Source organism: Exobacillus caeni (genome assembly GCF_005747095.1).
Classification (GTDB): domain Bacteria; phylum Bacillota; class Bacilli; order Bacillales; family Guptibacillaceae; genus Exobacillus; species Exobacillus caeni.
Genome location: NZ_SWLG01000010.1, coordinates 1 through 57,671 on the forward strand (window position 1 = coordinate 1; position 57,671 = coordinate 57,671).

The following is a 57,671-nucleotide window of genomic DNA, read 5'->3' on the forward strand; positions in this document are numbered from 1 at the left end:
GTTTTTTCTCTTAAAATAGAGATTCATTTATCTTTTGAATAGAAAAGGGGGCTGCCCAAACACCGCTTTATCGATGTTTTGGGTCAGCCCCTTTTATATGAAGGTGTAATCTGCATTTTCCTTTTAAATCATCATGTAACTGTCGGGAAGGAACACAGGCAGTTAACTGGGACAAGGAACCTGTCCCTCCGTACCAAGTTCCATCATCCGGCCTGCTTTACACTAAGCAGGGTGACCGTACCCAGGATGAGCACCATTCCAAGAATTTGAATGAGGCCCAAATGATCTCCGAGAAGCAGAACGCCAAATACTGAAGCTGTAACCGGCTCTACCATAGCGACCATCGAAGCAGTTGACGGGGAAGTCTTTCTAATGCCAATCACATAAAATATAAATGAAATTCCAGCACCCAGGATTCCTAATAAAAGAAACCATCCTATGTCACTTGACGTCACTACACTGGCTGCTTCATTCTTGTCCGTAATAAGAAAAAGGATGAGACAAAGTGAAAAAAACGCGATAGTTAAGGTAGTCTGCGGCTTTCCGATAGAAGAGGCTTTTTTAAACCCGAATATAAACAAAGCATAGGAAAGTCCAGAAGCAAGCCCCATTGTTATCCCTAGAAAACTCACTGAAAGCGATTCGATGTTATAGGCGCCGGTAAGCAGGATAATCCCTATAATTATACCGGCAATGCACGCCCATTTAAACCAGGTCGGACGTTCTATTCGAAATAAAAAGGAAATTAAGAGAACGAACAGAGGGGCGGTGTACATTAAAGTAGCGGCAACAGCAATGCTTGAGGCCTGGATACTTAGAAAATAAAAAGTGAAATTTCCTGCAACACCTAAACCCGCCAAAAGGGACCAAATATAAAAACGAGTAGAGTAACTCAAATTTTGTCTGAAATGAAAGAGATACCACGGCAAAAAACATATAAATCCAACAGCCCCCCGGTAAAGTGAAATCACAATAGGATCCCAGCCCTTGCTCATTAAAATATCAGCAATTCCCCCACTGATGCCCCAGCATATAGCGGCTAGTATAACTAAGCCTATACCTAAAAATTTCATCGTTTACCTCCTAAAGATAAGTAATGGTACGACCTGATATTAGAAACATAACATGGTCTTAATAACGTTAATTTAAGGGCCAATATCCTCTTTACGTTCCTGATCAAACCTATTTTAAAAAAAGATATAAATGGTAATTCCTTTAAATTCTCTTACTAAAACATAAGTTATGAATGGAAACTTTAGGGCAAGGGGGGAAAGATGTAAAATTTCGTGCTATTTAAATTGGCACGTCAATTTTTGTTGGAGTAGAGCAGTTTTTAAATATTTTTAAAGGAAATGACATAGAAGTTGACAATGGAAATGGCAGCACAAAATTATTTGGAAACACCTGTTTTCAAGTGAAATAGCGTTGTCAAAATGGATGTCATATATCTTGTCAAAAGTATTGTCATTTTTTTATTTATGGGATTTTCTGGTACAATTGAGTGAAGGCTTATTGAACTAACGGGAAATTTTGTTGAAGATGGGTTCACATAACAAAGGAGAGTTTTTCTTATGCCAAGGAGACTAAAGGCAGAACAAATAACAGGGTTCAATGTTTTATTGGCAGTAATTGTTGGTGTTATTTCTTTTGGATTACAGCTTTCAACAGTTATGTTTTTCTTGATTTATTTAAGCTTACTTCTTATCAGCTATTTAGTATTTTATAAACCAACAATAAAAGTAGTATTAGCTTACATAGTGGTTATAGTTGGTACGGGGATTATCTGGATTTTAGATTAGGTACTTAACTTTTTAGATGGTTGGCGGTAGAGTGCTTATCACTTGATTTTTCAGACGGAATTTTCAAATGAAATTGGTAAATTGAAGATCAAGGGGAGTTTCGGAATTCATTCCTTATTGTGCTATCGGAGCAGTTTAGTGAAAGAAGAGCTTATTTATATATAATAAAGATAAATGTAATTTTCAAATAGAATTGAGGAGAAATGGATGTCTCAAGATGGAATTGTTTTAGTTGCAAGTGTATCAATCTTTGAAAATGATAAAGTCTTAATTATAAAAGAGAATAAACCAATGCTGTCGATAAGTGGAACTTTCCGAGTGGTCATATAGAGTATGGTGAGGACATTCTTTATTCAGCTCGGAGGGAGGTTAAAGAAGAAACGGGGTTAGATGTAAAACTGATTGGCACGACTGGAGTATATAATTTTATCAGTAATACGAACAATCAAGTAATTTTATTTCATTTTATTGGTGAGATTACTGGAGGTACATTAAATCTCGAAGAAGATGAAATTACTGACAGCAAGTGGATAAAAGTTAATGAACTTTTAGCATTTGAAATCGAGGATTTACGAGAATCGCATGTAATAAAGCAGATAATTGATAACTTATTAGAAGAAAACATTTATTCAATTAGTGTATTTAATGAGAGACTTTTTAAAAGTTCTTACTGAGCTAAACGAGCAAATAGAAGTTAATTTCTTATTGCATTAACGGGTGCAATAGTTGAAGATCCAGGGAGTTGTCACGGCAGTTCCTTTCTTGTTGAGCTTAGGAGCAGGTTAAGTAAACAAGAAACTATTAAAATGAGGAGGGTATTGATGAAAATAATTAAGTTGCTTTTTGGATTTTTCAGCATAATTGGACTTATGACAGGGTGTGTTTCAGATGAAGTTGACTCTCCAATATACAGCGGGAAAAATCTAAACATTGGAGTAATAGGTAAAGTTCCTGAAGTAAGGGAACAAAATGTTTCATTCACAAATATTGAATTTGAGGACTTAAAAACTGATTTAGATAAAACATCTTCTGATTTAGATGCGATTTTTATAATGAAAGACCATTTATCACAAGCAGCTGAAAGCCAGTATGCCAATATTTATAAGAGCTTGTCGATACCTACTTTCTTTTTTGAAACTAATAAAGGATATTTACCATTTGTAAATAAGGATATGACCTATGAAAATTCACCTAAAATAAGAGAATTAACATACGCCACTGGATATTTGCAGAAAGAAGAGAACGCTAAATACTGGGCTTATGGACTTTATAACGATGTAGTGAATGAAACAAACGTAGAGGATGTTTATACGAGAGTTTTTACAACGATTGACTCACTATAGAAGATCAGGAGTTGTTACGGCAGTTCCTTCCTTATTGAGCTATAGAGGTAGGAGTGTTGAAGATGGAATATATCTATTTAGGGGGATTGTTTTATGTTTGTAGTAAATGTAGAAGGTGCTATTCACCGTAATGGTAAATGGCTTTTAATCCTGAGAAGTGAAAAGGAGGAACACGCTGGAGGCTCTTTTTCACTAGTTGGTGGAAAATGTGAAATTGAGGACCTTAAAACGACTATATGAAAAAAATCAAAGTGAAGTAAGAGAATTAAAGTAAAGTATTTTTCCAGGAATAAAACTAAATTTGTGAACAAATACACTTTAACTATAAGTGTGCAAGAGTTGAAGAAGGCACTTTTTATGACTGATTTAGTAGAAATATCGAGACTTAGGTTATGCAGTATCGAAAGAACAAATAAACTTACGACTTAACATTTTACTCGAAGATAAAAATAACGTCATTTTCGTCCACGAAACAAAGGATGAAGCAGGTCATATTGCTGGTTGGGTACACGTATTTGGTAAGCGATTAATTGAACTTGAATATGCTGAAATCAGTGGATTAGTTGTTGATAGTGAATTCAGAAGACAGGTATCGGTCAAAAGCTGATGAGAAAATCAAAAGAGTGGGCAAAGAAAGAGGGTTACCAAGAAATTAGGTTGCGTTCAGGTGATCAACGGAAAGAAGCTCATAATTTCTACGAAAGTATAGGTTGTAAAAATATAAACTGGCAACAATTGTTTAAACTTGAATTATAAGTCTCTTCAATCAAAGAATGCAATAGTTGAAGATCAGGCGTTGTCCCAGTAGTTCATTTCTTATTGAGCTATAGGAGCAGATTTAGTTGAAGAGAGTTGTTTAACAGGTATTCAACAATCAGGCCATATTGAGAGTGTTTTGTTAGTGACAAGAAAAGAATGAGTGACACAAGGAATAAATTTTTTTTACACTTTGCTACGGGGGTACTTATGAAAGCTCACTATTATTTAGGTTGGTTTAACAGTTTCTTTCCAGAGAATCTGGTCAGGCTGTTACAGGAGGATATAACTGATAGAAAATCACTTGCTATGATTAGCTCGAATCCATCGAATTATGAAGATGATGGTGCTACAGAACGCTCGTGGCTTGACCAGGCTGGCATTAAGTTTGATGAATATCATTTAATTAATTATCACGTACAGAAGGAAGATGCCCAAACGAAAATTAAAAATGCTTCAGTTATTTTCTTGCTGGGTGGTAATACCCTTAAACAAAATGTTTTTTTGATGGAATATGAATTATCGAATTTAATTAAAAAAAGCAGTGCCGTTGTGATGGGAGCAAGCGCTGGTGCAATCAACATGTCTGCTAAATGTTTATGCTCGAAAAACTTTGGATATAAAGTTGAAATGAGCTCTGTTTACGACGGAATCGGTCTTGACAATTTTTCCGTCCTGTCCCATTTTGATCTCGAAAATAACATTGCACTTTTTCAAAGCGAACTATCTGTCCTATCAGAGGAAATAAATATTTATGCGTCGAACAAAGACTGTGCTTTACGTGTAAAGGGAGAAAAAATTGATGTTTTAGGCAGTGTTTTTTTATTTTCGCACTCAAAAATTCAGAAATTGGATGAGACGCTCTAATTATAGTGAATGGTTAAAATATGTGCAGAACGGCTACTGCAATCGGGTGCGAATGTTAAATGTGCTTCTCTTTTTTCTTCTTCAACTATCGGAGGCAATAGTTGAGGATCAGAAGCTTTTGCGGCAGCTCCTACCTTATTGAAGTACAGGGCATTAATATTGAAGAAAAATATTAAAAGATACCATTACAAAAAGGAATGGTTGTTTTTATTTAATGGGAGGATTTTATGGGGAAATATGTTGCAATTTTAAAAGACAAAAAACAAGGGGAACTAACAGAGGAATTATTAAACAATCACGTGAAACATTTGCAAAATTTAACCGCAAATAAAAAACTCTTTATTTGTGGACCTTTTAAGGATAATGATAAGGCAATGCAAATATTCATTTGTGAGACAAATGAGGAAGCAATAAATCTTGTTGAAAGCGACCCATTTATCAAAGAGGGTTATTATGCTACATATGAAGTAAATGAGTTAATCGAAGCAAATGAGAATAATAATTGGTTAATAGAAATACCTCAAACAAAAGAAAATTTAACTGATTAAAAACATACTTGAACTTACGAGTGCTTTACTTTAACAACAGAGTCTGAAAAAAACACTATGTCAATTTGCCGTTAAAAATCAAAACAGGCGTACCAAACTGAAGGTCGGTCGGTACGCCATTTTCATTGTGATTTTAACTTTTGCACCTCAAAAAGGAACTCTTTCTCATTTCAGAAGATATTTTTGTGGCATTAGATACCTGCTGTTTTGTTAAAACAGAAAACGAATTCTTCTGGGCCTTTACCGGTTTAATTATAAAAATTTCGCACCCCTAAAGGAATTTAGTTACAGGCGGCGAATATATTGTAAACGCTTACAAATTCTGCTACATAGAACAATGAAAAGGGAGGCCGAACGGTTGAAATCTGAACAGCTGAACACTCAGGAGTTTGATGCTGTCGTGGTTGGTGCTGGTTTTTCAGGGTTGTACATGCTTCACCGGTTAAGGGAGGCTGGCTATTCCGTACGTGTTTTTGAAGCTGCAGATGATGTTGGAGGAACATGGTATTGGAACAGGTATCCTGGTGCGCGTTGTGACATTGAAAGTATCTACTATAACTATACGTTTTCAGAGGAACTTCGGAACGAATGGAACTGGTCTTCAAGATATGCCGAACAGCCAGAGATCCTGAGGTATATCAATTTTGTGGCAGATAGGCTTGATTTGCGCCGGGATATTCAGTTCGAAACGAGGATCACGGCTGCCCATTATGACGAGGAAGCTCATAGCTGGAAGATCCAGGCGGGAGACCGTGTTATTACAGCCAGATATTTTATTCCTGCATTAGGCTGTCTTTCTGCTTCTAATATCCCTGATTTTAAAGGTCTCGAAACCTTCGCGGGAGAGATGTACCATACAGGGAAATGGCCACATGAAAAAGTGGATTTTTCAGGGAAACGAGTTGGTGTCATCGGAACTGGCTCAAGCGGTATCCAGGCCATTCCGGTCATCGCAAAGGAATCCGGCCATCTGACTGTTTTCCAGCGGACACCACAGTACAGTGCGCCTGCTCAAAATCATCCATATAAAGAGGAAGTTTTAGAGCAGACAAGAGAAAATTACAAGGAAATCAGGCAGCAGATGTATGCCTCGATGCATGGAGTGCCACAGGGGCCACGCCCGATCTCAGCACTTCAGGTGCCCCGTGAAGACCGTAACCGGGTATATGAGGAATCGTGGAAACAGGGCGGGCTGTTTAAACTTCTGTACGCGTACAACGACCTTAACTTTACGCCAGAAGCAAACAAAACGGTTGCAGATTTTATCCGCTCGAAGATCAAAGCTACTGTTAAAAATCCAGAGGTAGCGGAGAAACTGATGCCGAATTACTTCTTTGGAACAAAACGGCCGATCATCGACACGGATTATTTTGAAACCTATAACCGCGAGAATGTGACGCTTGTAGATGTGAAGGATTCACCGATTGTGGAGATAACGCCATCTGGTCTGCGGACGGCTGATGCGGAATATGAACTCGACATGCTTGTGTTTGCGACCGGGTTTGATGCTATGACCGGTCCGCTGTTCAAGATCGATATTCGGGGAAGGGATGGTGTCGGACTGAAGGATAAGTGGGCTGGAGGCGCGGACCTGAAGACCTACCTGGGGCTTTCAACGAACGGTTTCCCGAACATGTTCATGATTACCGGGCCACAGAGCCCATCGGTTCTCAGCAACATGATGGTTTCGATCGAGCAGCATGTTGACTGGGTCACGGATTGCATCGAGTACCTTGAGAAAAATAACCTGCAAGACTTTGAGGCGACAATAGAAGCCGAAGAAGCATGGAGTGAGCAATGCAGGGCGATCGCCGCGATGTCACTCCTGCCGCACACAGACTCCTGGTATATGGGTGCCAATATTGACGGAAAACCAAGAGGATTCATGATGTATGCCGGTGGTGTCGGTACTTACCGCCAGATATGTGACCTTGTGGCAGCGAGCCAATATGAAGGATTTTCAAAGTTACCTTCAGCAGACAGTTTCGATGCATCACAGACAGGGGCGGACTTAGAGCCATCTGTCCGCAAACAGGTCGAAAAACTAAAACAGGAGGTATGGGTAATGTTAAATCTTGATCCGCAGGCAAAATTTGTGCTTGACCAACTGGAGGCAGCCGGAGCACCGCCGATGGAGACGCAAACCCCTGAAGAAGCGAGGGCATCAGCCGACTTCAGCCCACTGGCAGGTGTTCCAGAAGAAGTGGCAAAAGTTGAAAACAGAACGATTCCTGGACCGGATGGAGAAATTCCAGTGAGGGTCTATACACCTGAAGGGGAAGGCCCGTTCCCTGTACTGGTTTTCTACCACGGAGGCGGCTGGGTGATCGGTGACCTCGATACGGTTGATGTCCCTTGCCGAATGCTTGCAAACAGGGCAAAATGTGTCGTCGTGTCGGTGGATTACCGACTGGCTCCTGAGCATAAGTTCCCTGCGGCAGCAGATGATGCCTATGCTGCAGTCCAATGGGTCGCAGAGAGCGCAGCAGAGATCAACGGAGATCCAGCAAGAATCGCTGTAGGGGGCGACAGTGCCGGCGGGAACCTTGCAGCAGTGGTCGCGTTGATGGCAAAGGATAATGGAGGACCGAATCTCGCTTATCAAATGTTGATCTATCCGGTAACCCGCCATGGCTTTGACACTGTTTCGTATGTAGAGAATGCGGACGGCTATCTTCTGACGAAAAACAGTATGATCTGGTTCTGGGACCATTACCTCCGCGATGAGTCTGACGGCATGAATCCTTATGCTTCACCTATCCTGGCAAAAGATCTTACAGGGCTACCACCGGCTCTCGTCATCACCGCCGGGTTTGACCCGCTACGTGATGAAGGAGAAGCATACGCTGAAAAGCTCAAGAATGCAGGCGTCCCAGTCGAGGCAACGAGATATGACGGCATGATCCATGGCTTCTTCTGGATGCCGGGAATCCTGGAGCAGGGAAGGAATGCGATTGACCAGGCTGCAAAAGGGTTGAAGGATGCTTTTGATATGGTTGGTGCGGTTTAAAAGGTAAAATTAAAATGCCTGTCATCTCTCGTTCGGCAGATGGCAGGCATTTCTATATGGAGAGTAAACGATTTATTTCTCAAGGACCTGCAGTGGCAAGAATAATTCTACCTCGGTACCCTCGTTTTCTACACTCGTTATGTTGATTTCCCCGTTTTGCTGTTTCATGATATTTTTGGCGATGGAAAGTCCGAGCCCCGTTCCTCCGGTTTCTCTGCTCCTCGCTTTATCTATTCGATAGAATCGTTCAAAGATATTTTTGACTTCATGTTCTGGAATTCCGATCCCGTAATCTTTCACTTTGATGATAGCGTGATTCCTGTTTTTTTCTATATACAGATCAATTTTATCGTTGCTATATTTTATTGCGTTATCAAGGACAATAATGATAACCTGTTTTAGCTTCAGTTCATCACCTAATATATTTATCTCAGCATGATTGGAATGAAGCGCAATATCTCTCTTATAGACTTTTTTTAGCTGCTGTTGAATACTTTTACAGAATTGGACAAGATCGATGGTAGAGAAATCCAGGTTCGAATTGTTTTGGGTTTTCGCTAACTCTAAAAACGTGTCTGTCATCTTTTGCATGCGAGCTGCTTCTGAGTTGATCACTTGTATCGCCTCTTCAGAAAGTTCCCGGTCATCGGTTCCTCTTCTTCTGAGAAGATTTGCATAGCTTTTAATGACGGTTAGCGGTGTTTTTAATTCATGGGAAGCATCAGAGATAAATTGCTCCTGTTTGTTGATATTAGCCTGGAGTCTGTCGATCATGCTATTGAACGTAGAAGCCATCTGTTCCAGTTCATCCCTTGATTTGTTCTGAATGTTTATTTTTTGGGGAATGCCGCTTTGTTCAATATCTTCCATCGTTTTTATCATACTGGAAATGGGCCTCATGATCATGTTGGATAACATTTTGCCCCCGAGAAGTGACAGGATTACTGCCAATAACATGGAAGCGGCAAGAATCGATAGCAATATATCCTTTCTGATTTCAAGACCATGCAATGTCTGGCCGATCTCAAGCGTGCCCCCGGTCAAGCTCTGCCTGTCTGTGATCGGTAACCGAATGTATAATACCTGTTCCTCTCCGCTTGATGTCCTGATCATATCCCGTTTTACTTCTTTTGTGTTCGGGAGGGCAGGTTTGATTTTTTTTAGTAGGTAGGGTTCATTAGTAACTTCTTCCGCAACCTGGCCGTTCGGAAGTATAACCCTGATATACGAGCCGGCTATTAAATAACTTTTTAACTGATCGTTCCTTACAGATGGGTTATTAAGTTGAACTTCTTTTAAAATGGTGTTGCCTTTTCGAGACAGTTCTTCTTCTTCCAGACCTACAGTTATTTTTATAAATGAAAAATACACGACCGTGTTGATGATCAGTAATACTAAAATGAGCCAGGCAGTGGTGATCAGATTGATTTTAGTGGTGATTTTCATAAAAGTTAATTCTCCTTTATCGTATAACCCACGCCTCGTACCGTTGTGATCAATTCGGCTGAAGATCCTTCTTCCAGCTTTTTTCTCAAATAGCTAATATAAACGTCGATAATATTCGTCTCACCTTCAAAATCATATCCCCACACGTTGAGTAAAATGTTTTCTCGAGGAACGACTTTATTTTTATTGCTTAATAAATAGGTGAGAAGTTCATACTCTTTTAGGGTTAACTCGATTGGATGACCTGCCCTTGTCACTTCCCGGGAGTTTAGATTAACCTTTACATCCTTAACAGAAAGGATCGGGTCTGTATCTGGTATGAATTTAAAGGAGTAGTCACGAAGGCACGCACGTATCCTCGCGAGCAGCTCCTCGATCTCAAACGGCTTTGTGATATAATCATTCGCTCCCTGGTCTAACCCTGTAACTTTGTCCATCGTTTGGTTACGGGCAGTAAGAAGAATAACGGGGACTTGATTGCCAGCTTTTCTTATCCTTCTTAATATCTCGATCCCGTTTAGCCCGGGGAGCATTACATCCTGCAATATCAGGTCGGCTTCCTGTTCCAGCGCTGCGTTTAACCCTGATCTGCCTTCATGTTCCACATGTACATCATATCCCTCATACTCCAATTCGATTTTTAAAACTCTTGCGATATTCGTCTCATCTTCAATCACTACTATTTTTTTCATTGTTCATCATTCCATCCTTTTGCCCTCTGAAGGCATCTTTTGATCATAAAAAAGGGAGGTAACACGTCTGCTTCGAAACGGTCGCATGTTATCGGGCCGTGATTCGAACGAGCTCGAAGAAAAGAAAGTTCAGAAAAATCCATACTCCTCCATATACATATCCGCCAAGAACATTGCTGGGGAGTGCAGCAGCAGTTGAAATGTTGGCAACTGCAAGGCCACTTAACAATAAGAGTCCGGAAATCGGGAACAGTATTTGAACAACATTTCTTACGCTATGCCGGGCAAATAAATAAACACTTGTTCCAATTACGATCATGGTAATGGTTGCCAGCTTATTCGGAAAATCTTCCAACAGAAAGGAAGTACCGACTCCAAAAGAATGCAAGAGCGACATGATTTTCTTAATTGCTCGAAAATAGAGTGGTGCACCAAGTAAAGGGATAGCCAGTAACAGAAAGTCAACAAGTCGATCGGAAGACTTTTTTATTAGAAAAACGAAGCACGCTGTGATCAAGATCGCAGACGGCACGGTAGTTTGAAGTGTCAATAGAGCATGGATCCATTTTTCTCCACTGAAAGATTGGAGGATATAAACGGTCACTTCATTAAAACGGTTAAACTCGTTGAATAGATAGTCTTGAACCATCCCTAACATCAGGATAGTAAACCCCAATAATGACAGGCTTAAAAAAGCAAGAAACACATCAGTCCTGGTTGCCGTTCGCAAACGTAACAACAAATAATCCATTAGCATGACTAACATGTCTTTGATTTGTTTCTTATATAGCCTGAATAAGATATAAGCAATGATAATTAATAACACGATCAGTATCAATACAATTAAATACCGTTGTGCAGCTTGATGGAAGACTTCCCATTTTGGTCCCAATACTTTTCCAAGTGTGATAAAAGAAAAAGTCCATATCGCTGCACCGGTATAAGCAGGGATAGCGAATCTCCAGAATGAGATCCGTGAAATCCCCGATATATAGCCTGTAAAATGGCGGATGCCCGGTATAAAGTAAGCAAAAATCAATAGCTTGCTGCCCGACCGAGCAAACCACCTGGAAACCTTTTGATAGCGAGAGGGTCCAAGATGAATGTACTTCCCGTATTTCTCCACAAGTTTATAACCACCGCTTTTGCCGATCCAATAAGTGAGAGTAATGCTAAGAACACTTGCTGAAAAAGCAGTGATGAGTGCGAGAGGATAGATCATTTTTCCTGCAAAAATATAATATCCAGAATAGCTCATAAAAAATTCAGCTGATATAGGCAATGCCAATAGCTCCAGGAATATGGAAAGAAATAAGATAAGATAGCTATGTTGTTCAAAGATTGAGAATAACTGTTCCAAGAAAATGCCTCCAGATTGCAGGAACCGATTGTCCCAAATGTTCCTTTTTCATTAATTTACCACTATTTTAAAAAGTTAGTGGTTATTTAATGAAATTCTAATGTTTTGGCTTGAAGCGGAAATCAACCCACTATAGCAACAAAGTTTCCGTAAACCTTTTTTAGAAAAGAGGCCTTCCAAAAATAAAAGGGTACTTCCTGATCTTTTTCGTTAAGAAGACCAGGAAGTACCGGACATTAAAGGGCTTTTATTAGGAGACGGGTAGAGAAGTTCAACTTCCTCTCGATGCATGTGATTTGGATGTTTTTACGCCAAATCTTTTAAATTTCTTTTTTGAAACGAACCATTCATAAATAATTGGTATCACAATAAAGCTGTTTAACGTTGACGTGACCATTCCGCCGATCACAACGATTCCCAGGGTTTTAGAAATGACAGTGTCGGCATTGGTTGAGAATGCAAGTGGCAACAGGGTTAAAACAGTAGTTGCTGCTGTAACGAAGATGGGCCTTACCCTCGACAGGCTTCCGCTTAAGATCGCTTCTTTCCTTTCCATCCCGGAGTTGATATTGCGTTCTATTTTATCGATCAATACGATTCCGTTCGTTACCACAATGCCTGTTAACATCAATACACCGATCAATGCTGCTAAGTTCCACTGCGAGTGGAATAAGAACATGGACAGAACGACACCGGTTAGTGCCAGTGGTATACTGATAATAACAGAGAAGGGTGCTTTCCAACCTTTAAATACAGCGCTTGTAATAATCAAGATCAATAAGATTGAAAACGATAATGCTACCGCCATGTTGATGATCATTTGTTTCACTTGCTCTGTTATGCCGCCCAATGAATAGGTAACTCCATCTGGCAGTTTCACATTTTCCATGCTTTGTTTTACTTCTTTTGATACTTTTCCAATATCGTTTCCTGTAATTTGAACTTTTACTGTTGCGAAAGGTTCTCCATCTCTCATGCTGATATTCTTTTGGCCAGTTACTTTTTCGATTGTTGCAAACTCATCTAATTTGTAAACTTCTCCGTTCTTTCCTTTGAAGCTTTCATTTCTTAATGATTGGTAAAGTTCTTCCACAGTTGAAGTGTTCGAGTCGTTTTTCGTTGTATGGATACCGTCGATATGTGTATCGACATTTAAAATCTGCTGGTCGATGTTCAACTCAAAATCCTGCGGGACAGTTAAATATCTGTATAATACTTTATTCACTTCGCTAGTATCGATATTCAGGGACCTGATTTTGTCTTTGTCTAACTTTACAGATAACTGCTGGATTGGATTCTGCACATCTGCAGTTCCTATAACACTTAAGTCTTCAATTTTGATCAATTCTTTCTTTACTTGTTTTGCAGATCCAGCTAACGTTTCTTGATCAGCACCACTTAAACTGATGTTGATCAGTGAATCGTCTCCTGTCGTATTTTGATTGGACACAGTATACACTACATCATTGGATAACTGTTTGACCTCTTTATTCGTTCTATTGATAAATTCATCGACGTTATGTTTGTCTTTTAGTTCAACAGAGATGTTAGCGATATTCGGCTGCATGATAAATCCGCCGCCCTGGTCGAAGACATCGTCTCCTTCTGGAGTGAAGCTTGCGCCGAACGCTGTTGAAAAATGCTTAACATTGTCCTTTGTCGCTAATAGATCTTCCACTTTTGCAACTTCGGTATCCACCTTATCGATCGGTGAGTTTTTTGGAAGTTCAAGTTGAATAGAGACCTGCCCTGTCTTAGCTGTCGGCAATAAGTTCACCGGAAGGGTCAATCCAAATAAAACGGCTGAAACCAATAATAACGTCGTAATGCCTAATACTGTTTTTTTCTTGTTAAATATCTTTTCCAAAATAGGCCGCATGCGAGGTTCCAAATCGATCGACTTATCTTCTTTATAGTTCCAACCCATGTAAGTTAGTGTAGGAATAACCAATAAAGCAACAAAAAAAGAAACGATCAAGGAGATCACAACCGATAAGGCAAATCCTGAAAACGATGCGGTAACATAACCACCGACAAGGGCGATCGGTAAATACACAGCGATTGTCGTAGCGGTCGAAGCGAAGATTGCCGGCATCATCTCGCTGGCCCCAGCTGATAAAATTTCTAAACTCATTTTTCCGTCCGCATCTTTAACCTTTCGATACATGTTATCCAACACCACAATCGAATCATCAACGATTCTACCCATGGCTACAACTAATCCAGATACGGTTAAAATATTTAACGTGATTCCTAACATCTTTAAGAAAGAAACTGTAACTAACAGAGAGATAGGTAAAGACAGGGCGATTACTAATGTGGAACGCACCCTCCTGAAAAATAAAAACACACATAACATGGAGAAAATACTACCTAAAATTCCTTCTCTTAATAATCCGTTTAACGATTCACTCAAGTCTTTGGATTTATCCAATAATAAATTGAGATGGACATCGCCGTTTTTGATCAAGTCCAAATTATTGATCTTATCATTTACGGCTTTCGAGACGGTTGTGATATTCGAGGAAGGTGTTTTTAATACATTGAGTACTACACTGGTTTTTCCGTTTGTTCTGGAAACAGTACCTGTGTCCGTTACGGATGGTGTTAATTCACCGATTTTGGATAACGGTATTTCTGTTCCGAGCCTGTTCGTTATTTTCGTGTTCTGGATGTCATCCTTCGTGGGATTCCAGCTTGTGACGTTCAATGGGATCGCCATTGTGTCTACTAATACGTTTCCGCTTGCAGAGATCGGCAGGTTGGTGCCCAGAGATTGGTAAACATCGTTTAAAGTTAAGTTATATTTTGCTAGATCTTTTGTTCTGATTAACAGAACATACCCTTTTTTTCCTCCGCCGACTGTCCTGACTTCTTTTACACCCGGTATCGTTTGAATCTGTTGTGCAATCTCGGTCTGTACAGTTGTTTGCAGGTCCAAATCTGATATTTCCTTTGAATCACTTGTAATGCTATAGGTCAAAATAGGAAAAGAACTGGTTGTCATCCTTGAAACTAACGGGCCATCAATATCGTTGGGCAAGGCTGCGTTCCCTAACAGTCTATTGATCTCGGTTTCTGCTTTTTTCATATCAAAATCCATCGGGAAGTACAAACTCATCGTTAATCCGCCATCGAAGGAATTTGTTTCAACGTGTGTCAACCCATCGGCCATGCGAACCGTTTGTTCCATCGGCAAAGCAATTTTCTGTCTTGCTTGTTCAGCAGAATAGGAAGGAGCCCTCACTGTCACCATCAAGGTTGTATTATTGATACTCGGCAAATAATCTTTTTGCATCTGGAACGCTGAGGCGATACCCCACACACTGATCATTAACACGGTTAAAATAATTAAAGTGGACCGCTGCATCGTGCTCTCGATGATTTTCCTCATACTAACACCCCCATTACGATTAGAAACATTCGAGCAATCTAACTATATAAAACAAACCTGTAAAATCTCTTAAGGGAACATTAAAATTCGTTAAGAATCTGACAGATGGGAGTACAGTACAAAAATAGTGGAATTCAAGGCAGCAATGTAGATCCGCTAATGAATAACAAAGTTTAAATTTTCAATTCCGGGGAAAAGTATTATCTGGAACAATTAGGACAATGTAAAAAAGATTTCAAAAATAAAAGCGGAAGGGAGGAAGTGAAATGGCCCTTAACATCGGCGATAAAGCTCCCGATTTCGAACTGTCTTCTACAAGGAAAGAGAAGATTTCGTTATCGGATTATGAAGGGAAGAAGAATGTACTCATCGCTTTTTATCCGCTCAATTTCACCCCTGGCTGAATAACGGAACTCACCTCTTGGAAAGGGGACTACGAGAAAGTTAAGAACACCGATACCGAAATTCTGGCGATCGGCGTTGATCACATTTTTTCGCATAACGTATTCGAAGCAAGCCTCGGAACACTTCCATATCCTTTGTTATCAGACTGGCACAAGGAAACGGTGAAGAAATACAATGTTTTTAATGAAAAAGATGAAGTTGCGATTCGCTCTGCTTTTTTAGTAAATAAAAAAGGAGAAATCGTTTATAAGAACGTTGGTTTTAATCCGAGTGATAAACAGGTGTACGAGGACTTGATGAGTGAATGTGAGAAGCTGACTACCGGCTAAAGGAAAACAAGAGGGTGTCCCTGGGGCATCCCTCTTTCTTAATGTAGACAAATTGGGCCGGGAAGTGCCGAATGAATTTAGTAGGTTAAAAGGAAAACGTTTTACTAAAGTTGAATTACATAGAAATAAAATTGGAGGTAGTCTCAGTGAACGATTATATGACAACAAGAGAATTCTTGACCTCAAATCATTTTAGATCCTTTGATGATAACATCCAGCAGCTTGCCTGTTTTTTGCTGACCAGACTTTCCGTGAACGGAATGGAGTACAAGATACATAAAGCAAAAGCGAAGAACCGGTTTTCTCTCTGGGCAGATCATGCATTAGATCGAAGCCGCAACAGAGATTTCCTTACGATCTTTGTAAAAAAAGATGAACTCTTGCTATGGCCTAAACTATATGGCCTGAGCCGGAAAGCTTCAGAGGCGGAAGACTTGAAGAAAAGGTATGATACATACTCTAAACTGGATGAGGAGTTTTTTGACCTTGCTTCCAAAGCTTATAAGAGCATTTGTACAGCAGATACTTCTATTAAAGATTTAGTTATTGAGAAAAGAGAGAAAGTCCAAATTTAAAATATCAGAATAAGTATAAACTTAGTGGTCCTCAACATTTCCTTCTGTTTTGATTCCTGGTGAAGAGCTAATGTCGGTGATGAAGCGATGGAGCAAGAACAATATGTTTATAAAAATAGGGAGGATAAAATGACTAAGAATCGAGGATTTGACCCTTCATTTTTGGAAAATGATTATTCAATACCCTTTCCCGTTTTAAACGATCGTACCGGAGAAACAGCTTTAAACGGTGGTGAGATCTTTCCTTATACCCATTTTTCTATCGTGATGAATGAACAACGAAAATTAGCTCTTTATTGTGCACACAACATTGACCTAAACAACCACAATAATGTGAAAAGATGTAAGGACTGCTGGCATTTTGACCAACGTATTGGAGTCAGCAACCAGGTTGGAAACGATTTGTATAGAGGGGAACATGATCTCTAGGATAGAGGCCATTTAGTAACCAGGCATGATGTATGCTGGGGAGATGATATAGAAGCAAGGGATGCAGAATATGATTCGTTTTCCTGGGCGAATATCGCTCCCCAGCATCATAAGTTCCATATGACGGACTGGGGCAAGTTAGAAAGGTGGATTATTAGCGAAACTGGAACAAAAAATAAAAAGTTGTCTGTTTTCACTGGCCCTATTTATACAGACGCAGACCGCGAATACTGTGGGTACAACAAATCTTTAGGGTGTAACTTTAAGATTCCAGCGGGCTTTTGGAAAGTCGTTTTTTACATCGGGAAAGATAATAAATTGCGCTCTGCAGCCTTTGTTATTTTACAAGATGATTATTGGAAACAGAGAAACCAATTCAGTATATTTCATACGGATGAATACCGCCTAATGGAAAACTTTGAAGAACTTGAAAAATTTCAAGTGCCTTTAACGGAAATAACAAAGATTACAGGTATCATCTTTGACAATAAACTTTACCAGACAAATCCACTTTATTATTATGCGAATACAGCTACAATAACAGAGAACATCGCAACACCTGAATCTTATAAAATTAACAAGCCATCCGATATAATAATAGAAAGAGAGTAATTCAGAAACAGAGGGGCAATAAACATGTCCCTCTGTTTCACTTTTCTAAATTCCATGTCGAATAAATTAAGCAATCATCCCTTCTGGAAAATGTTACAATAAATGTAAACCGGTAGTTTAACAAATTACCAGTCTTCTGAATCTGGAGGGGGAAAAATGGATAGCGAAAAATACATGACATTTTTCAAGCTTTTCGTTCCGATCGCGTTAATCGTTAGTTTAATAATCAATTTCAACTTATCGTCCAGGCTTGGCGAACTTGAGAGCACGATCAGTTCTCTCTCAAGCAATCAACATAACATTATAAATAACGTAAACGATCAAACCAATCAGGTGCAGGCCATATTGAATGATTTTAAAGAGGAACAGAGTCTGATCAGTTTTGTACATACGGATTTTAGACCAAAGGAGTCGGCTAAGGACCAAATGGAAGCTGCTTTTAAGTGGCGAGTGAAGGAGCTCGACAGCAATTCCGAAGTCATTTTCCATTATGCCATCGGAGACAATAAGGAATGGACATCTCTCTCGCCAGATGAAATAGAGAAAGGGCTGTATCAGGTGAACTTCCCGCTTGAGATTTCGTTAGAGCCCCAGTGGGAAGTAGGTTTATCGATTACGGGATCTAATACTAAAGAAGAGAGCAAACAAGAGATAGATGAAAGAATGGATAAAGAAAACCGGCAAAAAAGCCTCAACTACTATGTAACCGTAACCACTGATGACACGGTAAAGAGCGGGGAGGTCCATACTGAACATCTGGGATACTATGGAACGAACTATTATGGCATCATACAGACAGACATCAACATACATGACAAAACTTTTAGCGCCTCTTTGGTTAATCATGGTCCTGATCCAACATCTCATGTTATCGAAGAAGCTTATCTATTAATTTATGACAATGAAAAGCTCAAAGAAGAAAAGAAGATGAAGGCTGAAACGGAAAACCTTCCACCCGATGATAGCATACGATCTTTCCACCTCGATGAAGAGAAGAAATCCGAGGATATGCGTTTGGCTGTAAAAGTAGTTTATAGTGATGGAGCGGTTTTTGAGAAGGAAGTTTATTAACGTTAAGTGCCAGTCAATTGTCGATTTTGACAAGAAACTGGCACTTCTTTATGCCTAAAATAACTATTCTTCGGGTAAAGAATCTAAAGTGGAAGAGAACAGGAGGTATTTTACATGAAGGATCATGTTATAGGAGTATATGACAACGAACAACAAGCAGCTGAAGCTGTTGAAGATTTAAATAAAAAAGGATATAGCACGGAAGAAATCTCAGTTATCGCTAAAGATCCAAGAGAACTATCAGATATCGCGGAGGAAGTTACGTCTTCGAAAAAGGCAGGAGCCGTTACCGGAGCTGCTGCTGGCGGTGCGATCGGCATGGGAGGGCTGATAGCAGGCTTATCAGCTATGGTGATACCCGGATTTGGCGCCGTGTTAGCTGCAGGGCCTATTATTACAACGCTCGGAGGAGCGGCCCTCGGTGCAAAATCTGGTGCCGCCGGATTAGTGCATACGCTAAGCGAAATGGGAATCCACGATGAGGAAGCAGTTCGCTACTCTGATGATGTTGAAGAGGGTAAGATCCTGGTATTTCTTCATCCAGAAGAGTAAAGCCGAACTAAGGGAAGATCTAAATAACCAAAAAATCATAAATGGAAATAATAGGTGAGTGCCTGTCCCTTGTTGAACCGACAATGGGACAGGCACTCCTTTTTAGGTTCTAAAAATAAGTGATGTATATCACAACATCATTTTTTCGTCCCCATTAACATGGGAATAAGAAGAGATGTGAATGAGTGGGGAAGATGTACAGCGTTTGCTATAGGTAAAATATAAAGCTTGTCCAGAACTCTTTGATTTGTATCTCGGCCATCCACAATATAACTGATGCGCATTTCTTGTTTCCGAATTTATTGGAAAGGAGTAACTTTAATGAATAAAGATCTCGTACTTTCTGAAAAGGAAGTAGTAAAAGCGGAACTCTCCAATCAGCGTAATATCTCGAGATTCCTCATTGATATAAAAAGACTTACTAAAGGTCTTGTTTTAGTATCAAATATTTTGCCTGTTTTTACTGGACTCTGGTTAGCCCTGTATTTAACAAATATTTCTTTCACCGCTTACTGGGATGTGTTCCTGGTTACGCTTATTGGCAGTACACTGGTCATAGCTGGTGCGCTTATCATCAATAACTGGTTCGACGCTGATATTGACGCCAAAATGTCCAGGACGAAAAAACGGCCGACGGTGACGGGGAGGTTCTCATTGAACACCGTATTGATGACGGGGATCGGTCTCAGCCTTCTTGGCTTCTTCTTTCTACTTTTCACAACGTTCGAAGCAGTAATATTTGCTTTCATAGGATGGTTTACGTATGTTGTTCTGTATACGATGTGGTCAAAGCGAAGGTATACACTGAACACTGTGATCGGAAGTGTATCTGGTGCGGTCACACCGTTAATCGGATGGTCAGCCATCGAACCTGATTTACACACGGTTCCGGTCATGCTATCTGTCATCCTGTTCATCTGGCAAATGCCGCACACGTACGCGATCGAAATAAAGTACTTAAAAGAATACGAGGAAGCCGGAGTAAAGATGCTTCCGGTTGTACACGGAATCTCAAAGACCAGGCGCCACATGATGGTCTATATCGCTTTATTACTCCCGTTATCCTTCACGTTAATGCAGCTCGGTCCAACTTTTGTTATCACAATCACTTTATTGAATATCATCTGGTTGCTATTGGCTGTAAGGGGATTCTTTATGAATGATGATCTTAAATGGGCTCGTTGGAACTTTCTTTATTCAGTCAATTATATTACTTTCCTATTTTTGATGACGATCGTTGTTACAGTTGCTTAAGTGCCAATCACCTGTCGGATTACTCGGCAAGTGGCTGGCACTTTTTTTGCGATTAATAATCTTGTCTTCTCCATCATAAGCTTTAATTGATGTGGCGATGCTGGCCGACTTTATATGCAGTTTATGCTAACGGTTATTTATTAATAATTATTATAAATAAATATTGACTTTCAATTGATAAGTGATATCATTTATTTATACTTAACCTTAGCTCCTAATAAAAACTTCATTATATAGAGAGGGGATACAAATATGGACACTAAAAACAAAGCGAACGCTGGAGGATGCCCGTTTCATCACGGTGCTGTTACCAGTAACCAAAAAAGTGCTACGACGAACAGAGACTGGTGGCCAAACCAGCTGAACTTAAACATACTCCACCAGCATGACAAAAAAACGAATCCTCTTGGAGAAGACTTTGATTATGCAGAAGAATTTCAAAAGCTAGACTATCAAGCTCTTAAAAAGGATCTGCACGATCTTATGACAGACAGCAAGGATTGGTGGCCGGCTGATTATGGCCATTATGGCCCGTTCTTTATCCGGATGGCATGGCATGCTGCCGGTACATACCGTACAGGTGACGGCCGTGGCGGCGGTGGAACCGGCAACCAGCGTTTTGCTCCACTAAACAGCTGGGCTGACAACGGCAACCTGGATAAAGCGCGCCGTCTACTCTGGCCGATCAAGCAAAAGTACGGAAACAAGATTTCCTGGGCTGACTTAATTCTTCTAACAGGTAATGTTGCGATCGAATCGATGGGTGGAAAGACAATTGGTTTTGGCGGCGGTCGTGCCGACATCTGGCATCCAGAGGAAGACATCTACTGGGGTACGGAAACGGCGATGCTTGGTAACAGCCGCTACTCAGGCGACCGTGAGCTTGAGAATCCGCTTGCTGCTGTTCAGATGGGCCTTATCTATGTTAATCCGGAAGGTCCGGACGGCAAGCCAGATCCGCTCGCAAGTGCCCGTGATATCCGCGAAACCTTTGCTCGTATGGGAATGAACGATGAAGAAACCGTTGCACTGACAGCCGGTGGGCATACATTTGGCAAGGCACACGGTGCAGGAGATGCTGCGCTTGTCGGTGCGGAACCAGAAGCTGGCCCGATTGAAGCGCAGGGACTTGGCTGGCTAAGCACACATGGCAGCGGAAAAGGCCGTGACACGATCACGAGTGGTATTGAAGGTGCGTGGACTGCCAATCCGACACAGTGGGATAACGGTTATTTTGATCTATTGTTCGGATATGAATGGGAGCTTACGAAAAGCCCTGCAGGAGCACACCAGTGGAAACCGGTAGATGTTGCCGAGAACCATCTTGCTCCAGATGCAGAAGACCCATCTGTTCGTGTACCGACGATGATGACGACGGCAGACATGGCGATGCGTTTGGATCCAGCATACGAAAAGATTTCCCGCCGTTTCCATGAGAACCCGGAGGAATTCGCAGATGCATTTGCCCGCGCATGGTTCAAACTGTTGCACCGTGACATGGGTCCTGTTTCAAGATATTTAGGTCCGGAAGTTCCAACAGAAGAATTGGTCTGGCAGGATCCTGTACCAGCTGTTGATTATGAATTAACAGAAGAAGAAGTTGAAAAGATCAAAGTATTGATCCTCGACTCCGGACTTACGATCAACGAGCTGGTCACAACGGCCTGGGCATCAGCGAGTACATTCCGTGGTTCAGACAATCGCGGGGGAGCGAACGGCGCCCGCATCCGTCTCGCTCCACAAAAAGACTGGGAAGTAAACCAGCCGGAACAACTTGAAAAAGTGCTGAGTGTACTGGAAAACATCCAGAATCATCTGGAAGATAACCTCGGTAAAAAAGTTAGCATCGCTGACCTGATCGTCCTTGGCGGCAGTGCTGCAGTGGAAAAAACTGCACAGGATGCAGGTGTTGACGTAACAGTTCCTTTCGCTCCAGGGCGCGGTGATGCAACACAGGAACAAACAGATGCAGAAAGCTTCGAAGTACTCGAGCCTGCTGCTGATGGTTTCCGAAACTACCAGAAGAAACAGTACAGTGTCAGCCCGGAAGAACTTCTTGTAGACAAAGCACAGCTGCTGGGTCTTACCGCACCAGAAATGACTGTCCTTATCGGCGGTATGAGAGTGCTCGGTACGAACTTCGGCGGCACGAAGCACGGTGTGTTCACTGATAACGTAGGAACACTTTCGAACGACTTTTTTGTTAACCTTCTTGATATGGGAGTAGAATGGAAACCTGTAGACGGAGGCGTTTACGAAGGACGTGACCGCAAGACAGGTGAAGTAGTACGGACAGCAACAAGAGTCGACCTCGTATTCGGCTCAAACTCCGTCCTGCGTGCGATTGCAGAAGTGTATGCCCAGGATGATAACAAAGAGAAGTTTGTGAACGATTTTGTAGCTGTCTGGGTTAAGGTGATGAATGCGGATCGGTTTGATCTTAATTAGATAGATTGAGGAAAGTGCCTGTTACTTGTCGGAATCGGCAAGTGGCAGGTGCTTTTTTATTCATTTATCTTAAGCAAAATAAAGAGGGTAGCTCACGTAACCCATCGAATCCCTAATAATTTTCTTTGCTTAAAATTTACCCAGTCCTTAAGCTCGATATAAGTATAGAGGAAGCTGAGATATCTTTGCTTTTTATTTTTGGGGACCAATGATACATAGTAGACAGATACTCCGCAGAATCACTTTTTCAATTAAGTGGATATAAATTACCTCATAAAGATATTTGTACTACAATATAAAAAGATTCTGAATTTCACTTGACCTTTAACTTACTTCAACCTTTATGATAATAATATATTAAAAATAAAGGTGGGAATATCTAATGAAAGTAAAAGGAAATATGAAATCTTTATTAGGTTGGGACGGCGGTTTTATCATGGTCAAATGGGATCAATTTGAAGAGGCGGTAAAATGGTATCAGAGACATATGGGATGGACGTTTATTGACCAGTTTATTACACCTGTTGGTAAGAAAGCGTTTTTCCGTCTGCCTATTAAGACTTGTCATGCACAGGTCACATTAAAGTCCTTTGAATCAGATTTTGAGCATTTTCAAGAATTGCAAGCTCCTGAAGGCAATGTTCGCCTCACATTCGATGTTGCAGACTTAGAACACACTTTGTCCTATTTTAGGAAAAACAACATTGAGGTGTCCTCTATTGATGAACTTCCTGACGGAACCAAGACATTTGATATTTATGCATTTGGCGGGGCAAGACTGACTGCAGTACACAATTCTCAATTAGACGGAATATATCCAAATGCTAGGTTAATTGATTTTGGAACTGCTGTCTGTACACGAATAGGAGTTAAAAATCTTGATGATTCTTTAGAGTGGTACAATAACCAACTTGGTTTCCAATTGGCTGAACGATACTCTGAGTCAAAATCAGCATTAATCCACGCTCCTGGTTCTTCATGGGGGTGGGGAGAGGAAGAGAACATAATTCCTATCCCTATTTTACTGGAAACTTTGTCAGATGATGCTTTCTCAGATAAATCAAACCCCTCTGCACGTGTTTATTTTGATGTAAGACCAAAGGAGAAATTTGTAAAACTACACGAAGACTTAAAAAGGGCAGGAATTGAGACATCAGAAATAGCTGGGAATCCAGATAGTTGGGCAGGGTTTCACTTTTTTGACTTGGATGGAAATCGCCTAAATGTTTGGACCTATCAAATGTAATAGGAGGTAGTAAGAATGCCCATGACGATTAAGGATTTCTCTGCAAAAACTGGCTTGCCTCCAAGCAAACTACGATATTATGAGGGTAAGAAATTGTTAGTACCGGCTCAAAGACAAGACAACGGTTATAGATTATACTTGGAGGAACAAATACCAAATGCTCTTATGATTCACTCTTTAAGACAGGCTGGACTATCAATTCAAGATATCCGAGAATTTTTGGATGCAGAAGAAAAAGACAAAAATGAATGGATAAAAAAGTGGAGGGAAGATGTTGACGCAAAAATATCTTTGCTTCAAATCGCTAAACAATACTTAGGTGGAGTGAATCCGACTATATCAGGCGGGTTACATCTAATTAAATGGGAGAAACCGGCCACTTTTATTTGGTTTAAACATAATGTTAAGCGAAAAAACCATCCATTTGCTGGATACATTGAAAAGGATCGAATTCGTACTGAGAGATTAGGAATGACCATTTATCCGGGTGTTTATATAAAAACACTGGAAGCAAGTAGCATGATAATTTCCGGAGAAGTAGGTTTTTGCATTAATGAAGAACAGATTCCTTCCATAAGTGAAGAAATAGATTTTTATGTTGAAACAACCCAACCTTCTCTTTTCGCATCGCTGGAAGTTAAAAGTTCTAACGAATTTCAATGTTTTAACTACATGCAAGTGTTACGCAATTATGGCTTTCAACCCATTGGAGAAAAACTAGCAAGGTATGAAGATATTCGTGATCAGACATACCAATTGATGATTCCAGTTATGAGGAGCAGATAAGAACTTAACCTATTTTGCAAAGTGCGGAATTTCATTTATCTTTACTCTTGTTCTGTTAAAAATATAAATTAATATTGCGCAGTACAGCACTCAACATAGCTAAAAATTTATGAAAATAAGCATGCTCAAAAAATTCTTTTCAACCGAACTGGTAATGGTGCCAGGCACCATAGCCATCAAGCTTAGGGAGCTCTATATCCATTTTGAGCTCCCGTTTCTTTTTTAGGTCGTTCTCTTTAAAAATGGCATCACTAAATAAACCTAACGGTATTGACGTTTTTTAAATTTCTCATCAAGCATTTTATCCTGCTTTTTCCATCTCCCTTCCTTCAGAAACTCCTAGTATGTCAAACACGGTTTTCTTCTTGAAACGTTGGGACTTACGACCATTTTTCTCCATCATTTTATAAATCTTTTTAATGACTTCGGAAAGCAAAATCTTCTTATCCAGGAGTGCTTCCTGGATTTTAACGAGGTATTTTTTCGCGATTCCCATGGCTTTAAATTCACTGGCCTCTTTCTTGTTTTTTCGATAAAGAAGGTTCCGCAATTTAAAGGTAATCATGGAAGATACAAGTAGGGAAAGCAGGGTGCCATACAAGTGGCATTCAAAACGTTCCTGCTTCATTTTTTTCACCTTATCAAGGGAGAATAGGGATTTCCAGGTCTTAAAAAGAATCTCGATCTGCCAGCGAATGGAATAAAGGGAGTGGATCTCATGTTTAGAAACATAAGTGGAGGGTATGTTGGTAATGTAAGTAGTAATAGCTGAGAGCTTTTTGATGCGGCGTGAATATTTCACGCCCTTCTTTTTTTCCTTTCGATTTCTGGCAGCCAGTCGCTTCCCCGTCTGTTCCTCTGTATGCTTATAGACGACCAGCCTGGTTGGCAGTTTGGCCGTCCCACCGATAAACACCTCTTCGAACTCCTTGGTTTCAGTCGGTTCCATCTTTTCCATCACTTCTTCTAAATAAAGGCGTTTGTATCTCCTATCAGAGGCAGAATCTATTTTTTCTACTACATAGATAGCCGCAGAAGGTTTCAGCCGGGTTAAATAGTAAGCATCTCCATCGTCGATTTCCTCCAGGGCATCGTAGGAGAAGTAGCCTAAATCCCGTATACACAAATCCTTTGGTTTGATGGTGTCTCCCAAACGTTGTCCTGTCTTTTGGTCAGAAGCAATGCCCTGTTGAACCAAAAGATGTAAAAAATCTCCTCTGATTAATTCATATTCAAGCTGTATCTTCACCCCGGTACCTGTCGGGCTTTTATACTGATCAGAATAGTCAGAAGGCATCCCAAAAGCAGTAGAATCAAGGATTCGAATACGGTTAAAGAACTGATCAAAAGTATGGGAGAATCCGGAGGATTCTAATACATTTTTGGTGAGGCATTCAGAAAATACCTTCTTCAAGAATTTCACGGCAGCTGGATTAAACCTCTGGTTAAGCCCTTCTGCACTCAAACTGGTATTTCGATGCGCGTCGAGTGTTCCACACAACTCATTTAATGAGTCCTTCCCAATTTTTTGGGAAACAAAGACACACAAGGCGACAAAGTCTTTCGCATCGACTTTTCCTTCTCTTTGAACAAAATTGGTTTCTCTAGCGAATTGGTTCAGATGGGCAGGCGAAAAGATTTCTTTTAAGGTCTCAGAAACGAAGTCGAACTCATCACGGAAGGCTCGTTTCTTCATCATCGTCACCCTTTCTAAAAGAATGTAAAGGAAATCCTATAGAAAGGTATACCCCCTAATTGAAAAATTTAGGGGGTAATAAATTGTATTAACTTGATGGCTATGGTGCCAGGCACCCGTTATGGACAGTTGTCCACATTGGGTTCCTGGTATTTTTTTATTACTCATTGTCTTCCATTGCATCTGGATATACAATTTCATCGAAAACTTCTCCACTTGCTTCATCTTTTAATGAAATCTTTACAGAATACTCTTCAGGCTTGGCTCCGTCAAATAGTTGATACATCATCCCCGACATCCCAAGACCCATAGTTGCAAATCCATCCATACTGTTTTTGTAGGTTTCTTTTTCAACAACCATTGTAAATTCTGAATAGTCATCGTTGTGAGTAATATCCTTAATGGAAGCGTAGTCGTCGCTTGTTTTCATTTCATCAACGGTTTGATCAATGTTTGTACTTAATTCTTTCATCATTTCTTTATGCTTTGACTTAGACATCTTATAAGTGTAAGAACCATCATCATTCTGTGTAACCTTTACTCCCTCTTCTTTAGCACCTGCAATAATGTCCTCTGGGCTTTCGCCTTCAAACATTGAAGCTGGTAGTTTTACTTCAACGCTAAGTAGGTTTTTGTCAACTTCGACGCTTTCTCCTTCGTCATTACTTTCTTCGGGATCAGTTTTGGATGTTTCCTCACTTTGAGTCTCACTTTCTTCATTGTTAGCAGAACTAGTAGAGCTTTGTTCATTAGATGAACAAGCTGCTAGAAAAGTAAGTAATAATATCAAAAGAGTGTAAGCTGTTTTTTTCATGTACTACCTTCCTTTCTTTTTTGGTAATACTAGATTAACAAGACCGAAAAGGTTAAAATTATCGGCGTTTAAGAGCCTATATTTATTTGCGATAAAAATATCAGGACAATAACATTCCCGTAAAAGAAACAGAATGAAAAAAGAGAGAAGCCGAAGCCCCACTCGTTTTAAAAGGACCAATTATATGCTTTAACCTTTACTTCTGTTGCTTTTCCTGCGATGTCTTTTGGAAGTTCAGGGTAACTTAATTCAAACCCTGCTTTCCCATCCGGATTTAAACTAACTTGAATGGAACCGTTTAGAGCCCCCAGGAACTTTCCGTTTTCATCATACAGACCTGCCGCAATACGAATATCATCTGCTTTTTCTTCGTTTGGGTTTATTACAGTTCCGGTGACAATATAAGGTGTGCCGTATTCCACATCACCTTCTTTTAACTTAACCTTATCTGTTTCTAACATCATAGGTTCTTCATCAGTAGAGCTAAAATCAATATTAGAATTTGCTGTTTTGATTTCATCAGCTGAAGAAGCGCCCTCTAATAGAGTCGTTTCTCCAAGATAAGCAGTTTCACCTGGCATAATGATATCCGGAGTAGCCATTACCATGGGAATCGTACCGATAATAGATCCGTCGTCTCCTTCAAGGTTAACCTGAATATCACCAATTTCAGCAGGCTTATCTCCAGTATTTGTTACTTCTGCAGAATAACTAGCATAAATACTCCCTATACTGTCTTCCCATGATCCGAAAGTTTCTGAAGTTACTTCAATATTCGCTTCAGCTTCTTTCTGTTCATTTGTATCTTCTTCTTTAGCACTTGTGTCATTCTTTACTTCTTGTGATTCATTCTCATTGTTACTCTGGTTTGAACTACTCATCGTGCTGTTTTCTGCACCACAAGCGGAAAGAATACTTGCAGCTAATACAGATACACCTAGTGCCCTGGCAAACTTGTTCATCTAAAAACTCCCCTTTAAATATTTTCCATTTTTCTACCAATAGTATAACAGAGGTAATCATTGATATAAATACCATAAAACGGAAAAGTGATGATTTTAGCTTTGAAACTTAAGAGAAGCCGAAGCATAGATGTGCATTATGAAGGTAGGGAAAAACACGTCTGTCACCGGCTTAATTTGATATGTGGCTGGCGCTTTTTTATTAACAAAATGGCTATGTTAAAGTTTAGTGTTGATTTAAGGATACAAAATAGGAACTTCCAATTTACGGAAGTTCCGTTCTGGTATATTAGGCTTCTTCAACTAACGCACCCGTTACTTTAAGTGTATTGTTTCACATAAAGTTTAACGGAACTTAATCTAGATAATTGTTTTTCCATTTTTCCCTCCACTCAGCAGAATTACCGTGGATTTTCTACACTTTGCTTAAAATGTCTTATTGTTTTTCCCCAGGAGTCTACACTAGCCCTAGCTGTGTCCTGTTTATTTCCTTGATTATAGGTATTTGCACGTAAATAAGGGATACCAATTGAATGCCCTGCACCTGGGTAAACAAGATGATTATATTCTATATTTACGTTATGTTTTTTCAACCTGTCTATCCCTTTTTGGGATAAACCAACCGTGTTTGCACCATCTTCCTCACCTGAAATAAATAAAACTGGTCCATTTATTTTTTCAACAGGAATTGTTGCCTGTTCCACTACTTCAGGATCAGAAGTAAGTGCAGCATACCATTTCCCATAAGGATTACCCTGCCTTTTTTGCCACAACTCTCGACATTCAAGAGCTATACTCACAGGGTTTTTTGGGGAAGCATAAGGTATTGGCTTTCCGTTAAACGTCCAGGCAGGAGGAAGTTTTTCTGCATCCGACCAGGGAACGATACCACTTAATGCTACAGCAGAGCCATTAAGAGATGTAACCGCTTTAATTTCTGGGAATTGACTAGCTGATAATAATGCCAGTTCACTTCCCCTAGAAGTACCGTGTATTCCTATCCACTCTTTATTTACTTCTGGACGTTCTATCAACCAATCAATCGCTTTTTCAACATATTCTAAAGGAATACTTTCTAGGCGTTTAGGGAGATGTTCTATCCCAAAATAAGCTAGGGCTAAAACGGAAAAACCGTGTGAAGCTAACACCGCAGCAGGATACTCGTTTAATCCTCCTTCAGAACCTCCCAATACAATTATAGCTGGCTGACTCTTTTTATCTTTACGAGCAAAAAACGTACCTACTAAACCATTATTTCTTACAGGCTGCCTGTTGTATAAAGGAGATATCCATTGCCTAGTTAAAGTGATTTCATCTATTGGCTTCCCCTCAACGTCTAGCGTTATTGTAAGTTCTTGAGGGGCTAAAACTTGACCAGCAGTGGAATCCTTTTTTCCTTTTAACTCTTCTACTTTAGTAATATCTAATGACCAAAATAATCCCATTTTATCAATACAATCATAGGAACCTTCAACAGGTTTCTGGGAATTGAGGTCCACTACACCGTTAGTATCAGCAATAAACTTAGCAGTAGATTCAAGATGAACAGCTTTCATTCCTTCAGCTATTCGCTTCGCACGTAATGTAATCTTTTGGTTTGGTTCTAAACCAGTAACGTACACATCAATAGGTTGGTCGATCATAGTGGTTAGAGAACTCACAACTATTTTAGCTTCACTCATTCTAGCACCCCTTTTTCATATACCACTCTCACTTAAACAGACGACAAAAGGCATATTTAGTTTCATTTCTTCAACTAAACTGCCCGTTAGTGGAACAAGAAAAATTGCTTATGTCGTGAACCTGGATAATCTAAGTGTATCATAGGTTTCCATATTCTGTATTGAATTTCCTCTGATAATTAAATCGTTTATAGTGACTTGATTTCTCTGGTGGTGAATGCTTTCTAATACTTGAAACCAAGCGAGGTAATTGTTCAAATATTTAGTTGCTACTCCGTTAAATCGCTGTATCCACCCTTTGAGCCTGCGGTGGTAATTGTTGACGTTCTGGATATGATATAGACCTTTTGTGCGTATCTTTCCATCAGACTTGAACTGATAAATACTCATCCCTTTTTCAGCAGCATAGGTTTTAAAGGCACGCCAAGAATCGGTGCACAATACATTTTCAGGTGAAAGTTTATGCCCGATAGCTTTTTCTAATTGCTCTTTTGTCAACCTACCCATACCTAATGTCTGCGAAAAAGTCATTTTGGCTCGATCCCTCGCAACTAGAACACATACTTGCTCATTGCTTATCCCGCGTTTTTTTGCGGTTCCACCACGTTTACGTGGCTTTCTATCTTCGATCTTTCTTTGTCCTTTTTCTGAGTATAGGAAATAGGTTTCGTCCATTTAACGATACCTTCGAAATTCGATATTTCAATTTGTTTTAACGCAGTTAAGAGCTTGTGCCTCCAATAGAATAAGGTGACGTGAGAGATATTGCCGACTAATTTAGCGGACTTACGCAGGGAGTATCCTTCAATCATACACTCAACAAATTTAATCCATTGGCTAAGGCGGCGGGTTCGATATAAAGCAGTATTGGTAAGGTCGGTAAATGTCCTTTTGCAAGCTTTACAGCGATAACGTTGTTTTAAAACTTCATTGCCATCAACAATAGTTGAGTAACTACCAAACCGAACAATATGCTCTGATTCACAATCAGGGCAATGATAACCCCCCTTATTTTTCCGTTCTGATATTTCTTGCAGAACCGTTCCTGTCGATGATGATGCGGTGAGAGCATCAATTAAATATTCCCTTAGTCGATGTTTCTCCGCTGGATTAAGTTTTTCAATCACTTTAAGAATATCAATTGCTCTCACGGTTATCACCAATCCCTATATAGATAAACCGATTATAGAACGTTCGTTCCCAGAAGTCAATTTATCAACAATAACCTTTAACATAGCCAACAAAATAAAGAGTGAATCAACTGGCTCAAGTACCTTAATGGAACAAGAAATCGTTAATCCTTCTAACCTTCTGCGAACTAGAATTAAAAGAGTGAATTTTTAAATGAAAAAAGTAGTTGACTAATAAAAATAATTTGTGATATTATAAAAAGTTTGATAAAAAACACTATATATGTTAAGCTTAAGAATGTTACCATACATGGAGGTGGATTATTTGTTTCAAATCGGAGATAACGTTGTTTATCCAATGCACGGAGCAGGTACAATTGAAGCCATAGAAGAAAAGGAAGTCTCAGGGGAAAAACAACAGTATTATGTCATAAAAATGTTGATCAGTAATATGCAAGTCCTGATTCCGGAGGGTAAAATATTGAAATCAAGTATACGCCCAGTTACTGATATCATTGCATTAAAACACATCATACACGTTTTTCAGCATGGAGAATCAGATAAATTACTGCCGTGGAAACAAAGGTTTAAATTGAACACTGACAAAATAAAAACTGGCAAAATACAAGAAGGTGCTGAAGTTGTACGTGATTTAATGCGTATGAAGAAAGAGAAGGCACTTAATACAAGCGAAAAAAAAATGTTAGATAACGCACATGAATTTTTGATTAGTGAACTGAGATTAATCAAAGGAATCACTGAAAATCAAATAAAGAGTTTCAGTTAAGATTAGTTATAGATATGTATTTCATCTCCTAAAATTTTCTGAATATCCATATTAAAATATTCATCTTCTTAACTCACTTTTAGAACATTAACCTCTTTTGTTATTTCTTGCTTCAATCCATTTTTATTATTTGAATTTCTTTTAAATATTGGAAAATTTCCTTATATATAATGAGTGTATAATTATACTTCGCCCCCCGAATCAATTATAATGTATGAAGGTTAGGGGGTGTTTGTAATTCAACAGGAGAAACACAATGAAGTTATGAAAAATCCAACGGGTAAGCAGCGATTAGGGTTGGCCTTTTTGCTTGGTATGTTATGCATGTTAGGGCCATTTAATATTGATATGTACTTACCGAGTTTTCCAGAAATTGCGGAAGATTTGGATGTCCAACAATCACTCGTGCAGTTAAGTTTAACAGCATGTTTGATCGGTCTTGCTGTAGGGCAACTCATTGTCGGATCAATTAGTGATGCAAAGGGAAGAAGAAAACCGATATTACTATTTATTAGTTTATTTGCTATCGCTTCTGTTCTTTGTGCACTTGCACCGAATATTATTGTTTTAGTTATTGGGAGATTTATACAAGGATTTACTGCATCAGCTGGTATCGTTTTATCCAGGGCTATTGTACGCGATGTCTTTACTGGTAAAGAACTTACGAAGTTTTTCGCATTATTAATGGTTATAAATGCAACTGCACCAATGATTGCGCCAATTAGTGGTGGTGCTTTATTACTTTTACCATTTGCTTCATGGCATACTGTTTTCATCTTTTTAGGCATACTTGGTGTTGCAATTGTAATAACCGTAGCTTTTAAGCTAAAAGAAACGCTGCCAGTAGAAATGCGGCAACCAGGTTCTATCGGAAATTCGCTAAGAACGATGGGGAGTTTGTTAACAGATCGTTCTTTTATAGGCTATGCAATCGTTGTCGGCTTAGTTCAAGGTGGAAGTTTTGCTTATGTTGCTGGAACGCCGTTCGTGTACCAGGGTATTTATAATGTGTCACCACAAGTATTTAGTATTTTGTTTGGAATTAACGGGTTAGCTATTATAACCGGTAGTTTTTTAGTCGGACGTTTGAGTGATTTTATTGAAGAAAGAAGCTTACTTCGTACAGGAGTCTTAATTTCAGTTAGTGCGAATGCAGTCTTGCTTTCGATGGCGATTATAAAAGGACCTCTATTCATGATTGTTATACCGATCTTCATCCATATGTTAACGATTGGAATTATTTTAACGAGTACCTTCACGCTAGCAATGAAAAATCAAGGTCATCGTGCAGGAAGTGCCAGCGCTTTTTTAGGCATGTTTCCTTTAGTGATCGGGGCAATCGTAGCTCCAATTGTTGGAATTGATGAAACAACCGCGATTCCAATGGCAACTATTTTATTCAGCTGTTCATTCATAGGCTCCATCGCGTTCTTCACATTAACTAGAGAAGTGGGGAAACGTACAAAAAGTCATAAATCGACGGGTGCCAGTCATCTGTCATGAGTGTATTATAGCAAGAGTAAAGCGCCTGTTACTTGTCAGTTTCGACAAGTGCAGGCGCTTTTTGAATAAATATTGATTTACTTATATTCACTGGGCTTGTTTCACACTGAGTACAGTGAACGTACCTAGTATGAGCACCATTCCAAGAATTTGAATGAGACTCAGATGATCTTCGAGAAGCAGAACGCCAAATGCTGATGCAATCAACGGCTCAACCATTGCGACCATCGAAGCAGTTGTCGGAGCAGTCCATTGAATCCCAATAATATAAAATATAAATGAAATTTCAGCCCCAAATATTCCTAAAACTCAGTATATAAAAGAATATGCTTAGAAGTAAGAAGTTATTTTATAGGGTGGGTAGGTTTATCGACAATTGGGCAAAATTGTTGAAAGTTTGTGATTATATCCTTGTTAATTAAGAGGTTTTAAAACAATCACCGGGAACCGTACCATAAGTAAACAACGTCGGAATCCGTGTTTCCACCTTCTAGAATATTTCAAAGATGAAATGGGGGATAGTGCCTAGCAATGAGAATTTCTCCTTTTCATTGCCAATGAAGATGATGTTGCCTAGTAGGGGACAAATTGGATTTGGAAATGAAATGAAACGTCAATTCCCTCATTTTCATGCTGCAATCGTTTACTTAACTTTATTGGAACCGAATTTTGAACACTTTGAACAGGTAGCTTAAAAGTAATAGTATCATGGGCCTGGTCATGAAATATAAGATCCAACTCGGCTGCAGCTGCTGTTATATCGAAAATGATTTGATTTTGCTGACTCACAAGTGTCTCGTCAACAATCCTTTGATTATAACTAAAGGTTGCAGGGAAGTTGCCAACCTGTAAAAATCCGCCGATGTTTTCTTGCCGCTCGAAAACGAGTAAATCTTTATAAAGAACCCGAAAAAGAAATTCATTTCGCCAGATCTCATTTTCCTTGTGTACAATAACATCCAGCAAATCGATTATTACGCGAACCGGCATGGAATTCACCTCCACTCCTTTTAGTTTCATTTAAACTGGTGCAGTGTAAGGTTCGATTTGGATGTTAAATACTGTTCTGAACCCTACTTTATCTAATCCTTCAACTTCATCACTATCAATCTCTAAAGATATTGGGAAATTACTGCAAGGAAGAGTAAGTGTGAGTTCACTAATAGCTTCTAAATCATCGTATATAGGGTCATCTTCAATTAAACGATATTTTATATTGATTGTTACAGTGTCTCCCTCTACAACTTGAGAATAGATCGTACGGTTTAAAATCCATGTGAAAATCCCATCGCCATCTTCAAAGACACCCGATGCGGGATGACGAAGTGCCTTACCATTAACTTCGGTATAAAAGATAAATTCGTCTGTTCCGAACTCGGAGGTCCCGGTATATTTTCCAATCATTTTTAACACTACACTCACTGTACACCACAAATTAACACACCTCCCTAGTTAAACTGAAGCAGGTTTCAGTTAGAGCAATACTTGTCTTATACTTAACATATTCAACCGTGAAATGAATGGATTGTGATATTTATCCAAGTAGCTATATAATTGAGTCATTGGAAGGTGTTGAGTTTGTTGAGATTGTTGAATATTTTTAATGAAATCAATTATAATATAAATAGGAGGTGAACTGTAATGCCACATATTATGGATTCTGAACAGGAAAAGATGTGGGATAGTATTAAGACATTGATTGATATCAATGGGGACCAGGCGAAAGCGGTTTTTAAAGCTGCTATTGAACGTTCATTTCATCAGGTTGGATTAACAGCTCCGAAGATAGCAAATTTACCTTTCACTATACCGAAGCCCGATGATTTGGATCGTCTTCGAGCCATTGAAAAACAAATGCGGGAAGCTTATAACCATAATAATTATTCGATGTATTATAAGTTGTTTGTTGATTATGTAGAGCAACTCAGTAAAACGTCTGAACAAGAACCATTGATTCGCAGGGAATTATTTACTTCTTTTTTACATCAACAGACTAAAAGAAAAAGAAGGCCACATTATCGGGTTAATCGCTTTACATCTGCAGGTGTGTTAGTGGAGGAAGAAAAAGAAACTACCAACTACTATTCCCCGGGAGACGTTGCGAAAAAATTAGGGTTGAGTGATCAGACTATCCGGAGAATGTGCAGCAATGATAAATTTCCTGGTGCGTATCAAACACCGGGAGGGCACTGGCGAATACCAAGAGATACTTTTATTACAACAGATAAACAGGATGAAGAAGCGGAGACTATTTTAAACAAAATTGATGCTAAAAACGAAGAAGCGGGTGAAATAGATGAATTTGATCTATGATGCCGCGATACCACCGAAAGTCTTTATCGACACTACGGTCTTGTGTGGAGCTATTCGGAAAGATGGTGTCAACCGAAGTATACTAAAAGCTGCCCGTTCGCCACTCTTGTTCCGCCCTATCATTTCAAGGGTCTGTTTGTTTGAATTCGTGAGAAATGCTGCGGAAGGTTTAGGAAAGAACGAGAAAAGGGTGACATATAACAAGGACGAAATCGATGGGTTTTTTACAAGCTTTTTGTCTCCTATTTTTGACTACTACATGGAACTACCGGTAAACAGCCTGATAGGTCGATATAGCATCGAGACCATCATCCGAGAACATCGACCTATTGGGGAAGTGCTAACAGAGTTAAGCGGTTGTAATGATGAAACAGCCAAGAAAATCGCATCCTCCAAAAAATTACTAGATGAGCCTCTTCACCGGTTTGATCAAGATGACTTTCATGTCTGGGTGACAGCTATCCAGGAGGAGTGCGATTACATACTTACAACAAACAACAGACGCTTTCCATTGGAAATTGGAAAAATCAAGCGCGTTCATCCTAGTGACTTTTACGAAGACTTAATCAATCCCTTTCCCTAACATTAAAAGCATAGCCGATATTACTGTTTGGAGTCTAAACGATATTAGAGTTTGAATCTCTGATTGAACAACCTCTTTGACATTAGGCATAACTCCTTCTTACCCCCTGCTAATCTATTCTTTCGACAAGTGATATCTCATTTTTTTGATAATCTCATATAACGCCTCCTTGTAAGAGGATTGGTTGATTTTGGTTGCCGTTTTTAAACTGAAGGCCAAAGGGTCTTTCGCCAAATGCATTGAGGAAACGTTTAATAACGGCATCCCCGACCGGAGTAAAAAACAACAGGTTTCCGCCCGGCATGTCCTCCGTCCCACCTTTCGTAACGGTTATCGAATCCTGCCGATGTTTTTTATATCCCGGATAGGTGGTATAAAAATCTTAAGCGAATACAAGAACATCGGAAGAAACTTTGTATGAAGCAGCAAGCACTCGGCACTCAGCGTCCAATAGATTTTCAAGGAGAGGATAATGTTGAAAGTATACACGATTGGACATTATAACCATTCAATCGAACAATTTTTAAAGTTCCTGGGAGCCGCTGAAATTGACTTTGTGGCAGATGTCCGTGCATTTCCTGCAAGTCGCAGGAATTCACATTTCAAAAAGGAGAACATGGCCCAATGGCTGGAAGAAGCGGGGATTCAGTATCGACATTTTCCCCGTCTTGGAGGGAGAAGGAAGATGTCGGGACAGGTAGGGGAGCAATTGAACGAAGGATGGAACAACCGTTCATTTCACAACTATGCGGATTATACACTGACAGATGAGTTTCAGTATGCTTTGGAACGGCTCAAGGAACAAGCCTTAGCAACGACGCTCGTCTATATGTGTTCAGAACATCATCCAGCTAGGTGCCACCGCCTTCTCATAAGCAACTTGCTGCAGGCAAATGGATGGGAGGTGTACCATCTCATTCCTGACTCAAAGGGGAACCCGAGGATTGTCCCTCATGAATTGGGAAAGTGGGGAGCCGTGCCAATCATCGAAGAAGATGGGACCGTCGTGTATCCGAAACTATAAATTGGACAGAGGGACAGGTGATCTGTCCCAGATCTTTCTTATAATCTTTCTTATTGATTTGAAGACAAGCAATAAAAGAATCTGATGAACAATACCCTCCTGAACAGGAAGGATGATAAGGAGTTGAGTGCCTGTCACTTGTCGAATTCGACAAGTGACATTGGATTGGGCATTTTTTAAGTTTGGTTCAACCCTTTAGTCATTCTGTGATAATCTCATACAATGCTCCTTGTAAGAGGATTGATTGATTTTGGTTGCCGTTTTCAAGCTGAAGGCCAAAGGGTCTTTCGCCAAATGTATTGAGGAAACGTTCAATAACTCCATCCCCGACAGGAGTACAAAACAACAGGTTTCCGCCCGGCATGTAAAGGCGCTGGCACTTTGCACCCCATTCCTCATTAATAAACGCCTCTCCGATTTGCAGATTGAAAAGTGAAGACCAGCTAGAAATTTTATCATCCAAATTTTCAACTGCTAACAACACATCTTTAATTTGAAGAGAGCCAGCTGGATGGCTGGAGTGTATCTTCAGTTTCTCTCTTCTAACAACATCACCTTCTCCCCATTGGATGAAGAAGGGAAGAGGAAGTGATGGATGCTCCTCCTCAATAAACAGCATTGACCATTGCAAAAATTCTCCACTGTCCGTTAACCGCGAACCTTTGACAGGGCCATGGAGTTTCAGGTCTTTTTCTTTAAGCTCGACTACAAGTTGATCCATGTTATTCGTCCTGAGAGCGATCCTCCCCGGGTGGTCTCCTAAAGGCAGCTCAGTGACGAGCTGCTGGATCAGTGGGTTATCATCAACCTGTATGGAGACAGATGGATTTTGAATTCCGAGCCACTCGATATAACTTAAACCAAAATATGCAAGCGTGTTATACGTCCCCCAATTTTCATGCTTCCCGCCCTCAATAGCCTGAATGCCATGCTGCTGCATCGTTTTTTTCGCGGAGGTAGGATTAGATGAAAAGTGAACAAGATGATCAAAGGCTAGTGAAGTCATTTTAATTCCCTCGTTTCTAGTTTAGTAATGTAAATCTATTTTAACAGGTTTGTTTCCATAGTAATGGGTGCCAGGCACTTATCGAAATGGTTTTCTTAAAAGTTTTAGAAAGAAACAGAGGGTTTAGCATTCGATTTCAAATTAATATCTGCAACAAAAATCACTCACAACCCAAAGGCCTAAGACTTTATAAGGTACAACGGGGACAAGGCTGATTAAAGCCGAAGTTTTGGTGTCTTATATCTCTGTAGCAGATAAAATGACACCATCCTGCACGGTTTGGAAAGGAACCTTTAAAAATATTTTTTTAAAATTCAAACAAACTACACCTTCACAGTAATGATAGCGGTTACATGAGGATTGATGATAGATGAAAATAAAAGTATCTGAGAAAGGAGTTTTTTGAAAGCCGCTATTAATACTCAAAGGAGGAAATGTATTTGAAAGGTTCATTCCGAAAAATCAAACTACCATTAGTAAGTCTGGTTGCTATCAACCTTGCGTTAACTTCTATGACGTTCACCTCTGTTACGGAGGCAAAAACAAATAACCACAATGCCGCCGTACAAGCTCAAAAGAAAATTGGGCTTCCGGCTGCACCGATCACAGCGTTCCTGGTCGACAAAGCGAGGTATAACCCGAAAGAAAAAGTGACCATGTCCATCTTGTTCGACACTTCTAAGGACTGGAAAGGGAAGCTTAATCTTGAGGTCTATCACTTAAACGAGAAAGTCGCTGAAGGAACAAAGAATATCAAAGTGAAAAAAAGGCTGAAAGGAATCGAGGTGGAATGGACACCGCCTGCAGAGGATTTCCGCGGATACATGGTTAAGGCTTCCATCGAAGGATCTGATCAGGTTGTGACTGCAGCGATCGATGTTTCGAGTGACTGGACCCAATATCCCCGTTATGGTTATGCGACAGAGTTCCCTCAAGAGTCAAAAGAGGATAGTGAGAAGAAGATGAAGGAGCTGACACAGGAATATTACCTGAACGGTTTCCAGTTCTATGACTGGATGTGGCGCCATGATGTATCGGTCTACTCCAAAACCGACAGTGAAGGGAACCCTCTCCGTGATAAGGATGGAAATTTCATTTCTGAAAAAATCACCAAAGAGACTTCCTATGATGATTTGCTGGGGAGGGAACTTTTCCCGCTGACAATCAAACAGCAGATCAAAGCAGCCCAGAAGTACAACGCAGCTGCCATGGCCTACCAGATGAACTATGCGGCCAGGGAAAACTATGAAGCCTTCGGCGTGAAGAAGGAGTGGGGGCTTTACAGAAAGAATGCTAGTTTCCCAGATCCGTCCATCAATGATCAAGAAGGCTTTTACTTTGACTGGGTCAATCCGCCGACAGGATTGTACCTGCAGGACCCAGGGAATCAGGAATGGCAAACCTACATTAATAAACAGTTTGCCAGAGGAGTCAATGAATTCGGTTTTGATGGAATGCACCTTGATCAATGGGGTTTCCATGACAATGATTACCTTTATGATTATGAAGGCAATGAACGTCACTTTTCAAGGGACTATGATTCTCTCATTAATTCAGTGAAAGACTCGCTTGTCCAGAATGATAAAAAGAAGAACTTTGTTACTTTTAATATGGTGGGCGGAAATGAAGGATATCAGGATGTTCCGAAAACGACTACTAAAACCGACTTTGATTACAGTGAAATCTGGCAGGACAAAGACCATTATCGCGATCTCTTGAAAATCGTAGACGATACCAGGGAGGCAAATGGCGGGAAAGCGGTCGTCATTGCAGGGTATATGAACTACAAGCAGGCGACTGGAATTCATTATGAGGTATCTGATGTCCAGGGAATTCCTAAAGCAGACCAATTCTTCTCAAGGATTGGAAAGGTAGCAGGCTGGGTCGGTGATTTCGGAAAGAAAGATGAAGACCAGATCATCTGGACCGTCGATGTGCCTTCAGCAGGTACGTATTCATTCGACCTTAACTACGGCCATGATAATGGGGAAAGCCCTGATGGAAAGCTGACAGTCAACCACAATGAAGTGGTGCCATCCATCGATTTCAATGAAAAAACAGGATGGGGTAACCCGGTTGCAGCCAAATCCTATGAATTGGAACTGCAAGCAGGCAAGAATGAAATCGTACTTAGCTTAAATTCTAATAACCTCTGGCTGAACGTGGACAGCATCATTCTTGAAAAAGGTGATTTTAAAAAGGAATACGAAGCGGAAGACGCAGAGTTGATCAGCTGTAAAGTCGATAAATATGGTCATGTTTATAATTTTGAAACAGATGGCGATTACATTGAATTTAATGTAAATGTGAAGGAAGCAGGAACTTACCCGCTAAGCTTTCAGTATGGAGTAGAACGTACGGCTGTCTCCCGTAATCTATATGTGAACGGAGAACTCATTGAGGATCAGGTCCATATGGAATCAACGGGCGGGTGGGAGAACTTCCAACCTACAGCAGATATTCCTGTGCTTTTAAAGGCAGGAGCTAATAAAGTTGTCCTGAAAGTAGAAGGTGTAAATGATACAGGGGCTAAAATTGATTACCTGTCTGTAGGCGCTGACCGCTACCAGGCGGAAAAGGCATTGAGCGGATGGGAGCCTTCACAGGAGCCTTTGTTAAAAATCGTAGATGGGGCGCTGACTGAGTTCAAGCAGCAAGGCGACTACGTTACCTTCAGAAGGGATACGGATTCAGCTAAAGAGACCAGTGTTTCTATCTATTACAAAAACCCGGGTGAAGAAACGAAAAGAAGTATTTTTATCAACGGTAAAAAAGCGGGAGAGTTCATCCTGCCTCATACGGACGGCGAAGAATACAGTAAGGCAGAATCTGTGGTGTATTTACCAAATGGAGCAAATGAGATTAAGGTAAAAATGGAAGAAGCAACCACCACAACCGCGGTCTCGGTGGATAAATTAACAATAGAATCCAACGTGTTCGAAGCCGAACAAGCTGAAACCGGCTGGAGCCCTGTAGTGGCGAAAACAAGCCAGGTATCCATCGCTCCAGGATACACAGACAACTTTGGAAACAAAGGACAGCGTGTCATCTTTCATGTTGATAACGAAAAAGAAACAGATACACTAATCTTCAAATACAGAACGGACAATAACCCGCAAGTCAATATCTATGTGGATGGAGAACTGGTCCCTGCAAATAACTCTTATGTAGATGGAAAGACGATTTCGGAAAACATCTTCAGCAGCACGCCGGGAGGATGGGGAGGCGCAATGGCTGAAAAAACCATGAAAGCTCCGGTTCCTGCAGGAAAACATGAAGTGGTGTTCGAACTTGCCTCCAACGGACAATACATCAACCTGGACAGCATGACTGCCGGCGACAAGGAATACCAGGTGGAGGATGCGTCATTCGCGCCTGACGGCCATGGCATCACGACCACTACAGGTCATGTATACGACTTCAAGGATGAAAACGACTTCCTGGATTTCCAGGTGAAAGCAAAAACGGCGGGAGATTATAATCTTGTCTGGAAATACAACAATGATTCCGCTTCAAAGCGTGATGCCAAACGGAGTGTCTACATCAATGGAGAAAAGACTGAGGATATCACATTCCCTTCAAGTGATGGATGGCAGGATCTAGAAATGAAGGACATTTCATTAAAAGAAGGAATCAATTCCATTAAGATAACCGTTGAAAATATCGATGATGACGGAGTAAAGCTTGATTACCTGCAGGTCGGAGAAGAGAAGTGGCATGCAGAGTCAGTCAATACTCTTGCACCTATGCAAATCTATAAGGATACGTTGTTGAATTTCGGCCATGTTGGTGATGAAGTCACATTTGATGTCGACTTAGAAGAAGAAGGCGAAACGAGTTTCATCTTCACCTATGCCAACGCTGGAGCGGACACGGAAAGGACCATTTACGTGGATGGAGAACCAGTGCTGAACGGCGATGGAAACCCTTATACAGTAGGTTTTAAAGGGACAGGCAACAAAGATTCCTACAGTGAAGATGGATATATCGTTCTGCCGGATATGACTTCTGGTAAACACAAGGTCACCTTGAAACAAGAAGAAGGCCAGAAGGGATCGATCGATTTACGGAGGATGACAATCGGGTTGTTCGATGAACCTTCCGTCCACCTGATGGATGCAGGACTGGCCGCAATAGGAGCCACACATATTGAAATCGGTACTGCGGAAAATTATGAAGAGGGTCCGAATATGCTGGCTCACGAGTATTATCCGAACCGCAGCAAAAAGATGAGCGCATCTCTTAAAGATTCAATGAAGGATTACTACAAATTCTTTGCTGCTTATGAAAATCTTCTTTTTGACAGTAAAGAAACAGACAAAAATGTGGTGATCGAAAAAGAAAATAAAGAACTGAAAACAAGCAAAAACGGTGAGCAGAACAGCATCTGGACAATCGCAAGAGAGAACAAAGACAATGAGGGCTTTGAGGATTATGAGGTTGTCCACCTGATCAACCTGCTTCATAATGATTCAAATTGGAGAAATGCAGCCGCCAAACCGGAAAAACAAGAGAATATGATTGTCCGCTATCCTGTTGGAAAAACGAAAAAGGACCTTCCTGACTTACGTGTCTATACAGCGAGCCCTGATGCACAAGAAGGACAGCTGCAGGAAATCCCGTTCACCTGGGAAAACGATGAGATTGTGATTAACCTGCCTGAGTTGGAATATTGGCAAATGATCGTCATCGATCGGGATGGGGCAGAAAGCAAAAAGGTAGCAAAAATTAAGTTCTGATAAAAATAAAACGCAATTGCAACTAGAAGTTGAGTGCCTGTCACTTGTCGAATTCGACAAGTGACAGGCACTCTTTTTTTAGAGTTTGTATCAATGATGAAGTATATTCCAGGATATATGCGAATAAATAAAAAGCATTTATTAGACAAATATGAAGTGATGAGTGAAGGACGGTCAAATAATTGGATAGGATTGCTATTAGTAAGGAGAAAAATCTGATGCTAAAAAAGGTAAAATAGGAAAAAGTAGAGATAAGTAAAGATGATATAGCAAAAAAATTGCAGATAAAGAAATTAACTTGTTTTAGTAAGAAAAAGTATTGTGCTGTATCGGTCAATGAAGAATACGGAAGAAATAAATCATTTAATGATTAGAAGAAATTTTACAACAAGAACTCCTTGAAATTTGCAGTTTTAATTAATTTTATAATTTTCCATATATTTCCTTTGTCGATCACTCGTTCGTGATATAATAGATATATCCATGAAAAGGAGTGGTTGTATGGGATTTAAATTTGAAATGAAAGGTTTTAAGGAATTTGAAAAAGAACTTGAAACTCTTCAGAAAAAAGCAGATGAATTGGATGGAGATCACGAAGTACCATTTAAAGAATTGTTTCCTGAAGACTTTATGAGAGAGTATACTAAGTTTTCTTCAATTAATGAAATGGTTGATAAGAGTCAATGGACAGTTGAAAATGATGAGGACTTTTCAAAGATACCTGACGATGAGTGGGATAAGTATGTAAAAGAAACAACAAATTTTGAGAATTGGGAAGAAATGCAAGGAACAGCAGTAGAAGTTTGGGGCTTTAGGCAGTTAGGTTTTTAATTTAATAATAAAATTAAAGAAATACCTAAAGCGCCTTTGGGTGCTTTTTTATATTGGAGGAAAATATCTCCTTTTGTCGAATGTAGTAGGTAAAGGCAGAGGAGAGTGATTTGATATGTGGAAAAAGATAGGAAGTTGGTTTATAAAAAAAGGCTGGCCGATTATACAGAAGTTTATAGCTATTTATGGAGAAGAGATCGTAAGAGGAGTTATTAGAATAGTAAGTAAATTCTACAATGAACGGCAGAGAAAAAAGGCTGCAGAAAAAATGCAAAAAGCTGAAGAGTACCGGAGCAAAGCAGACAACGAAGGAAATGCAGAAAAGAAAAAGGAATACGAATTCAAATCTGATTTCTATAAGGAAGAAGCAGAGACATATGCTAAAGACATTCTAGAAATGGCAAATATATTTCAAGACATTGAATATAAGACAACTAAACTTGTAAAAGAAAAAACACTTAAACTTCAAGCAACCGATTTATTTGAGACAGGAAAAGAAAGTGAGTTTAAGTTGAAGAAGGAAAGTGATATTTTAAAATTGTCTAACGAGGATCAGGAAAATGAAATAAGTAATGAAAAAAAGATTAAAGGATAAAGAAAGGCATCTTAGAGGTGCTTTTTATTATGGACAGGTTCATTTCAATAGAATTAATATTCGAATCATCGAACCAATAATAAGTGCCATATGAATATGAACTCATACGGCACTTTTATTTATGTTATCTTTTCTATGATTTTCTCTTTTTTAACCAATTCTTTAACACGATGATCAATTCGTTCTATTTCGGCAATCGGGTTTTTCCACCAGTTTCTGCTCCAGATCCTTTCAATGGTCCAGCCTCTGCTTTCGAGGAAGCCCTGGCGATAAACGTCCCTTTCCTTAGCGTTTTGGGAACTATGATACATAGCGCCGTCGCACTCTACTCCTAGAATGAATCTAGAAGAATCATTAGGATGTACAATTGCCATATCTATTCGATATCCCGACATCCCTACTTGAGTGGTAACTTCATATCCGAGGTTTTTCAGCTGTTTATAGACTTGTTCTTCAAAAGGTGAATCAAAATGTAACTCTTGCTGCTTAACGTGAGTATTTACATTTTCATTAATTTCTTGGATTACTGCATTAATCTGTTCAATTTGTGAACTAGCCACTGCTTTCGAATACTTTAGATATGATTTGAAAAGCTTTGGTCCAAGTTCAGCAGTATTCGTTACATTAAGTTCTTCAGGCTCAATACTCGATACAACAATAATTCCTTCTTTTGCTCGTGTAACGGCAACATTTAACCGGTTTTCTCCGCCCTTTTGGTTCAGCATTCCGAAACGGTTGTAAATCTTGCCTTCTTCATTTTTGGCATATCCTATTGAGAAAAGGATAATATCCCGCTCATCCCCCTGGACATTTTCAATATTTTTCACGAAAATCCTTTCATCTAAATCTTTGGACATAACTTGCTGATAAAGAACATTGAATTCTTCATCTTCACTAGCCGTTTTATCAATAATGTCCAGGATTTTAGATTGCTGTTTAGAGTTAAAGGTGATGATTCCAACAGTTTTACCAGGCTGATTAACCAGCAAGTCTTTTAACACATTCACTATTTCAATAGCTTCGATTTCATTTGACTGATTAATCCATCGGCCATTTACCTTTTTCCATTGAATTGCAGGTGGATTTTTAAAAGGAATTACGTTCGGAGCAATCTGAACATGACTGTTATAAAAGGCATGATTTGAAAAGTTAATTAACTCTTCGTATTTAGATCTATAATGCCACTGTAATATTTTCTCTGGAAATCTCCTTTTTGAAAGGTTTAACAAACTGGTTGATTCATCAGTCTCGAATTCAGGTTCTTCATCCTCGTCGTCGCTGCTTACTGAAGATTGAAACATATTGAAAGGAGGGAGCTGCATTTCGTCCCCTGCAACGACGATCTTCTTTGCCCTGTATACAGCAGGAATTCCATTTTCTACTGTACATTGTGAAGCCTCATCAAAAATAACTAAATCGAATAAGCTTTCTTCAAGCGGGAATATTGCTGAAACAATCTCTGGTGAAGCAAGCCAAACAGGCATAATATCCACAAGACCTTGGCCAGCAAACTGGTTAACAAGTTTTCTTAAGGACCAAATCATTCTCTTTTTCCCAACTTGGTGTTTAAGCTCTTTGACCTTTTTAGGGTTTGTTGACTGTACAAAGTCTACACTTTTAGTTAGAGAGTGAATTAGATATTGTGTTGCGACTGTTCTCCTTTTTTCAATTAATTGAGCAAACGATTCCCTGATTCTTTGGAATTCACTGGTTGATACCTTTTGTACCTGCGGATACTTTTTTTCTGTTTGATCAATCCAATGGACGTAAGCAGAATTTCTAAATAAGTCAACCCAGTAGTCAGGAAGGGATATCTCTGACTGATTGGTTTTATTCTGCAGCTCAAAAATAACATCTTTAACGTTTTCCGAGCAACGAGCCCAGTAGCTGTCCATTTGTTGCAATTCCTCAAAATCTCGATGGAAATATTCTGTAATTTGGTCGAGTTCTTTAAGGGGAATATCTCCTTCAGAAATTCTGGTCTTGAATTCCTTGATTTTTTCATCGTTTATATACTTATTGAGCTTATCTATTTCATCGGACATTTGCTTTGTTTCTTTTGCAAGTTGATGCATGGTAATTAGTGATTTCCTAATCTTTAACCATTCAGTAGAGTTTGTTCCCTTGAACTTATCTCCATTTAACAGTTCTTCTAAAATAGACTTCCCTGAAAAAGATGTCCACCACCATAACCTTAGACCCTGTAGCGTGCGCTGATTGGTACCATCTAAATCCGGATAAATCTTATCTAACTTGTTTTCTATCATCCAAGTATAGGCAGGTGTGATTTTTTCATGGTCAAGTGACTCCAGGTAGCTTACAGAATTTCTCGCTTTTTCAAGTACACCGTTTAGAAGTTCTATAGCCTGCAGCTTTTCTTTCATATTCATTGAGGCGAAACTCTTACGATGCTTTAGGATATAGTCATCAGATCCAAACTGGTCATACCATTCTGCATAGGTATAAACACTTTCAGACATGTTATCCAATTCCTGACGATTTAAGGAATCTAATATTTTTGAAAGCTCGATGATTTGCGTTGTTTCTCCTACAGCATTTGCAAGACCATATAGATCGTATAGTCTAAATCCATATGCCTGTTGTTCGTATAAAGCTTTGGCAATGCTATTTAGGAGATCTTCTTGATTATTCAACTTGTTGGAAGAAGAAGCTAACATATTCACTGCTTCTTCATGTGTAATTTCATTTTGTTCTAATACAGATGATAATTTCGTATATAATTTCTTTCTATCCTGCTTTTCATCATGTATAAGGGCAACGTGATTGCTTAATCCCAAACTATCCAGCCGCTGATAAACGACATCCAATGCCGCCCGTTTTTGACATACAACCAGGATTTTTTTCTGCATTTGTAAAGCATCAGTGATTAGATTAACAATCACCTGTGATTTTCCGGTACCGGGTGGTCCGTGAACAACTAACCCTTTCTGATAACGGGCTTCTCTTAAGATCTCCTCTTGAGATCCATCTGCTTGCAGAAGATTTAGGATATCAGGCTCACTCTGAGAATGACTATTATCTAGCTCTTCCGATTCAGATAGCTCCTCATTTTCTTCAGAATTAGCTTCTGGATTTATAAGCTCCCCAGCAAGAGAAAGCCCGCCTCCTTCTTCTACTTTTTCAATAAGTAATTCGTAATCTTTTACTAAAGAGGAGCCACCTTGTGGGAAATTACCTATGATGGCATTTTCCAATAGTGTAAGATTAGTTATTTCAGGGATTTCATCTTTTTTAAATTGAGTTAGTTTTTTGATCCCTGTCTCTGTAAATTGGACGTTCAAATCATGCTCTTTTAAAAAGCTTAACCAGCTTTCGTAGTCCAGTGTGGTTGAGATGCTTGCAGCTTTTTCAAAAAAATCCTCAGTAAAAGATAAATTGTTCAACTTCTTAAAAGCTAAAAACAAAGTCCTGTTTAATTGAGGTTCACCCTCATCTAAACGAACTATCCATTTTTGTGAATTAACATTGTTCATTTCCAGACGAAGGGGATACAGAAATAGAGGGGCTTGAAAAAATGTCCCATCCTGAAGAGAACCTGAAATAAAAGGAAACCCCAAGTAGAAATCATGGACTCCTGTTTCCTCTTCTATTCCTCTCATATTTCGAGAAAGGTCTGTGAGTTTTTTGGACAGAATCATAGTTTCATCATTATCCATCGAAGGCTTGAAAAGGATGATATCATTTTTAGATTGTTTAACAATCTTTTCTACTATTTTTGAGCTTACTTTTTCATCATTTATTTTGTCCAACTCAGTTAAATCGAAGCTCCATTTATTATAGAGTTTCAAAAGACGAATTGAGCGATTTCTTCTGCTAATATTATTCAATTTGTCCCGCATGTGTATTAATTGTTCTTTCATTTTAAAACCTCATTTTTATCGTTTTGGCTTTTACAATATGTATGTGATTTATACTGTCGAAATATAGAAAAAAATGCAATAATTACTCATCATCATTATAACAAAGTAGCTATGAATATATAACTAATCTGTGTGAAGTGAAGTATTGCAAATTGATTTACTTTCGGTAGGTAAAATTAAGTGACACTTAAAAAAGCCAAATACGCTGCTGAAGGTTGTTTAGTACGAGAGCAGCCAGACCTCCTGATCTATAGGGTAAATTCAAAGACCTAGAAGACAAGATAAGATATTTAGAGTATTTAAGGATAACTTTTGAAAAAAGGAAAGATCCAATATTTTTCGTGCGGCACTTCACCTGTCCCTATGTCCCTAAGTTTTACGGATGAAAAGGAAACAATGTAAGGAATTCAGAAGCTAGGTACCGTTATAAAATCAGTTTGTTGAATATATTGGGCAGAGGGTGAGTAAGTACCTCCCGTGGTTTTAAAAATCGTGGCGGAGCAAATGGACCTAGCATCCGTTTGCTCGAAAAAAGGACTGGAAGTAGAACAGTTACAAAGCTTTTTTAAATAGTTACGACTATTGTGTACGGTCAAAGCGGAACAGGTTTGGCTGTCTGTTTTTTGTGGGCTTTGTAGGTCCTGAGGGGTAGGAAAATAGCGAGCAAGAAAAAGGCTTTTTCAAATGTTAAAAGGGTTAATATTTACAATAATTTGAAAAAATACACTTTTCACCCTATTTCGGGTATAATTTAAAACATAAATAGAAAGGAGGGGTATTTTTGTTAACTAACAATGAGTTAATGCAATTGGAAAAAAAGTATTTTAATATTATTAGTGAAATGATTGAAACGCACCTTGGAGAAATACTAGGACAAATTTACAGTCATAGAAACTTAGTAAGGACTGCAGTACCTGGAACCAGGTCGAATGTTTTTGAGAAGAAGGTTGAAAATGTCCTTGAATCAATAATTAGTAGACAGTTGGGATGGTATGTCTCTTCGACAACTATGTCCTCAGATAGTTGTTATGAATGTGGAGATGCTATAATACATATCGATGCAAAAACGAGAACAACTGCTACTAGATCAGATACGGATGCTCGATACAATAAAATTACAGTTGAGAAAAATGAAACATCTTATGATGCAACTACTACATTAACTCAAGGTGCAGGAACATGGGATGCAAATTTGGAACACTACGTAACGCATAATATTACAGGTAGAGTTCCAAATTTAACTTACTTCTTTGTAATGGATTACGATGAACACGATGATATTGAGAGGTTAGCTTTTGTTTGTATACCACATGGACAATTTCAACCTACATTCACAAATGCTATATTGGGTGCAGGTAGGACGATTGATGGTGGTGTGAGAAGTAACATTCGTTTCCTTATTAACGATATTATTGCTCATCCTGACCATAATTGGAGAGAAAAGGTATGCTTTTTAAGAAGGTAGTTAAAATTTTTTATCTAGAGTAGAATAATAACACTACAAAGAGGCACAGTTTGGTGCTTCTTTGTGTTTTAACAAATTTATTCAGTATTCCTCTTCTATGTTGAAAGATACATGTAGAATCTTTTGTATTATCTACATGCCTAATGGAGAGTTAGAAAGTCACCATAAAGGAAGAGGTTTTTCTAGTGAATGATATATTGAAAAACTAGGTTTGCATTTGCTAGCCAATTTCGAGCTGTCAGAACAATAAGGAAAAAGAATAAGAGTTGTACACTATAAAAATTTATGAATTAAAGATTTAAAGGTCAATTAAATTTTTTAAAGAATTTATGTTAATCAGGATTGCAAATTTGATTGAGTTTAAATATGTAATAAGAAGTTTGAGTTTGAAGGTTAAGGAATAAAGGATTCTCATTAGTTAGTTTTAGTATAGAGAAAAGTAATCAAACTTTTAGCAAAGTGATAAATCCCCTTTGCTAAAAATTTTGGCTTTGTTTATTCGTTTCTGTTTCTTCTTGTTGTTTCCGAGGCTAAATTGAATGCCGGCCCCGTTGTTTGTTCTCATTATTACTTGATTGTTGAATTATTTGTTGTATTTTATCTATTGCTTGAGGAGCAAGATCAAGCAACTTTTCAAACAGATGTGTATTGTTATCTAAGTGAATTGTTCTCACTTCTTTGGGACTCACAATTAAAAATGCAATAGGGGTTATGGAAACACCTCCTCCACTTCCTCCGCCGAATGGGAGTTGTTTATTCCATTCCTTTTGGTCATTCTGGGAACCTTTCCCTGTTACAGTAAAGTCGGATCCTCCTGCTGCAAAACCAAAACCTACCTTTGAGACCGTCATAATAACACTTCCATCTGGTGTTTCGACCGGATCTCCAATAATTGTATTAACATCAATCATTTCTTTCAAATTTTCCATTGCTGATTGCATTAAACCTTCAATTGGGTGTTCTGGCATGTGTTTTTCCCTCCACTAGAACTGGTCTTACTTTTATAGTGCCCGTTATTTCATAATTAATGCATAGGTTTTATTGCAGACTTTGAGGGGAAAAAAAGGTATAATTTAATATAAGAAAATATTGAATACAGAACTAATGTTCGTGTATAATTTAATTATAAACTTGACTACTTGGGAAGAGACGGGTTAATATTTTATATTGGATTTTTACATATTACAAAATGGGTGGTAGGTAGATATGAAGAAATTAAAAGTCGTTTCTTTATTTGCTGGAGCAGGCGGAATGGATAAAGGTTTTGTAGATGCCGGTTTTGATATTGTTTGGGCAAATGATATAGATAAAGATGCAGTAGAAACATATAAAGTTAACATAGGAGATCATATTAAACAAAAAGACATTTCAAAGGTTGATAATGAAGAAATTCCTGATGATATTGACGTAATAATTGGTGGTTTTCCTTGCCAAGGATTTTCTGTGGCTAATACTAAGCGAAACATGAAAGATAAAAGGAATTTTTTGTATAAAGAAATGTTAAGAATAATAGAAGACAAAAAACCGAAATTCTTCTTAGCTGAAAATGTTAAAGGTATTCTCTCTATGGAGAAAGGTAGAGTCATAGAGATGATAGAGAATGATTTTAATGAGCTTGGTTATGAAGTGAAAGTTAAGTTGCTAAATGCTGCTGATTTTGGTGTTCCTCAGGCAAGAGAAAGAGTGTTTATAATGGGAAATAACGTTGATAAAGAAAATGTTTTTCCGGAAGAAACTCATGCTGATCTTCTAAAAGCAAATCCTATCGAGGAGTTGTTTTTAGAAGGAAAACAACAGTATGTAACAACTGAGGAAGCTATCGGACATTTAAGTGATGTTAAATTAAGAGATTTGCCATTTAAGCATCACGGTGAAACAATTCAAAATCACATAGCATATACCAATGTGAGCGAAAAGTTCTTTGCTAGAAAGTATAAGGTTGATCAAGCTGATATATGCGATTACCTTAAAGAGTGGAGAAAGAAAGCTGGTATCTCAGTTAAAAAAATTGATGAATTGTTCGGTTATAGACATACTGCGGGACATTGGTTTAGAAAGGATAATAATTCCGGCTCAATTCCTAAACCAGAGGATTGGTGGGGGTTAAAAGAGTTACTAGGATTTGATGATAAGTATGACAAGCAAGTAACGGAGTTTGTAGAGAAAGAGATAGTGTTCGAACAATCACTAAGAATAACAAACTGGGACCGTCCAAGTGACACAATTACAGCAACAGGACCAGAAATTCACGTGAATAAGAAAAGAAGGCTCTCAGTAAGGGAATGCGCTATTCTGCAAACCTTCCCTAATGATTATATTTTCCAAGGGAGTTTAAACAGCCAATATAGGCAAGTTGGAAATGCGGTTCCCGTTTTATTGGCAAAAAAGATAGCGGAGTGTATTAAAACTCAAATTCACAGGGCTGAGTTAGTAACAAAATAACCACTATATGGTATAATATGGATTGTGGTAAATTAAGGCCTTATAAGGCCTTAATTTTTTAAAGGAGAGATTTAACTTGATTGAAATTGATACTGAAAAATTAAATGAGCTTAGAAAAGTTGAATTTTGGGAAAATGAATATTTAGAATCTATATTTTATTCTTTAAGTCTTGACCGTCAAAAAATGTTAGAAGGTTTTAGCACAAAGGAAGAGATAAAGGAAGATTGGGAAGAATACTTAGGAGACCAAACTTCATCATTTGCAACAGGTTCTGAAAGAATCTTCTACTGGCTATTTAATCAATTTGGCAAGCCTAACTCTTCTCCAGTTGGATCCGACATGTTTTTTGAAACTTATAACGCATATGTTCACATAGACATTAAAACAGTAACGCTATCTAATATAGGCGATTTCAGAAGAAATATTTTTGTTGGTGACAATCAAAATAGTTATATGGGCAATATTAATGTTAGAGGGAAAGAACCACGTCCTTATAAAGGACATTTGCCAACATATTATACAAAGTCAAATGGAAAAAAGAAAATTTGCTTAACATATTTTATTACTATTTTATACGATGAAACTAATTTAGACTTGCAGACTATTTTAATCATGTGTATGCCTAATGGATTGCTTAATAAAGTTTACGGTGACAAAATTATTAGTCCAGGGAAAAACCCGGGTAAAATTAGATTTAATTATACAAGTTGTCCATATTTTGAACTTTTAGACGAGAGAGCTTCTAGAATAAAGGTTCTATTGTGGAAAGAAGAAAACATGGAAGAAAGCGTTGAAAAAAAATTATCTTTTATAAAGGAGTTATATGAAAGGCAAGACAAATCATAATGCTGTTATTATATCATCAAATCACAAATGCTGTTATTAAATTATATGTAACTGAGAAATTAAATTGGGACCCAATAATATAATAAAATTGAGATTACTTTAGAAGCCTTACGTGACAATGGTGTTGGTAAAAGCTAGCGAAAAGCATCATTAATATATAGATAGAAGTACATCAAATTAAATCTGACATACTTATATATAAAATATAACTCATTTGGTAAAACGTATATTTTTCCACTCTTTATAAAATAACTTTATAGGCTTACATATATATAATAAGAACGAAAAAGACCAGAAAATCACTGGTCTTTCTTGCTGTTTCTAATAAACAGTAAAAGGTCATTAATTGTGCCATTAAAGTCATCTTTTAATTCATGTTCCCAAATTCTTTTAACATGCCATCCATTTTTGAGATAATACTCATTTACTTCCTGATCTCTTTTCTTGTTTCTGTTGAATTTTTGTTCCCAATATTCAATATTTGACTTTGGTAATTTATAGTGGTAAGGGCATGCATGCCAAAAACATGAGTCAATGAATATTACAACTTTGTATTTCTTAATAGAAATATCAGGCTTTCCAACAAGGTTTTTTGTGTTTTTTCTAAACCTAATCCCTTTTTTCCATAATGCCTTCGAAACTTCATCCTCTAAATGCGAACGAGATTTGATCGATTGCATTATTTTTCTACGTGTTTCTTTAGAAACTTTATCAACCATCTAATCTCCTCCTAAAAAGTCTTTAGTAATTATTATACCCTACTTTTAGGTAATAAATCTTAGAAGTCAATTGCGAAGGCATTTAAAATTAATAGACGTAAATACGATCAAAAGAAGAGAATAGGATTGAGAAGAACAGTTGATTAGTTTTGTTAAGAATACTAAACAACTCAAATTGTTCTGTTCCAGAATCCTTACTAAATAGTTTATTAAGATTTACAGAGAAAAGAAATAAAATTCCTCATAGCAAATTTTTATACGAAGAGGAAGGGTTACAACATGAACTAATATGTGAAAAAATTAGTAGTTTATTAGAAGCAACCTTGAAATATAAGTTTGTTTTTACTTTTGTTAAAATAGAAAATATATGATTTTTATTTAAAAGGAAATAAAACTATGGCAACAAACTTCCAGAAATAATAGAAAAGACAGGTAAATCATTCAATACTAGAACTTTAACTAATGAAAAATATCAAACAGAGTTAAAAACCGAGCTTAAAGAAGAATTTGAAGAATATTTAATTTCTGAAAATGATAGTAATTCTGTAGAAGAACTAGCTGGTATTTTGGAGAGAGTTAACCCCTTAACATCAGTACATAATTCTTCAGTTAATGAACTAGAAGAGATAAGAAAAAAGAAAAGGCTGAAAAACGCGGATGATTTCAAGATAAGATTTTCTTGATTGATGTTGAAGATGAGTAAAATTAGCTTAGTCACGGAACTACTCATTGATCATCTCATTCCTGAGTTGAAGAATGCAGACTCTATCTATATCGTTACTTTTTTTGTAATGAAATCTGGATATTCTTGCTCCTTACTTAAAGGAAGCGGTGAATTGTGGAGCTGAGGTGAAAGTTTGTTCAGGAGACTACCTTTTTATTACACAACCAGAAGCGCTACAAAAGTTACTAACTATTTCAGATATTGAAGTGCATGTGGAGGAGCAATGGAAAGGCTTTTCATCCTAAAGCCTATAGCTTTGAACCCAAATATAATAGATAGGGAAGGAAGGTTTTGGTTGTTTTGTGGAATATATCAAGATTGGCTCTGACTTTAGGGGGAGAGTGGAGTGTATGAGCAGATGAATCAACAGACATTGAATACCGCAGTTACCAATATGATCAGTGCCTGTCACTCGTCGAAATCAGTAAGTCACATGCATCTTGTTTCATATTACATTAAGAGGAATCCCGTTGCCTGCATACAAATAGGTCTGGATAGAATACCGGATATCATCGAATCAAAGAATACCGTGATGCAGAAACAAGGGAAGAGGCCTTGGAAGAGCGGACTGTTTTGATGGAGATCTTTTATGTATTTGTCAAGTCTCATGGAACTACTCTTGAAGATGTAGAAGAGATCCTTCGTATGAAAGCAGAGAAACGTGGCGCTTTTGATGAGAAATATTCTTGATTGAGGTAGAGGATTAATATAGAAAAGGAAGGGTTTACATGAGCCACAAGTTAAAAGTAGGAGAGCTCAAAGAGGATTACTTAACGGATGAAGAAATCTGGAGGATCTTCACAATCGTCTTATCAAGTAAGTCAGTGAAGTCATCTACCTACAAGTATGCCTTAATTAAAGCTCTTATTGAAAACTTATATCAGATTAACGAGCACTTTGAAGTACGTTATGACCAGCTCGCCTACACATTTACAAAGATATATTGGAATTTAATAGTTCACCACAACTTAATGAATCAAAACAGGGGAAAAAGAGCCCGGGTGGTGACGATAATTAAGAATGAACAAGTCAAGCATTCAATTCCGTCACAGATGATATTCGATAAGCTGCCGGACTCACTGCAGTTGAAACTGCTCAGTAAAGTGAGAACGACCATGAGGGAAAATGTCTTTGGTGCCTTATATGGAGATACAAGAGGATTCTTTTATGCCTTCGATCATAAAACAGAAATACTTAGATTTAACCCTGCTGTTCATACCTTTATGTTGAACTATCAGAGGCTGATCATACAATTAACGAATTATCACATGTCAGCAATGATAGAAGATCTGAATGAAGTCCCAAGCATCAACTACTTGCTTGGAAAGGTAGAGAGTATTGCAAAGCGTTCCTCCCTTAAGCCGTTTGAGAAGATTCTTTTATCTCGTTTTGAAGCACGCTGCTTCTACTGCAATAAGGAACTCGCAGGTATGAAGAGAGTAATTCATATAGATCACTTTATTCCCTGGTCTTTCGTTCAGTCAGATAACATTTGGAATCTGGTCTTGGCATGCAGCAAGTGTAATAGTTCAAAAAGTGATAAACTGCCGGAAAGGGATTTCCTTGAAGGAATCAAAGAACGCAACATTCAATTGTATGTTCATGGTGACGATCGGCAGCTTGATAAACTAATGGAAAACTATAAACCTAGAAAAATAGAGCTGCTTTATGACTATTCTATTAAAAATGGTTTTGATACCATATGGACTCCATAAGTGTGAGCTATTAAATAAATAGAATTTTTTTTGTACGAAGAAGAGAAGCCTTCTCTTCTTCGTTTCTTAATATACAAACCCAATCAAAATTTTGCAAAGGGATAGGAATATACTAATATAGCAAACAATAAGTAATCAGTTATCTCCATTTTTGCATCTGTAGATCAATTAACCAAAATATAGTAAAATATTTAACAGGAATGTAATAAACGGAGTGATTATATGAAAGATTACATACTATTCCCTGATAATATAAGTGAAATTACAGAATTACATAGCAATAATATTGATACCTTAATTAAAAATGGCAGAGTAGAAAAAAATAAAGTTTCTTTAGATTATTTGCGTACACTTTACGTGAAAGACCGGGAACTTTTTCTGAAATTGAAAGATGAGCTTTTATTACGGTGCTTTTCGTTTCATACAGAAAAGCCTAACAGTTTGTTGCCAAATTATTCTCCCACCATTACAAGTTATATTTTAGCCGATAATAATGAGGGAAATTATAAAAATGTGGATTATTCTCGATTTGGGTTGTCTGGTTTTGTACAAAGATTTAATGTGCAAAGTGATCTGTTTTTTCATAAGCTTCCGTTAAGTGGCTTCAAAACACTTAATGGAAATATAGATACTACCCAGCTGGAGAAAGAGTTTATAAATGCTGGTTTCAATCTGAATAACACGGAAAGCAACAAAAGCCAAACGGCTATCTCTTCCGAAAATACTTCTACTACAAAAGAAAACTCTAAGGCTTTGCTTTCGAAAATTAATTGTTTTTTCAGGCATACGCCTATACATTTTGTTTTTAGTGAGAATGATTTTTCTTTATTTAAGGAGTTCTATGATAAGAGGGGGTTAGTCAATCTTATTGAAATAACGAATGAGATAATAGAAGAGTTCGGAAATTCCGATGGAGTAGATTCAGGGAAGATCCAGGATGTCCAGCAGAAATATTTTGAATTGTTACATTTGGAATTGGAAGAGCTCTTGGAGCGTTTTCCCAGTGTATATTTTGGTTCGAGTCTTCAGGAAAGTGGGCAGGATCTGAAATTAATAGAGGATCTTTTTAAGGGAAATAAATTTAGCCGCTTTCTCGAGTTTTGCAAGAAAAATTCGATTAATACTATTGATGACATTGAGCAGTCTCATTTAAATACTTTTGCTGGAAGCCCGGGTATCGGGAAGAAGAAAGTGGCGGATGTGTTTGACATGCTCCTTGAAGCAGTTAAGTCTAATACTCTTTATGGCCGTGAAGATCAAGTATCGGCTTCAAATTGTTCTGTGGATATGG

General features: G+C 38.6%; 44 protein-coding genes and 5 pseudogenes (1 of these 49 running past the window's edge). 32 read left to right on the top strand and 17 right to left on the bottom strand.

What is annotated here, in order from left to right; genetic code table 11:
• Positions 1-203 precede the first annotated feature (203 nt).
• Complete coding sequence (locus FCL54_RS14560; protein WP_138127475.1) at positions 204-1,073, bottom strand: DMT family transporter; 870 nt, start codon at positions 1,071-1,073, stop codon at positions 204-206.
• Positions 1,074-1,571: 498 nt separating this feature from the next.
• On the opposite strand from FCL54_RS14560, the gene FCL54_RS14565 reads away from it, so the two are divergent.
• From FCL54_RS14565 to FCL54_RS24830, 9 genes and pseudogenes are all read left to right on the top strand, one after another.
• Entirely contained in the window at positions 1,572-1,799 is a 228-nt protein-coding gene (locus FCL54_RS14565; RefSeq protein WP_138127476.1) for a hypothetical protein, read from the top strand.
• A 207-nt stretch (positions 1,800-2,006) separates the two neighbouring features.
• Positions 2,007-2,473, top strand: a pseudogene (locus tag FCL54_RS14570) (NUDIX hydrolase).
• Between the two features lie 147 nt (positions 2,474-2,620).
• Positions 2,621-3,142, top strand: coding sequence for a hypothetical protein (locus FCL54_RS14575; RefSeq protein ID WP_138127477.1), 522 nt, complete (start codon positions 2,621-2,623; stop codon positions 3,140-3,142).
• A gap of 93 nt (positions 3,143-3,235) precedes the next feature.
• Positions 3,236-3,361 (top strand): annotated as a pseudogene (locus FCL54_RS14580) (DNA mismatch repair protein MutT); the annotation flags it as partial.
• Between the two features lie 372 nt (positions 3,362-3,733).
• On the top strand, positions 3,734-3,898 hold the full coding sequence (locus FCL54_RS24820; protein WP_425467131.1) for a GNAT family N-acetyltransferase: 165 nt from the start codon (positions 3,734-3,736) through the stop codon (positions 3,896-3,898).
• A 210-nt stretch (positions 3,899-4,108) separates the two neighbouring features.
• Positions 4,109-4,765 (top strand): Type 1 glutamine amidotransferase-like domain-containing protein, encoded by a 657-nt coding sequence (locus tag FCL54_RS14590; RefSeq protein WP_138127479.1) that lies wholly within the window; start codon positions 4,109-4,111, stop codon positions 4,763-4,765.
• 227 nt (positions 4,766-4,992) lie between these two features.
• On the top strand, positions 4,993-5,313 hold the full coding sequence (locus tag FCL54_RS14595) for a YciI family protein (protein WP_138127480.1): 321 nt from the start codon (positions 4,993-4,995) through the stop codon (positions 5,311-5,313).
• A gap of 337 nt (positions 5,314-5,650) precedes the next feature.
• Positions 5,651-6,382 (top strand): annotated as a pseudogene (locus FCL54_RS24825) (flavin-containing monooxygenase); the annotation flags it as partial.
• A gap of 996 nt (positions 6,383-7,378) precedes the next feature.
• Positions 7,379-8,323 carry an alpha/beta hydrolase gene (locus tag FCL54_RS24830; protein WP_210238533.1) on the top strand — a complete coding sequence of 315 codons (945 nt, stop codon included), beginning with the start codon at positions 7,379-7,381 and terminating at the stop codon, positions 8,321-8,323.
• 72 nt (positions 8,324-8,395) lie between these two features.
• Here FCL54_RS24830 and FCL54_RS14605 read toward each other — a convergent pair whose 3' ends face one another.
• The 4 genes from FCL54_RS14605 to FCL54_RS14620 all read right to left on the bottom strand — a co-directional run bounded on the left by FCL54_RS14605 (position 8,396) and on the right by FCL54_RS14620 (position 15,215).
• The gene (locus FCL54_RS14605) at positions 8,396-9,769 is read right to left on the bottom strand and encodes a sensor histidine kinase (protein ID WP_138127481.1); all 1,374 of its coding nucleotides are present in this window, start codon (positions 9,767-9,769) and stop codon (positions 8,396-8,398) included.
• A 5-nt stretch (positions 9,770-9,774) separates the two neighbouring features.
• Positions 9,775-10,461, bottom strand: coding sequence for a response regulator transcription factor (locus tag FCL54_RS14610; RefSeq protein ID WP_138127482.1), 687 nt, complete (start codon positions 10,459-10,461; stop codon positions 9,775-9,777).
• A gap of 88 nt (positions 10,462-10,549) precedes the next feature.
• Positions 10,550-11,821, bottom strand: a complete 1,272-nt coding sequence (locus tag FCL54_RS14615; protein ID WP_138127483.1) for a VTT domain-containing protein — start codon at positions 11,819-11,821, stop codon at positions 10,550-10,552.
• A gap of 271 nt (positions 11,822-12,092) precedes the next feature.
• Positions 12,093-15,215 (bottom strand): efflux RND transporter permease subunit, encoded by a 3,123-nt coding sequence (locus tag FCL54_RS14620; RefSeq protein ID WP_138127484.1) that lies wholly within the window; start codon positions 15,213-15,215, stop codon positions 12,093-12,095.
• Positions 15,216-15,481: 266 nt separating this feature from the next.
• On the opposite strand from FCL54_RS14620, the gene FCL54_RS14630 reads away from it, so the two are divergent.
• The 9 genes and pseudogenes from FCL54_RS14630 to FCL54_RS14675 all read left to right on the top strand — a co-directional run bounded on the left by FCL54_RS14630 (position 15,482) and on the right by FCL54_RS14675 (position 24,922).
• Positions 15,482-15,949 carry a redoxin domain-containing protein gene (locus tag FCL54_RS14630; RefSeq protein WP_246055279.1) on the top strand — a complete coding sequence of 156 codons (468 nt, stop codon included), beginning with the start codon at positions 15,482-15,484 and terminating at the stop codon, positions 15,947-15,949.
• Between the two features lie 146 nt (positions 15,950-16,095).
• The gene (locus tag FCL54_RS14635; protein WP_138127487.1) at positions 16,096-16,524 is read left to right on the top strand and encodes a hypothetical protein; all 429 of its coding nucleotides are present in this window, start codon (positions 16,096-16,098) and stop codon (positions 16,522-16,524) included.
• A gap of 129 nt (positions 16,525-16,653) precedes the next feature.
• Positions 16,654-17,565 (top strand): annotated as a pseudogene (locus tag FCL54_RS14645) (DNA/RNA non-specific endonuclease).
• A 156-nt stretch (positions 17,566-17,721) separates the two neighbouring features.
• Positions 17,722-18,636, top strand: coding sequence for a hypothetical protein (locus FCL54_RS14650; RefSeq protein ID WP_138127490.1), 915 nt, complete (start codon positions 17,722-17,724; stop codon positions 18,634-18,636).
• A gap of 114 nt (positions 18,637-18,750) precedes the next feature.
• A complete protein-coding gene (locus tag FCL54_RS14655; protein WP_138127491.1) occupies positions 18,751-19,188 on the top strand; it encodes a YflT domain-containing protein in 438 nt (145 codons plus the stop codon).
• 321 nt (positions 19,189-19,509) lie between these two features.
• On the top strand, positions 19,510-20,442 hold the full coding sequence (gene cyoE, locus FCL54_RS14660; RefSeq protein WP_138127492.1) for a heme o synthase: 933 nt from the start codon (positions 19,510-19,512) through the stop codon (positions 20,440-20,442).
• Positions 20,443-20,694: 252 nt separating this feature from the next.
• A complete protein-coding gene (katG, locus tag FCL54_RS14665) occupies positions 20,695-22,890 on the top strand; it encodes a catalase/peroxidase HPI (RefSeq protein WP_138127493.1) in 2,196 nt (731 codons plus the stop codon).
• Between the two features lie 382 nt (positions 22,891-23,272).
• Positions 23,273-24,136, top strand: coding sequence for a VOC family protein (locus FCL54_RS14670; protein ID WP_246055281.1), 864 nt, complete (start codon positions 23,273-23,275; stop codon positions 24,134-24,136).
• A 15-nt stretch (positions 24,137-24,151) separates the two neighbouring features.
• Complete coding sequence (locus tag FCL54_RS14675; protein ID WP_138127494.1) at positions 24,152-24,922, top strand: helix-turn-helix domain-containing protein; 771 nt, start codon at positions 24,152-24,154, stop codon at positions 24,920-24,922.
• Between the two features lie 301 nt (positions 24,923-25,223).
• Here the strand turns inward: FCL54_RS14675 and FCL54_RS14680 are convergent, their stop codons facing one another.
• From FCL54_RS14680 to FCL54_RS14700, 5 genes and pseudogenes are all read right to left on the bottom strand, one after another.
• Positions 25,224-26,618, bottom strand: a complete 1,395-nt coding sequence (locus tag FCL54_RS14680) for an IS4 family transposase (RefSeq protein ID WP_171016859.1) — start codon at positions 26,616-26,618, stop codon at positions 25,224-25,226.
• A gap of 160 nt (positions 26,619-26,778) precedes the next feature.
• On the bottom strand, positions 26,779-27,432 hold the full coding sequence (locus FCL54_RS14685) for a hypothetical protein (protein ID WP_138127496.1): 654 nt from the start codon (positions 27,430-27,432) through the stop codon (positions 26,779-26,781).
• A gap of 167 nt (positions 27,433-27,599) precedes the next feature.
• Complete coding sequence (locus FCL54_RS14690) at positions 27,600-28,394, bottom strand: FxLYD domain-containing protein (protein ID WP_138127497.1); 795 nt, start codon at positions 28,392-28,394, stop codon at positions 27,600-27,602.
• Positions 28,395-28,795: 401 nt separating this feature from the next.
• Complete coding sequence (locus FCL54_RS14695) at positions 28,796-30,076, bottom strand: acyl-CoA thioesterase/bile acid-CoA:amino acid N-acyltransferase family protein (protein WP_138127498.1); 1,281 nt, start codon at positions 30,074-30,076, stop codon at positions 28,796-28,798.
• Positions 30,077-30,184: 108 nt separating this feature from the next.
• Positions 30,185-31,227 (bottom strand): annotated as a pseudogene (locus FCL54_RS14700) (IS1595 family transposase).
• A gap of 289 nt (positions 31,228-31,516) precedes the next feature.
• Between FCL54_RS14700 and FCL54_RS14705 the strand changes: the two are divergent.
• Positions 31,517-31,993, top strand: a complete 477-nt coding sequence (locus FCL54_RS14705) for a CarD family transcriptional regulator (RefSeq protein ID WP_138127591.1) — start codon at positions 31,517-31,519, stop codon at positions 31,991-31,993.
• A gap of 264 nt (positions 31,994-32,257) precedes the next feature.
• Complete coding sequence (locus FCL54_RS14710) at positions 32,258-33,496, top strand: Bcr/CflA family efflux MFS transporter (protein WP_138127499.1); 1,239 nt, start codon at positions 32,258-32,260, stop codon at positions 33,494-33,496.
• Positions 33,497-33,583: 87 nt separating this feature from the next.
• On the opposite strand, the gene FCL54_RS14715 is transcribed toward FCL54_RS14710, so the two are convergent.
• The 3 genes from FCL54_RS14715 to FCL54_RS14725 form a co-directional block, all read right to left on the bottom strand.
• Positions 33,584-33,796 carry an EamA family transporter gene (locus tag FCL54_RS14715; protein ID WP_342773897.1) on the bottom strand — a complete coding sequence of 71 codons (213 nt, stop codon included), beginning with the start codon at positions 33,794-33,796 and terminating at the stop codon, positions 33,584-33,586.
• A 273-nt stretch (positions 33,797-34,069) separates the two neighbouring features.
• Positions 34,070-34,486 carry a hypothetical protein gene (locus tag FCL54_RS14720; protein WP_138127500.1) on the bottom strand — a complete coding sequence of 139 codons (417 nt, stop codon included), beginning with the start codon at positions 34,484-34,486 and terminating at the stop codon, positions 34,070-34,072.
• A 30-nt stretch (positions 34,487-34,516) separates the two neighbouring features.
• On the bottom strand, positions 34,517-34,930 hold the full coding sequence (locus FCL54_RS14725; RefSeq protein ID WP_171016861.1) for a hypothetical protein: 414 nt from the start codon (positions 34,928-34,930) through the stop codon (positions 34,517-34,519).
• A gap of 207 nt (positions 34,931-35,137) precedes the next feature.
• On the opposite strand from FCL54_RS14725, the gene FCL54_RS14730 reads away from it, so the two are divergent.
• From FCL54_RS14730 to FCL54_RS14740, 3 genes are all read left to right on the top strand, one after another.
• Positions 35,138-35,809 (top strand): helix-turn-helix domain-containing protein, encoded by a 672-nt coding sequence (locus tag FCL54_RS14730; RefSeq protein ID WP_138127502.1) that lies wholly within the window; start codon positions 35,138-35,140, stop codon positions 35,807-35,809.
• The gene (locus FCL54_RS14735; RefSeq protein WP_138127503.1) at positions 35,793-36,392 is read left to right on the top strand and encodes a PIN domain-containing protein; all 600 of its coding nucleotides are present in this window, start codon (positions 35,793-35,795) and stop codon (positions 36,390-36,392) included. The genes FCL54_RS14730 and FCL54_RS14735 overlap by 17 nt, the downstream gene beginning before the upstream one ends.
• 472 nt (positions 36,393-36,864) lie before the next feature.
• Positions 36,865-37,416: a DUF488 domain-containing protein gene (locus tag FCL54_RS14740; protein WP_171016862.1), complete on the top strand. Its 552-nt coding sequence runs from the start codon at positions 36,865-36,867 to the stop codon at positions 37,414-37,416.
• Positions 37,417-37,615: 199 nt separating this feature from the next.
• Here FCL54_RS14740 and FCL54_RS14745 read toward each other — a convergent pair whose 3' ends face one another.
• Positions 37,616-38,422 (bottom strand): VOC family protein, encoded by an 807-nt coding sequence (locus FCL54_RS14745; protein WP_138127504.1) that lies wholly within the window; start codon positions 38,420-38,422, stop codon positions 37,616-37,618.
• 440 nt (positions 38,423-38,862) lie between these two features.
• Between FCL54_RS14745 and FCL54_RS14750 the strand changes: the two genes are divergently transcribed.
• The 3 genes from FCL54_RS14750 (at position 38,863) to FCL54_RS14760 (ending at position 44,587) form a co-directional block, all read left to right on the top strand.
• A complete protein-coding gene (locus FCL54_RS14750; protein ID WP_171016863.1) occupies positions 38,863-43,161 on the top strand; it encodes a glycoside hydrolase family 66 protein in 4,299 nt (1,432 codons plus the stop codon).
• A 501-nt stretch (positions 43,162-43,662) separates the two neighbouring features.
• Complete coding sequence (locus FCL54_RS14755; RefSeq protein WP_246055282.1) at positions 43,663-43,992, top strand: hypothetical protein; 330 nt, start codon at positions 43,663-43,665, stop codon at positions 43,990-43,992.
• 115 nt (positions 43,993-44,107) lie between these two features.
• Complete coding sequence (locus FCL54_RS14760; protein WP_138127506.1) at positions 44,108-44,587, top strand: hypothetical protein; 480 nt, start codon at positions 44,108-44,110, stop codon at positions 44,585-44,587.
• Positions 44,588-44,706: 119 nt separating this feature from the next.
• On the opposite strand, the gene FCL54_RS14765 is transcribed toward FCL54_RS14760, so the two are convergent.
• Entirely contained in the window at positions 44,707-48,468 is a 3,762-nt protein-coding gene (locus tag FCL54_RS14765) for an AAA domain-containing protein (RefSeq protein ID WP_138127507.1), read from the bottom strand.
• A gap of 781 nt (positions 48,469-49,249) precedes the next feature.
• On the opposite strand from FCL54_RS14765, the gene FCL54_RS14770 reads away from it, so the two are divergent.
• A complete protein-coding gene (locus FCL54_RS14770) occupies positions 49,250-49,933 on the top strand; it encodes a hypothetical protein (protein ID WP_138127508.1) in 684 nt (227 codons plus the stop codon).
• A 530-nt stretch (positions 49,934-50,463) separates the two neighbouring features.
• Here FCL54_RS14770 and ytfJ read toward each other — a convergent pair.
• Positions 50,464-50,901, bottom strand: a complete 438-nt coding sequence (ytfJ, locus tag FCL54_RS14775; protein ID WP_138127509.1) for a GerW family sporulation protein — start codon at positions 50,899-50,901, stop codon at positions 50,464-50,466.
• 238 nt (positions 50,902-51,139) lie between these two features.
• Between ytfJ and FCL54_RS14780 the strand changes: the two genes are divergently transcribed.
• Positions 51,140-52,375: a DNA cytosine methyltransferase gene (locus FCL54_RS14780; protein ID WP_138127510.1), complete on the top strand. Its 1,236-nt coding sequence runs from the start codon at positions 51,140-51,142 to the stop codon at positions 52,373-52,375.
• Between the two features lie 76 nt (positions 52,376-52,451).
• On the top strand, positions 52,452-53,222 hold the full coding sequence (locus FCL54_RS14785) for a PDDEXK family nuclease (RefSeq protein ID WP_210238530.1): 771 nt from the start codon (positions 52,452-52,454) through the stop codon (positions 53,220-53,222).
• Between the two features lie 299 nt (positions 53,223-53,521).
• Here FCL54_RS14785 and FCL54_RS14790 read toward each other — a convergent pair whose 3' ends face one another.
• Entirely contained in the window at positions 53,522-53,941 is a 420-nt protein-coding gene (locus FCL54_RS14790) for a very short patch repair endonuclease (protein WP_138127511.1), read from the bottom strand.
• A 1,279-nt stretch (positions 53,942-55,220) separates the two neighbouring features.
• On the opposite strand from FCL54_RS14790, the gene FCL54_RS24630 reads away from it, so the two are divergent.
• The 3 genes from FCL54_RS24630 to FCL54_RS14805 all read left to right on the top strand — a co-directional run.
• Positions 55,221-55,355 (top strand): nucleoside triphosphate pyrophosphohydrolase family protein, encoded by a 135-nt coding sequence (locus tag FCL54_RS24630; RefSeq protein ID WP_281281380.1) that lies wholly within the window; start codon positions 55,221-55,223, stop codon positions 55,353-55,355.
• Between the two features lie 38 nt (positions 55,356-55,393).
• Complete coding sequence (locus FCL54_RS14800; RefSeq protein WP_138127512.1) at positions 55,394-56,380, top strand: HNH endonuclease; 987 nt, start codon at positions 55,394-55,396, stop codon at positions 56,378-56,380.
• A gap of 222 nt (positions 56,381-56,602) precedes the next feature.
• On the top strand, positions 56,603-57,671 hold the 5' portion of the coding sequence (locus FCL54_RS14805; RefSeq protein WP_210238531.1) for a sigma factor-like helix-turn-helix DNA-binding protein. 2,657 nt of this gene lie beyond the right edge of the window; the window shows 1,069 of its 3,726 coding nt (coding positions 1-1,069); its start codon is at positions 56,603-56,605; its stop codon lies off the right edge, out of view.

What these genes read in the sequence shown, in the direction of transcription:
- FCL54_RS14755 (WP_246055282.1), top strand. Translation starts at nt 43,663, where the DNA reads ATGGGATTTAAATTTGAAATGAAAGGTTTTAAGGAATTTGAAAAAGAA.
- FCL54_RS14595 (WP_138127480.1), top strand. Translation starts at nt 4,993, where the DNA reads ATGGGGAAATATGTTGCAATTTTAAAAGACAAAAAACAAGGGGAACTA.
- FCL54_RS14730 (WP_138127502.1), top strand. Translation starts at nt 35,138, where the DNA reads ATGCCACATATTATGGATTCTGAACAGGAAAAGATGTGGGATAGTATT.
- FCL54_RS14695 (WP_138127498.1), bottom strand. Translation starts at nt 30,076, where the DNA reads ATGAGTGAAGCTAAAATAGTTGTGAGTTCTCTAACCACTATGATCGAC.
- FCL54_RS14690 (WP_138127497.1), bottom strand. Translation starts at nt 28,394, where the DNA reads ATGAACAAGTTTGCCAGGGCACTAGGTGTATCTGTATTAGCTGCAAGT.
- FCL54_RS14565 (WP_138127476.1), top strand. Translation starts at nt 1,572, where the DNA reads ATGCCAAGGAGACTAAAGGCAGAACAAATAACAGGGTTCAATGTTTTA.
- FCL54_RS14680 (WP_171016859.1), bottom strand. Translation starts at nt 26,618, where the DNA reads ATGAAGAAACGAGCCTTCCGTGATGAGTTCGACTTCGTTTCTGAGACC.
- FCL54_RS14735 (WP_138127503.1), top strand. Translation starts at nt 35,793, where the DNA reads ATGAATTTGATCTATGATGCCGCGATACCACCGAAAGTCTTTATCGAC.
- ytfJ (WP_138127509.1), bottom strand. Translation starts at nt 50,901, where the DNA reads ATGCCAGAACACCCAATTGAAGGTTTAATGCAATCAGCAATGGAAAAT.
- FCL54_RS14790 (WP_138127511.1), bottom strand. Translation starts at nt 53,941, where the DNA reads ATGGTTGATAAAGTTTCTAAAGAAACACGTAGAAAAATAATGCAATCG.
- FCL54_RS14605 (WP_138127481.1), bottom strand. Translation starts at nt 9,769, where the DNA reads ATGAAAATCACCACTAAAATCAATCTGATCACCACTGCCTGGCTCATT.
- FCL54_RS14670 (WP_246055281.1), top strand. Translation starts at nt 23,273, where the DNA reads ATGAAAGTAAAAGGAAATATGAAATCTTTATTAGGTTGGGACGGCGGT.
- FCL54_RS14740 (WP_171016862.1), top strand. Translation starts at nt 36,865, where the DNA reads ATGTTGAAAGTATACACGATTGGACATTATAACCATTCAATCGAACAA.
- FCL54_RS14710 (WP_138127499.1), top strand. Translation starts at nt 32,258, where the DNA reads ATGAAAAATCCAACGGGTAAGCAGCGATTAGGGTTGGCCTTTTTGCTT.
- FCL54_RS14590 (WP_138127479.1), top strand. Translation starts at nt 4,109, where the DNA reads ATGAAAGCTCACTATTATTTAGGTTGGTTTAACAGTTTCTTTCCAGAG.
- FCL54_RS14560 (WP_138127475.1), bottom strand. Translation starts at nt 1,073, where the DNA reads ATGAAATTTTTAGGTATAGGCTTAGTTATACTAGCCGCTATATGCTGG.
- FCL54_RS14780 (WP_138127510.1), top strand. Translation starts at nt 51,140, where the DNA reads ATGAAGAAATTAAAAGTCGTTTCTTTATTTGCTGGAGCAGGCGGAATG.
- FCL54_RS14705 (WP_138127591.1), top strand. Translation starts at nt 31,517, where the DNA reads ATGGAGGTGGATTATTTGTTTCAAATCGGAGATAACGTTGTTTATCCA.
- FCL54_RS14745 (WP_138127504.1), bottom strand. Translation starts at nt 38,422, where the DNA reads ATGACTTCACTAGCCTTTGATCATCTTGTTCACTTTTCATCTAATCCT.
- FCL54_RS14720 (WP_138127500.1), bottom strand. Translation starts at nt 34,486, where the DNA reads ATGCCGGTTCGCGTAATAATCGATTTGCTGGATGTTATTGTACACAAG.
- FCL54_RS14655 (WP_138127491.1), top strand. Translation starts at nt 18,751, where the DNA reads ATGAAGGATCATGTTATAGGAGTATATGACAACGAACAACAAGCAGCT.
- FCL54_RS14800 (WP_138127512.1), top strand. Translation starts at nt 55,394, where the DNA reads ATGAGCCACAAGTTAAAAGTAGGAGAGCTCAAAGAGGATTACTTAACG.
- FCL54_RS14620 (WP_138127484.1), bottom strand. Translation starts at nt 15,215, where the DNA reads ATGAGGAAAATCATCGAGAGCACGATGCAGCGGTCCACTTTAATTATT.
- FCL54_RS14760 (WP_138127506.1), top strand. Translation starts at nt 44,108, where the DNA reads ATGTGGAAAAAGATAGGAAGTTGGTTTATAAAAAAAGGCTGGCCGATT.
- FCL54_RS14610 (WP_138127482.1), bottom strand. Translation starts at nt 10,461, where the DNA reads ATGAAAAAAATAGTAGTGATTGAAGATGAGACGAATATCGCAAGAGTT.
- FCL54_RS24830 (WP_210238533.1), top strand. Translation starts at nt 7,379, where the DNA reads ATGTTAAATCTTGATCCGCAGGCAAAATTTGTGCTTGACCAACTGGAG.
- FCL54_RS14650 (WP_138127490.1), top strand. Translation starts at nt 17,722, where the DNA reads ATGGATAGCGAAAAATACATGACATTTTTCAAGCTTTTCGTTCCGATC.
- FCL54_RS14675 (WP_138127494.1), top strand. Translation starts at nt 24,152, where the DNA reads ATGCCCATGACGATTAAGGATTTCTCTGCAAAAACTGGCTTGCCTCCA.
- katG (WP_138127493.1), top strand. Translation starts at nt 20,695, where the DNA reads ATGGACACTAAAAACAAAGCGAACGCTGGAGGATGCCCGTTTCATCAC.
- FCL54_RS14765 (WP_138127507.1), bottom strand. Translation starts at nt 48,468, where the DNA reads ATGAAAGAACAATTAATACACATGCGGGACAAATTGAATAATATTAGC.
- FCL54_RS14685 (WP_138127496.1), bottom strand. Translation starts at nt 27,432, where the DNA reads ATGAAAAAAACAGCTTACACTCTTTTGATATTATTACTTACTTTTCTA.
- cyoE (WP_138127492.1), top strand. Translation starts at nt 19,510, where the DNA reads ATGAATAAAGATCTCGTACTTTCTGAAAAGGAAGTAGTAAAAGCGGAA.
- FCL54_RS14575 (WP_138127477.1), top strand. Translation starts at nt 2,621, where the DNA reads ATGAAAATAATTAAGTTGCTTTTTGGATTTTTCAGCATAATTGGACTT.